Source organism: Nocardia sp. NPDC052316 (assembly GCF_044547795.1).
In the GTDB taxonomy this organism is placed as follows: domain Bacteria; phylum Actinomycetota; class Actinomycetes; order Mycobacteriales; family Mycobacteriaceae; genus Nocardia.
In genome coordinates, this window is sequence record NZ_JBIUBB010000006.1 from 795,363 (window position 1) to 851,690 (window position 56,328).

The 56,328-nt window shown below is 68.1% G+C and carries 54 protein-coding genes and 2 tRNA genes (2 of these 56 running past the window's edge); 32 read left to right on the top strand and 24 right to left on the bottom strand.

The features are described 5' to 3' along the window. Positions 1-413 carry the 5' portion of an HIT family protein gene (locus tag ACIHA7_RS31255; RefSeq protein WP_397294471.1) on the bottom strand. 79 nt of this gene lie to the left of the window's left edge, so 413 of the gene's 492 nt are visible here — the first part of the coding sequence; it begins with the start codon at positions 411-413; its stop codon lies off the left edge, out of view. 406 nt (positions 414-819) lie between these two features. Here ACIHA7_RS31255 and ACIHA7_RS31260 point away from each other — a divergent pair, with 406 nt between their 5' ends. The 5 genes from ACIHA7_RS31260 to ACIHA7_RS31280 all read left to right on the top strand — a co-directional run bounded on the left by ACIHA7_RS31260 (position 820) and on the right by ACIHA7_RS31280 (position 5,635). Continuing rightward, entirely contained in the window at positions 820-1,938 is a 1,119-nt protein-coding gene (locus ACIHA7_RS31260; protein ID WP_147129256.1) for a Re/Si-specific NAD(P)(+) transhydrogenase subunit alpha, read from the top strand. After that, positions 1,938-2,252, top strand: coding sequence for an NAD(P) transhydrogenase subunit alpha (locus ACIHA7_RS31265; protein ID WP_107654393.1), 315 nt, complete (start codon positions 1,938-1,940; stop codon positions 2,250-2,252). Before ACIHA7_RS31260 ends, ACIHA7_RS31265 begins: the two co-directional genes overlap by 1 nt. 17 nt (positions 2,253-2,269) lie before the next feature. After that, positions 2,270-3,685, top strand: a complete 1,416-nt coding sequence (locus ACIHA7_RS31270) for an NAD(P)(+) transhydrogenase (Re/Si-specific) subunit beta (protein ID WP_397294581.1) — start codon at positions 2,270-2,272, stop codon at positions 3,683-3,685. Positions 3,686-3,829: 144 nt separating this feature from the next. Then, a complete protein-coding gene (locus ACIHA7_RS31275) occupies positions 3,830-4,417 on the top strand; it encodes a hypothetical protein (RefSeq protein WP_397294472.1) in 588 nt (195 codons plus the stop codon). A 90-nt stretch (positions 4,418-4,507) separates the two neighbouring features. Further along, complete coding sequence (locus ACIHA7_RS31280; RefSeq protein WP_397294473.1) at positions 4,508-5,635, top strand: DUF5925 domain-containing protein; 1,128 nt, start codon at positions 4,508-4,510, stop codon at positions 5,633-5,635. Between the two features lie 51 nt (positions 5,636-5,686). Here ACIHA7_RS31280 and ACIHA7_RS31285 read toward each other — a convergent pair whose 3' ends face one another. Both ACIHA7_RS31285 and ACIHA7_RS31290 read right to left on the bottom strand, forming a co-directional pair. Continuing rightward, positions 5,687-7,048: an MFS transporter gene (locus ACIHA7_RS31285; RefSeq protein WP_397294474.1), complete on the bottom strand. Its 1,362-nt coding sequence runs from the start codon at positions 7,046-7,048 to the stop codon at positions 5,687-5,689. Positions 7,049-7,230: 182 nt separating this feature from the next. Continuing rightward, on the bottom strand, positions 7,231-8,079 hold the full coding sequence (locus ACIHA7_RS31290) for an SDR family oxidoreductase (RefSeq protein WP_397294475.1): 849 nt from the start codon (positions 8,077-8,079) through the stop codon (positions 7,231-7,233). Positions 8,080-8,159: 80 nt separating this feature from the next. On the opposite strand from ACIHA7_RS31290, the gene ACIHA7_RS31295 reads away from it, so the two are divergent. Both ACIHA7_RS31295 and ACIHA7_RS31300 read left to right on the top strand, forming a co-directional pair. Next, positions 8,160-9,113 carry an AraC family transcriptional regulator gene (locus ACIHA7_RS31295; RefSeq protein ID WP_397294476.1) on the top strand — a complete coding sequence of 318 codons (954 nt, stop codon included), beginning with the start codon at positions 8,160-8,162 and terminating at the stop codon, positions 9,111-9,113. A 26-nt stretch (positions 9,114-9,139) separates the two neighbouring features. Further along, on the top strand, positions 9,140-9,535 hold the full coding sequence (locus ACIHA7_RS31300; RefSeq protein WP_397294582.1) for an acyl-CoA thioesterase: 396 nt from the start codon (positions 9,140-9,142) through the stop codon (positions 9,533-9,535). On the opposite strand, the gene ACIHA7_RS31305 is transcribed toward ACIHA7_RS31300, so the two are convergent. From ACIHA7_RS31305 to pdhA, 3 genes are read right to left on the bottom strand one after another with little or no spacing between them, the layout of a single operon-like run. Next, positions 9,532-11,034, bottom strand: a complete 1,503-nt coding sequence (locus ACIHA7_RS31305; RefSeq protein WP_397294477.1) for a dihydrolipoamide acetyltransferase family protein — start codon at positions 11,032-11,034, stop codon at positions 9,532-9,534. The genes ACIHA7_RS31300 and ACIHA7_RS31305 overlap by 4 nt on opposite strands. A 31-nt stretch (positions 11,035-11,065) precedes the next feature. After that, entirely contained in the window at positions 11,066-12,049 is a 984-nt protein-coding gene (locus ACIHA7_RS31310; RefSeq protein ID WP_397294478.1) for an alpha-ketoacid dehydrogenase subunit beta, read from the bottom strand. After that, a complete protein-coding gene (gene pdhA / locus ACIHA7_RS31315; RefSeq protein ID WP_397294479.1) occupies positions 12,046-13,158 on the bottom strand; it encodes a pyruvate dehydrogenase (acetyl-transferring) E1 component subunit alpha in 1,113 nt (370 codons plus the stop codon). The genes ACIHA7_RS31310 and pdhA overlap by 4 nt, the downstream gene beginning before the upstream one ends. A gap of 135 nt (positions 13,159-13,293) precedes the next feature. Here pdhA and ACIHA7_RS31320 point away from each other — a divergent pair, with 135 nt between their 5' ends. The 3 genes from ACIHA7_RS31320 (at position 13,294) to ACIHA7_RS31330 (ending at position 16,203) form a co-directional block, all read left to right on the top strand. Continuing rightward, complete coding sequence (locus ACIHA7_RS31320; protein ID WP_107660062.1) at positions 13,294-13,785, top strand: Lrp/AsnC family transcriptional regulator; 492 nt, start codon at positions 13,294-13,296, stop codon at positions 13,783-13,785. Between the two features lie 85 nt (positions 13,786-13,870). After that, entirely contained in the window at positions 13,871-14,677 is an 807-nt protein-coding gene (locus ACIHA7_RS31325) for an SDR family oxidoreductase (RefSeq protein ID WP_397294480.1), read from the top strand. A 125-nt stretch (positions 14,678-14,802) separates the two neighbouring features. After that, positions 14,803-16,203: a uracil-xanthine permease family protein gene (locus tag ACIHA7_RS31330; protein WP_397294481.1), complete on the top strand. Its 1,401-nt coding sequence runs from the start codon at positions 14,803-14,805 to the stop codon at positions 16,201-16,203. Here the strand turns inward: ACIHA7_RS31330 and ACIHA7_RS31335 are convergent. Continuing rightward, complete coding sequence (locus tag ACIHA7_RS31335; RefSeq protein ID WP_397294482.1) at positions 16,191-17,420, bottom strand: benzoate/H(+) symporter BenE family transporter; 1,230 nt, start codon at positions 17,418-17,420, stop codon at positions 16,191-16,193. The genes ACIHA7_RS31330 and ACIHA7_RS31335 overlap by 13 nt on opposite strands. Before the next feature lie 237 nt (positions 17,421-17,657). Between ACIHA7_RS31335 and ACIHA7_RS31340 the strand changes: the two genes are divergently transcribed. After that, a complete protein-coding gene (locus ACIHA7_RS31340) occupies positions 17,658-18,476 on the top strand; it encodes a sulfurtransferase (RefSeq protein WP_397294483.1) in 819 nt (272 codons plus the stop codon). A gap of 2 nt (positions 18,477-18,478) precedes the next feature. On the opposite strand, the gene ACIHA7_RS31345 is transcribed toward ACIHA7_RS31340, so the two are convergent. Then, entirely contained in the window at positions 18,479-19,177 is a 699-nt protein-coding gene (locus ACIHA7_RS31345; RefSeq protein ID WP_397294484.1) for a DUF1524 domain-containing protein, read from the bottom strand. Positions 19,178-19,257: 80 nt separating this feature from the next. After that, a complete protein-coding gene (locus ACIHA7_RS31350) occupies positions 19,258-19,620 on the bottom strand; it encodes a hypothetical protein (protein WP_135235032.1) in 363 nt (120 codons plus the stop codon). Between the two features lie 115 nt (positions 19,621-19,735). Between ACIHA7_RS31350 and ACIHA7_RS31355 the strand changes: the two genes are divergently transcribed. Together ACIHA7_RS31355 and ACIHA7_RS31360 are read left to right on the top strand one after the other, a co-directional pair. Then, a complete protein-coding gene (locus ACIHA7_RS31355; protein WP_397294485.1) occupies positions 19,736-22,657 on the top strand; it encodes a DEAD/DEAH box helicase in 2,922 nt (973 codons plus the stop codon). Further along, positions 22,654-23,421 (top strand): SWIM zinc finger family protein, encoded by a 768-nt coding sequence (locus ACIHA7_RS31360; protein WP_397294486.1) that lies wholly within the window; start codon positions 22,654-22,656, stop codon positions 23,419-23,421. The genes ACIHA7_RS31355 and ACIHA7_RS31360 overlap by 4 nt, the downstream gene beginning before the upstream one ends. 194 nt (positions 23,422-23,615) lie before the next feature. Here ACIHA7_RS31360 and ACIHA7_RS31365 read toward each other — a convergent pair whose 3' ends face one another. Then, positions 23,616-24,089: a hypothetical protein gene (locus tag ACIHA7_RS31365; RefSeq protein ID WP_397294487.1), complete on the bottom strand. Its 474-nt coding sequence runs from the start codon at positions 24,087-24,089 to the stop codon at positions 23,616-23,618. Between the two features lie 67 nt (positions 24,090-24,156). On the opposite strand from ACIHA7_RS31365, the gene ACIHA7_RS31370 reads away from it, so the two are divergent. Further along, positions 24,157-24,684: a TetR/AcrR family transcriptional regulator gene (locus ACIHA7_RS31370; RefSeq protein WP_397294488.1), complete on the top strand. Its 528-nt coding sequence runs from the start codon at positions 24,157-24,159 to the stop codon at positions 24,682-24,684. 34 nt (positions 24,685-24,718) lie between these two features. Further along, positions 24,719-25,525, top strand: coding sequence for a helical backbone metal receptor (locus tag ACIHA7_RS31375; protein ID WP_397294489.1), 807 nt, complete (start codon positions 24,719-24,721; stop codon positions 25,523-25,525). A gap of 15 nt (positions 25,526-25,540) precedes the next feature. Here ACIHA7_RS31375 and ACIHA7_RS31380 read toward each other — a convergent pair whose 3' ends face one another. After that, complete coding sequence (locus tag ACIHA7_RS31380; protein WP_397294584.1) at positions 25,541-27,034, bottom strand: flavin-containing monooxygenase; 1,494 nt, start codon at positions 27,032-27,034, stop codon at positions 25,541-25,543. A 136-nt stretch (positions 27,035-27,170) separates the two neighbouring features. On the opposite strand from ACIHA7_RS31380, the gene ACIHA7_RS31385 reads away from it, so the two are divergent. Then, complete coding sequence (locus tag ACIHA7_RS31385) at positions 27,171-27,827, top strand: TetR/AcrR family transcriptional regulator (protein ID WP_397294490.1); 657 nt, start codon at positions 27,171-27,173, stop codon at positions 27,825-27,827. 321 nt (positions 27,828-28,148) lie between these two features. Continuing rightward, positions 28,149-28,751, top strand: coding sequence for a hypothetical protein (locus tag ACIHA7_RS31390; RefSeq protein ID WP_397294491.1), 603 nt, complete (start codon positions 28,149-28,151; stop codon positions 28,749-28,751). Between the two features lie 201 nt (positions 28,752-28,952). On the opposite strand, the gene ACIHA7_RS31395 is transcribed toward ACIHA7_RS31390, so the two are convergent. Together ACIHA7_RS31395 and ACIHA7_RS31400 are read right to left on the bottom strand one after the other, a co-directional pair. Continuing rightward, positions 28,953-30,035 carry an amidohydrolase family protein gene (locus ACIHA7_RS31395; protein WP_397294492.1) on the bottom strand — a complete coding sequence of 361 codons (1,083 nt, stop codon included), beginning with the start codon at positions 30,033-30,035 and terminating at the stop codon, positions 28,953-28,955. A gap of 73 nt (positions 30,036-30,108) precedes the next feature. After that, positions 30,109-30,738 (bottom strand): TetR/AcrR family transcriptional regulator, encoded by a 630-nt coding sequence (locus ACIHA7_RS31400; RefSeq protein WP_397294493.1) that lies wholly within the window; start codon positions 30,736-30,738, stop codon positions 30,109-30,111. A gap of 110 nt (positions 30,739-30,848) precedes the next feature. On the opposite strand from ACIHA7_RS31400, the gene ACIHA7_RS31405 reads away from it, so the two are divergent. Continuing rightward, positions 30,849-31,250: a Dabb family protein gene (locus ACIHA7_RS31405; protein ID WP_397294494.1), complete on the top strand. Its 402-nt coding sequence runs from the start codon at positions 30,849-30,851 to the stop codon at positions 31,248-31,250. A 7-nt stretch (positions 31,251-31,257) separates the two neighbouring features. On the opposite strand, the gene icmF is transcribed toward ACIHA7_RS31405, so the two are convergent. Beyond that, positions 31,258-34,476, bottom strand: a complete 3,219-nt coding sequence (icmF, locus tag ACIHA7_RS31410; RefSeq protein ID WP_397294495.1) for a fused isobutyryl-CoA mutase/GTPase IcmF — start codon at positions 34,474-34,476, stop codon at positions 31,258-31,260. Between the two features lie 235 nt (positions 34,477-34,711). On the opposite strand from icmF, the gene ACIHA7_RS31415 reads away from it, so the two are divergent. The 11 genes from ACIHA7_RS31415 (at position 34,712) to ACIHA7_RS31465 (ending at position 45,771) form a co-directional block, all read left to right on the top strand. Further along, a complete protein-coding gene (locus ACIHA7_RS31415) occupies positions 34,712-35,719 on the top strand; it encodes a hypothetical protein (RefSeq protein ID WP_397294496.1) in 1,008 nt (335 codons plus the stop codon). Beyond that, positions 35,716-36,759 carry a hypothetical protein gene (locus ACIHA7_RS31420; RefSeq protein ID WP_397294497.1) on the top strand — a complete coding sequence of 348 codons (1,044 nt, stop codon included), beginning with the start codon at positions 35,716-35,718 and terminating at the stop codon, positions 36,757-36,759. The genes ACIHA7_RS31415 and ACIHA7_RS31420 overlap by 4 nt, the downstream gene beginning before the upstream one ends. Before the next feature lie 44 nt (positions 36,760-36,803). Then, positions 36,804-37,619 carry a hypothetical protein gene (locus ACIHA7_RS31425; protein WP_397294498.1) on the top strand — a complete coding sequence of 272 codons (816 nt, stop codon included), beginning with the start codon at positions 36,804-36,806 and terminating at the stop codon, positions 37,617-37,619. Between the two features lie 22 nt (positions 37,620-37,641). After that, positions 37,642-38,595: a hypothetical protein gene (locus tag ACIHA7_RS31430; protein ID WP_397294499.1), complete on the top strand. Its 954-nt coding sequence runs from the start codon at positions 37,642-37,644 to the stop codon at positions 38,593-38,595. A 209-nt stretch (positions 38,596-38,804) separates the two neighbouring features. Then, positions 38,805-39,776: a DUF2157 domain-containing protein gene (locus tag ACIHA7_RS31435; protein ID WP_397294500.1), complete on the top strand. Its 972-nt coding sequence runs from the start codon at positions 38,805-38,807 to the stop codon at positions 39,774-39,776. Between the two features lie 156 nt (positions 39,777-39,932). After that, complete coding sequence (locus ACIHA7_RS31440; RefSeq protein WP_397294501.1) at positions 39,933-41,465, top strand: CoA-acylating methylmalonate-semialdehyde dehydrogenase; 1,533 nt, start codon at positions 39,933-39,935, stop codon at positions 41,463-41,465. Between the two features lie 3 nt (positions 41,466-41,468). Beyond that, positions 41,469-42,608 carry an acyl-CoA dehydrogenase family protein gene (locus ACIHA7_RS31445; RefSeq protein ID WP_397294502.1) on the top strand — a complete coding sequence of 380 codons (1,140 nt, stop codon included), beginning with the start codon at positions 41,469-41,471 and terminating at the stop codon, positions 42,606-42,608. Further along, on the top strand, positions 42,605-43,666 hold the full coding sequence (locus ACIHA7_RS31450; protein ID WP_397294503.1) for an enoyl-CoA hydratase/isomerase family protein: 1,062 nt from the start codon (positions 42,605-42,607) through the stop codon (positions 43,664-43,666). The genes ACIHA7_RS31445 and ACIHA7_RS31450 overlap by 4 nt, the downstream gene beginning before the upstream one ends. Continuing rightward, on the top strand, positions 43,659-44,558 hold the full coding sequence (mmsB, locus tag ACIHA7_RS31455) for a 3-hydroxyisobutyrate dehydrogenase (protein ID WP_397294504.1): 900 nt from the start codon (positions 43,659-43,661) through the stop codon (positions 44,556-44,558). The genes ACIHA7_RS31450 and mmsB overlap by 8 nt, the downstream gene beginning before the upstream one ends. Before the next feature lie 76 nt (positions 44,559-44,634). After that, complete coding sequence (locus ACIHA7_RS31460) at positions 44,635-44,820, top strand: DUF6374 family protein (protein ID WP_147139531.1); 186 nt, start codon at positions 44,635-44,637, stop codon at positions 44,818-44,820. 123 nt (positions 44,821-44,943) lie between these two features. Then, the gene (locus tag ACIHA7_RS31465) at positions 44,944-45,771 is read left to right on the top strand and encodes an enoyl-CoA hydratase (RefSeq protein ID WP_397294505.1); all 828 of its coding nucleotides are present in this window, start codon (positions 44,944-44,946) and stop codon (positions 45,769-45,771) included. Positions 45,772-45,824: 53 nt separating this feature from the next. Here ACIHA7_RS31465 and ACIHA7_RS31470 read toward each other — a convergent pair whose 3' ends face one another. Both ACIHA7_RS31470 and ACIHA7_RS31475 read right to left on the bottom strand, forming a co-directional pair. Further along, a complete protein-coding gene (locus ACIHA7_RS31470; RefSeq protein WP_397294506.1) occupies positions 45,825-46,883 on the bottom strand; it encodes an Hsp70 family protein in 1,059 nt (352 codons plus the stop codon). A 126-nt stretch (positions 46,884-47,009) separates the two neighbouring features. Then, on the bottom strand, positions 47,010-47,561 hold the full coding sequence (locus ACIHA7_RS31475) for a MarR family winged helix-turn-helix transcriptional regulator (RefSeq protein WP_397294507.1): 552 nt from the start codon (positions 47,559-47,561) through the stop codon (positions 47,010-47,012). Positions 47,562-47,732: 171 nt separating this feature from the next. On the opposite strand from ACIHA7_RS31475, the gene ACIHA7_RS31480 reads away from it, so the two are divergent. Next, positions 47,733-47,807 (top strand) — tRNA-Cys (locus tag ACIHA7_RS31480). Positions 47,808-47,825: 18 nt separating this feature from the next. On the opposite strand, the gene ACIHA7_RS31485 is transcribed toward ACIHA7_RS31480, so the two are convergent. From ACIHA7_RS31485 to ACIHA7_RS31505, 5 genes are all read right to left on the bottom strand, one after another. Further along, positions 47,826-48,887 carry an ABC transporter ATP-binding protein gene (locus tag ACIHA7_RS31485; RefSeq protein WP_397294508.1) on the bottom strand — a complete coding sequence of 354 codons (1,062 nt, stop codon included), beginning with the start codon at positions 48,885-48,887 and terminating at the stop codon, positions 47,826-47,828. Further along, entirely contained in the window at positions 48,884-50,440 is a 1,557-nt protein-coding gene (locus ACIHA7_RS31490) for an ABC transporter permease (RefSeq protein ID WP_397294586.1), read from the bottom strand. Before ACIHA7_RS31490 ends, ACIHA7_RS31485 begins: the two co-directional genes overlap by 4 nt. Beyond that, positions 50,440-51,459 (bottom strand): iron ABC transporter substrate-binding protein, encoded by a 1,020-nt coding sequence (locus tag ACIHA7_RS31495; RefSeq protein ID WP_397294509.1) that lies wholly within the window; start codon positions 51,457-51,459, stop codon positions 50,440-50,442. The genes ACIHA7_RS31490 and ACIHA7_RS31495 overlap by 1 nt, the downstream gene beginning before the upstream one ends. 119 nt (positions 51,460-51,578) lie before the next feature. Further along, positions 51,579-52,937 carry a metallophosphoesterase gene (locus tag ACIHA7_RS31500; RefSeq protein ID WP_397294510.1) on the bottom strand — a complete coding sequence of 453 codons (1,359 nt, stop codon included), beginning with the start codon at positions 52,935-52,937 and terminating at the stop codon, positions 51,579-51,581. Between the two features lie 194 nt (positions 52,938-53,131). Then, on the bottom strand, positions 53,132-53,737 hold the full coding sequence (locus ACIHA7_RS31505) for a hypothetical protein (protein ID WP_397294511.1): 606 nt from the start codon (positions 53,735-53,737) through the stop codon (positions 53,132-53,134). A gap of 253 nt (positions 53,738-53,990) precedes the next feature. Between ACIHA7_RS31505 and ACIHA7_RS31510 the strand changes: the two genes are divergently transcribed. Together ACIHA7_RS31510 and ACIHA7_RS31515 are read left to right on the top strand one after the other, a co-directional pair. Beyond that, positions 53,991-54,362, top strand: a complete 372-nt coding sequence (locus ACIHA7_RS31510) for a hypothetical protein (protein ID WP_397294512.1) — start codon at positions 53,991-53,993, stop codon at positions 54,360-54,362. A 117-nt stretch (positions 54,363-54,479) separates the two neighbouring features. After that, positions 54,480-55,292, top strand: coding sequence for a lysostaphin resistance A-like protein (locus ACIHA7_RS31515; protein WP_397294513.1), 813 nt, complete (start codon positions 54,480-54,482; stop codon positions 55,290-55,292). Positions 55,293-55,297: 5 nt separating this feature from the next. Here the strand turns inward: ACIHA7_RS31515 and ACIHA7_RS31520 are convergent, their stop codons facing one another. The 3 genes from ACIHA7_RS31520 to ACIHA7_RS31530 all read right to left on the bottom strand — a co-directional run. Then, positions 55,298-55,840, bottom strand: a complete 543-nt coding sequence (locus ACIHA7_RS31520) for a TIGR03086 family metal-binding protein (RefSeq protein WP_397294514.1) — start codon at positions 55,838-55,840, stop codon at positions 55,298-55,300. Positions 55,841-56,037: 197 nt separating this feature from the next. Beyond that, positions 56,038-56,113: transfer RNA gene (locus tag ACIHA7_RS31525), tRNA-Arg, on the bottom strand. Between the two features lie 95 nt (positions 56,114-56,208). Further along, positions 56,209-56,328: the final stretch of a DUF305 domain-containing protein gene (locus ACIHA7_RS31530; RefSeq protein WP_397294515.1), read on the bottom strand. It continues 591 nt past the right edge of the window; the window shows 120 of its 711 coding nt (coding positions 592-711); its start codon lies beyond the right edge, outside the window; its stop codon occupies positions 56,209-56,211.

The window sequence follows — 56,328 nt, forward strand, 5'->3', positions numbered from 1 at the left end:
GCGATTCCCGCCTGGATGGCGGCCGCGGTGGACGCCGCGTCGTGCGGGCGCCGCAGCACCACCCCGGCCGCGAAGCGGAACTTGTCGCCGTGCTTGCGCGGGATCACGTGCAGGTGCACGTGCGCGACGGTCTGGAAGGCGGCGGTACCGTCGTTGAGCAGCAGGTTCGCGCCGTCGGCGGCGAGGGTGCTCCGCCGAACGGCCAGCGCGAGCCGGTGCCCGGCGCGGAACACATACGCGCCGAGCTCGGCGTCGAGATCCTCCAGCTCGGCGGCGTGCTGTTTCGGCACAACCAGCATGTGGCCGCGGGCAATGGGCCGGATATCGAGGAAGGCGCAGAGGGTGTCGTCTTCGTACACCTTCGTTGCCGGGGCCTCGCCTGCCACGATGCGGCAGAAGACGCAGTCGTTCACAACGCTGGACCTTACGGCGTACGAGCGGCGCGGAACACCCCAGCGGGCGAATCGCCCATGACGCGCGTCACTCCGCGCGGTCGCGACCACGCCCTGACCTGCTGTCGAGCCCCTGGGTAAGTAATAGACCTGCGGGTTCGCTCTTGTCGCGATCACCTGAAGCGACAACCATCAGAACCGGCGCTCATCCGAACGGCCCATAGCGCGGGAGGTGACCACGTTGTCCGCAGCACATTCGAGAATCCGGCAAACCGGCGGAATCCGGCATGATCTTGTGACGGGCGTCTCAGCGGGTTGCACAAAGCGCCGGGTACAGTTGCGAGGATTTGGGCGACCTTACTCTGAAGTAACATCGTCCGGCCGTCCATCTGATGCCTGAAGCTCAGCACGAGAAGGAACTGACATAGTGGAGACAACGCAGAGCGTAGGCGCCGAGTCGCCACGCGGCGCGCGTGTCGGAGTCGTTCGCGAGTCCAACGCGGGCGAACGACGTGTCGCATTGGTGCCGAAGATCATTCCGTCCCTGCTGAAGCAGGGTGTGCAGGTGGTGGTCGAGTCCGGTGCCGGGCTCGGCGCGCTCATTCCCGACAGCGCCTACGAAGCGGCGGGCGCGACGATCGGTGATCCGTGGTCGGCCGAGGTGGTCGTCAAGGTCGCGCCGCCCAGCGACGCCGAGGTGGCCAAGCTGTCCGACGGCCAGACCCTCATCGGCTTCCTGGCCCCGCGTAACGCGGAGAACCAGATCGGCAAGCTGAAAACCGCTGGCGTACAAGCCTTCGCGGTGGAGGCGATCCCGCGTATCTCGCGCGCCCAGGTGATGGACGCGTTGTCGTCCCAGGCCAACGTCGCAGGCTACAAGGCCGTACTGCTCGCCGCGTCGGAGTCGACCCGCTTCTTCCCGATGCTCACCACCGCGGCGGGCACCGTGAAGCCGGCGACCGTGCTCGTGCTCGGCGTCGGTGTGGCCGGCCTGCAGGCACTGGCCACCGCCAAGCGCCTCGGCGGCCGCACCACCGGCTACGACGTGCGCCCCGAGGTCGCCGATCAGGTGCGTTCGGTCGGTGCGCAGTGGCTCGACCTTGGCATCGACGCCGCTGGTGAGGGCGGGTACGCCCGCGAGCTCACCGACGAGGAGAAGGCCAAGCAGCAGCAGGCGTTGGAAGACGCGATCAAAGGCTTCGACGTGGTGATCACCACCGCGTTGGTGCCGGGGCGTCCCGCGCCGCGACTGGTCACCGCCGCGGCTGTCGAGGGCATGAAGCCCGGCAGCGTGATCGTCGACCTGGCTGGGGAGACCGGCGGCAACTGCGAGCTCACCGAACCCGGCGAGGTCGTGGTCAAGCACGAGGTCACCATCGCCTCGCCGTTGAATCTGCCCGCCACCATGCCCGAGCACGCCTCCGAGCTGTACTCGAAGAATATTTCGGCACTGCTGGAACTGATGCTGGTCGACGGGAAGCTCGCGCCCGACTTCAGTGATCAGGTCCTCGCGGATTCCTGTGTCACACGTGAGGTGGAAGCCTGATGTACACCGAATTGCTCGCGAACATCGCGATCCTGGTGCTTTCCGGGTTCGTCGGGTTCGCCGTTATCTCCAAAGTTCCGAACACCCTGCACACCCCGCTCATGTCGGGCACCAACGCCATTCACGGCATCGTCGTGCTCGGCGCGCTGGTCACTCTCGGTAACGTGCAGGATCCGTCGATCCTGACCCAGATCATCCTGTTCGTCGCCGTCGTCTTCGGCACCCTGAACGTCATCGGTGGTTTCGTGGTGACCGACCGCATGCTCGGGATGTTCAAGGGCAAAAAAGCAGCCCCGGTGAAGGCGGAGAAGTGATGCATACCTTCGACAATGTGACCTACCTGGTCAATGGGCTCTACATCATCGCCTTCGGCATGTTCATCTACGGCCTGATGGGCCTGACCGGGCCGAAGACCGCGGTGCGCGGCAACCTGATCGCCGCGGTCGGCATGTTCATCGCCGTCGTCGCCACCCTGATCTCGGTGCGGCACACCAGCAATTGGATCCTGATCATCGCCGGTCTGGTGGTCGGTATCGCCCTCGGCGTGCCGCCGGCCAAGTTCACCAAGATGACCGCCATGCCGCAGCTGGTCGCCGCGTTCAACGGCGTCGGCGGTGGCACGGTCGCGCTCATCGCGTGGTCGGAATTCATCAATAGCCAAGGGTTTTCGCACTTCGACGAAGAGCCGACGGTGCACATCGTGGTCGGCTCGCTGTTCGCCGCGATCATCGGCTCGATCTCGTTCTGGGGCTCGCTGATCGCCTTCGGCAAGCTGCAGGAGATCCTGCCCGGTCGCCCGATCGGTCTCGGCAAGCTGCAGCAGCCGCTGAACCTGCTGCTGCTCATCGGCGCCATCGCCGCCGCCGTGGTGATCGGCGTCGGCGCCACCGACGACGGCGTGTCGCAACTGTGGATGATCGCGGTGCTCGTGCTGGCCGGTGTGCTCGGCCTCGCGGTCGTGCTGCCGATCGGCGGAGCGGACATGCCCGTGGTCATCTCGCTGCTCAACGCGCTCACCGGATTGTCGGCGGCCGCAGCGGGTTTGGCGCTGAACAACACCGCGATGATCGTGGCGGGCATGATCGTCGGCGCGTCTGGCACCATCCTCACCAACCTGATGGCCAAGGCGATGAACCGGTCCATCCCGGCCATCGTGGCCGGCGGATTCGGCGGCGGCGGAACAGCTCCCGGCGCGGGCGGCGACGGGGAGGCCAAGCAGGCCAAGGCCACTTCGGCCTCGGACGCCGCGATCCAGATGGCCTACGCCAACCAGGTCATCGTGGTGCCCGGCTACGGTATGGCCGTCGCGCAGGCCCAGCACGCGGTCAAGGAGATGGCGGCGCTGCTCGAGGCCAAGGGCGTCGAGGTCAAATACGCCATCCATCCGGTCGCGGGTCGCATGCCAGGCCACATGAACGTGCTGCTGGCCGAGGCCGAGGTCTCCTACGACGCGCTCAAGGAGATGGACGACATCAACGGTGAGTTCTCCCGCACCGACGTCGCCCTGGTCATCGGCGCCAACGACGTCACCAACCCGGCCGCCCGCGAGGACGCGAGCAGCCCCATCTACGGCATGCCGGTGCTCAACGTCGACCAGGCCAAGAGCGTCATCGTGCTCAAGCGCTCGATGAACTCCGGCTTCGCGGGCATCGACAACCCGCTCTTCTACGCCGATCACACCTCCATGCTGTTCGGCGATGCGAAGAAGTCCGTCGGCGCCGTCACCGAGGAACTGAAAGCGCTGTAGTACCCGCGGTTTCACCACAGAAGCACGCGGTTCGCCGCGCGCACACAAGGTTTCACCCGAACGGCCCTCCGTCGATCCCGGCGGAGGGCCGTTCGTCGGTGCTGGGTTAGATTCTGCCGAGACGATTCGAGGAGAACCCACACAATGTCGCAGGGCTATTCGCTGCCTACCCAACCCGGCTACGGCGCAACGGCTCTCGGTGCCCCGCTGCCGCCGGGCAAGAAGCCGGGGCGAGCGGTCCGGATCGGCGCCGTCGCCGCGCTCGTCGTCGGCGTCGCGGTGTGTCTGGTCATCGGCTTCGTGGTCACCATGAACTCGGCCCCCGCCGACGACACGATCGCCGCGGGCGATTGTGCGAAGGTATGGGGCACCACCAGCGACGCCGACCTGGAGAAGGCCGATTGCGTTGACCCGCAGGCCAATTACCGGGTGGCGGCGCGGGTGGACAACGCCACCGAGGCCTGCCCCAGCGGCGATTACGCGTACTACAAGCGCGCCGGACTCGACGGCTACCGGCTGTGCCTGACCCTCAACGCCGCCGAGGGCGAGTGCTTCGAGGACCTGCCCGGGTCGATCAGCCGGAAGGCGGCCTGCGGTCTCGGCAAGTACCGGGTCGGCAAAATCGTTCGCGGAACGACGGATCGGATGACGTGCGGAACGGACACCAGCGCGGAATGGGCCCTCGTGTATTCGACGCCGGACCGGATGACGGTCTGCATGCGGAAGCTGTGACAGTAATCGCCCGCGATTTAATTTGCTGGACACGGCGGCCCCTCGCGCACGATCATGCTCGGAGTGTCCGCACGTAATGAGCCTCTTCGGTTGATCGACCCGAGTGAGCCCTCGGCCGATCTCGCCGAGCGGCTGCCGTGGGCCGTCACCGTCGACTCGGCCTACTCGACCCGCGACGCGATCGACGCCCTCGCGGTGAGTCCGTTCCTGCGCGGCGATCAGCCATGCGCGCACATCGCGCGGTTCGAGCGGATCAACCCCGAGGCGCTGCTGCGCCCCGCGCACGGCCGGGTGGTGCGTTCGGTGCAGGAGGACGACAGCAGCGCGGCCCTGGTGGTCGGCGCGGGCTGGTCGTTGCGTGCCGTCCGGTGGTCGGGTGGGTCGGCGATGGTCGAGGTCACCGCCGAGACCGACGAACTGGCCGCCGCGGTGCTCGCCGAGTCGATCAAAGGCGCGGCGGCGCAGCCCGAGGTGGGCGAGACCATCGAGATGGGGTTCTGGCACATGAGTGGCCACGGGCCGCAGCGTCGTGGGCACAGCATCTCGGCACCGGAGTGGTCCGCGATCCGCGGCAACTATGCCGGGGACGTCGCGGGGGCCTTGGACCGCCTGATGGCACTGACCGCCTCCGACGTGCGCGGCCGTCTGGTGCTGCTGCACGGACCGCCGGGGACCGGGAAGACCACCGCGCTGCGGGCGCTCGCGCGGGCGTGGGCACCGTGGTGCCAGTTCGACTGTGTGCTCGATCCGGAGGTGATGTTCGGCAAGCCGGGCTACCTGATGGACGTGGCGGCGGGCGTCGACGGCGACGAGGAGACCAAACGCTGGCGGATGCTGGTGCTGGAGGACTGCGACGAGCTGATCCGTGGCGAGGCGAAAGAGACGGCGGGCCAGGGCCTTTCGCGACTGCTCAACCTGACCGACGGGATGCTCGGGCAGGGCAGGGACGTGCTGGTCGCGATCACCACCAACGAGGATCTGTCCCGGCTGCACCCCGCGGTCACCCGCCCTGGCCGCTGCCTCGCCCAGCTCGAGGTCGGCCGGTTGTCGCCCGCCGAATCGGCGGCCTGGCTGGCCGAGCAGCGGCACTCCGATACCCCGGCCGACGCCGCCTGCCCGGACGGCGCGACCTTGGCGGAATTGGTGGCGTTGCGCGACGGCGACACCCGGATTCAATCGGTCCGGGAAGATCCCATGAATTCCGGCCTGTATCTGTGATGCGTCAGCCGCTCGTTACCGGCTGCACGGAGTCTCGCGTTCTCCGCGGTGTCACCGACGTAGCCGGTCGGTCGGCTCCGGCGCGACTACTCCGGCATAGCGGCAGCACACCAGCACCGCGATCAGCGGAACGGCCATCGCGGCGGTCAGCGGGATCACCGCGGTGAGCCAGCCGATCACCGCGGGGCCTGCGAGCAGGCCGAGGTAGCCGATACTGAACACGCGGGACATGTCGGTCGCGGCCTTGTCGGAGCCGAGATTGCCTGCCGCGGTGAAGATCTGGGGGACGCTGCCGGACAGGCCGAGGCCCATCAGCGCCCAGCCGGCCAGGGTCAGCGGGATCCACGGGGATGCCATGATCAGGGCCAGACCGAGCGCGGAGAGCAGCATGCCGTAGCGGACCACGGCGACCCGGCCGAAGGCGCCGCTCACCCGATCGGCGGCCAGTCGGCCTGCGGTCATCGTGACCGAGAAGGCGCCGAAGGCCAGGGCTGCGGTGGCCGCGTCGGCACCGAAGTGCTCGCGTAGTTGCAGTGTGCTCCAGTCGCCGGCCACGCCCTCGGCGAGCAGCACTGAGAACGCGATTACGGCTAGCGCCAGTACTTTTCGGCTGTGCTCTCGTTGGTCAGTGGTTTTCGCCGCAGACGGGGAGTCTTCCGCAGAGTGCGGGCGTGGCTCTTTCCCGACGGGCGGTCCGGGCTCGGATTGTTTCGCGAGGGCCGGATCCGGCTCGGCGTCCTTCATCACGGACGTGCCGTGCTCGGCCGAGGACGGCACGTAGCCGTCAACGGCTTCGGGGATCCGCGCATCGGCAGCGCGTTCGGCTGCCCGCGCCGTGTCGGTGTCGCGAAGCAGTCGTGGCAGCACTGCAAGGGTAAGTGTCACGCCGCCGAGTGCGGCCGACCCCAACGTCATCCGAATATCCCACCCGGCCCGCAGGGTCGCCGCGCCGAGCAGCGAACCGAGCAACCCGCCACCGGAGAACAGCGCGTGGAATGCCCCCATGATCGGGCGCCCGTACGCCCGTTCCACGTGCACCGCTTGGGTATTCATCGACACGTCCAGTGCGCCGTTGCCGAAACCGAAGCAGGCCAACGCGATCGCCAGGCTGATCGGACCGGTGGCGAGCCCCGGTCCGATCACCGCCGCCGACATGATGATCGCGGCGGCGGCGACCAGTGTCCGGCTACCGAACCGGTCCGCGAGCGGGCCCGTGATGCGCATGCCGACGATGCCCGCACCGGCCATCAGCAGGATGAACATCCCCAGCGTCGACTTCGCGACACCGGTCCGATCGGTGATCAGTGGAATGTGCACGACCCACATGGCCAGCAGGAACCCGTTCAAGCCGAACACCGTGAACACGGCGACGCGGGCCACGCGGGTCGGTCGATCGGCCGTCGGAGTCAGCACAGTTTCGACGGTACCGATCGCAGTGCGGTGTTTCCCCACCCCCTCGGTATCGACAAGAGGTCGGCCCAACCACGCGGCATCCGGGGCGAGACATCGTCGGCCCGCGGGTCCGGAAACCGGATCGCGACGCTGCGATCCGGTTCCACGGGGTTGTCTGCACAGCCTCTGTACCTTTCAACCAGCTACTGGCCCTGGATGTTCCAGATTCCGGTGGCGGCTGTCTCCCGTGCGTATTCCGTGAAATCCTTGGGTTCGCGGCCCAGGGCGCGGCGCACGCCGTCCGCGGTCTTCGAGTTCCGGCCGTCCAGGATCGTGCCGAACAGATAGTCGAGCAGGCTCACCGCATCGGCGGGCACCTGGTACTCGGTCAGTGCCGCAACGAATTCCGTGCGAGAGACCGGGATGAAGGCGATCTCGCGTCCGGTGGCGGCGGCGATCTCCGCGACGGCTTCGGCGAAGGTCAGCGCGCGCGGGCCGGTCAGTTCGTATACCTCGCCCTGATGCCCGTCCTCGGTGAGCGCCCGCACCGCGACATCGGCGATGTCGTCGGCGTGCACGAACGGTTCCGGCACATCGCCATTGGGCATTGCGACCTCCCCGGCCAGGATGTAGTCGGTGAACGCGCCCTCGCTGAAGTTCTGGGCGAAGAAGCTGCACCGCACGATGGTCCACTCGAGGCCGGATTCCCGCACGATCTCCTCGCATTCCACCGCCTCCGGCTCGCCGCGGCCGGACAGCAGCACGAGCCGTCGCACCCCGCTCTGCACCGCCGCGGCGGTGAACGCGCGCAGCGCGTCGGGAGCGCCGGGTACCGCGAGGTCGGGCTGGTAGGCGACGTAGACGGCGTGCACGCCTGCCAGCGCCCCGGCCCAGGTCGCGCGGTCTTCCCAGCTGAACGGGGTGTCCGCCGAGCGTGAGCCGATCCGGATCGGGTGGCCCGCCTGCGTGAGTCGAGTCACGACCCGGCTGCCGGTCTTGCCGGTGCCGCCGGTGACGAGGATGTGTGGCTGGTTTGTGGTGCTGTTTGTCATGGTTGAAGTACACCGTCCGCCGCCGAGACTAAACATAGTTCAGCGGCTCACAACCATGCGTCATCGTCTACTGTTGGGGCGTGGATGCGCTCGCCAGTCTGCTCGAAGGCCCACGCGCTCGGGGCGCGTTTCTGATGTGCTCGTTGCTGAAACCGCCGTGGTCGCTGCACATTCAGGACGAGGCACCGCTCACCGTGGTGTCGATGGTGCGCGGCGGGGCCTGGGTCATGATGGGCAAGCACAAGCCGCGGCAGTTGAGCGAAGGCGATGTCGCGATCTTCCGCGGGCCCGACCACTACACCGTCGCCGACGACCCGGCCACCGCGCCGCAGGTGATCATCCATCCTGGCAATGTGACCAAGACCCCCGACGGTGAGATCCTCTGCGAGACATTGAGTCTCGGCGTGCGCCAATGGGGCACCGACGCCGACGGCGCGACCATGCTGGTCACCGGAACCTACGAGTCGGCGGGTGCGGCCAGCCAGCGCCTGCTGCGCGCGCTGCCGCCGCTCATCGTGCTGCAGCGCGGCGACTTCGATACCAGGCTGCTCGACATCCTGGTCGACGAGGCCATCAAGGACGAGCCCGCTCAGGGTGCCGTGCTCGACCGGCTGCTGGACATGGTGCTGATCGCCGCGCTGCGCGCCTGGTTCGCACGCAACGACGCGCCCGCCTGGTATCACGCCTACAGCGACCCGCTGGTCGGCAAGGCGCTGCGGTTGTTGCAACACAATCCGGCGCACGGCTGGACCGTGGCGGGCCTGGCCGAGGCGGTCGGGGTGTCCAGGGCCGCGCTGGCCCGCCGCTTCACCGACCTGGTCGGTGAGCCGCCGATGTCCTTCCTCACCGAATGGCGGCTCGCGCTGGCGGCCGACCTGCTCGCCGAATCCGACGCCACCATCGAGGCCATCGCCCGCCAGGTCGGTTACGGCAGCGCCTTCGCCCTGAGCACCGCCTTCAAGCGCCAGTTCGGCGTCAGCCCGCGTGACCACCGGCAGGGCGCCGCCCCTGCTGAGCTATCGTCGGCCGGGTGACGCAGCAGTATCCGGTCCTCTGGCCGATGCCGACCCGCTGGGCGGACAACGACCACTACGGGCACGTGAACAATGTGACGTACTACTCGTACTTCGACACCGCGGTCAACGCGTGGCTGATGCACGCCACCGGCACCGACATCCGCGAGCTGCCCGCCCTCGGCGTGGTCGCGCAGACCTCGTGCCAGTACGTCGGCTCCCTGAGCTTTCCGGACCAGTTGCAGATCGGCTTGCGCGTCTCGCGCCTCGGCCGCTCCAGCATCACCTACGATCTGGCCATCTTCCGCGAGGCGGATGGCGACCTGGAACTAGCGGCCACCGGCACCTTCGTCCATGTCTACGTAGACGCGGAAACCCGCAAGCCCGTAGAGATCCCAGCCGTAATCCGCACCGCCGCCACCACCCTCGTCACCGACGGCTAGATCCGGCTCAGCAAGGTGAGCGGATCCTCGAGCAGACTCGCGACGGTGGCGAGGAAGCGGGAGGCGAGTTCGCCGTCGATCATGCGGTGATCGAAGCTGATGCCGAGGGTGGTGACCGAGCGGATCGCGAGTTCGTCGCGGAACACCCACGGCCGCTTGCGGATCGAGCCGAGGCACAGGATGGCCGCCTCGCCGGGGTTGACCAGCGGCACGCCGGTGTCGACGCCGAACACTCCCACGTTGGTGATGGTGAAGGTGCCGCCGCGCAGGTCGGCCGGGCTGGCGCCGCCCGATCGCGCGGTCTCGGCCAGCCAGCCGATCTCCCTGGTCAGGTCGCGCAGGCTCAACGAGTGCGCGTCCTTGATATTGGGCACCAGCAGGCCGCGCTCGGTGGCGACGGCGACCCCGAGGTTCACGTAGTGCTTGGTGACGATCTCCTGATTCGCCTCGTCCCAATAGGTGTTGATGCCGGGGAACTCGGCCAAGGCCGCCAACGCCGACTTGGCGACCAGCGCGAGGGGAGTAAGTGTCAGCCCGGCAAAGGATTTGGTGCTGCGCAGGTGATCGATCAGCTCCATCGATGCGGTGCAGTCGAGGGTGACGAACGTGCTCGCCTGCGGGATGGTGCGGGCACTGGCCACCATGGCCGCCGCGGTGCGCTTGCGGACACCGCTGATCGGTGTGCGAACCTCACGGGCCAGGGCTCCAGGGTCGGTGGCGGCAGCTGGCTGCGGTGGGCTCGCCGATGTGCGCGGTTGCGATACCGGGACCGCGCCACGCACGTCTTCGACAGTCACCGCACCGCCTGGCCCGGAGCCCGCGACGAACCACAGATCGATACCCAATTCGCGCGCCAGCTTGCGGGCGGCTGGCGTGGCAGCGGCCCTGGTGGTGGTCAGTTGCGGCCTGGTGTTGTCCGAGAAGGGCTCTGCGGCATCATCTTCGGAGTCTTCGGTAGTGGTGTCTCGCGATTGCGCGGCCGCCGATTCGGTCGAATCCGCCGAGGTGTCAGCGGATTCGGACGGTGGCGCAGCGGCCGGTCGATTCGGCGAGGTCCCACCGTTCGGGCCTTGTCGCGAATCGGCGTCTGTGGCAACGGGCCGACGGCGCCGCGAGACCGCTTCGCCTTCCGGCCCGTAACCCACCAGTACCGCCGTGCGGCCCGCACCGGGTGCGTCGCTGGACATCTCGGCACCGTTCGCCCCGCCCGCCTGTGCGGGCGCAGCTTCCGCATCGTCGTTCTGCACGCGGATCAACGGCGCCCCGACGAGCACCGTTTCCCCCGGCCGCGCGAGCAACTCCACCACCCGCCCGGCGAACGGCGACGGCAGCGCGACCACCGCCTTCGCCGTCTCCACCTCGGCGATGGTCTGGTTCAGTTCCACCGCGTCGCCGACATCGACCGACCAGGACACCAATTCGGCGTCGGCCAGTCCTTCGCCGAGGTCGGGGAGCCGGAACTCCAGGACGTTGCCCGACTGGTTGGCGCGCTCTTCCACGTGGACACCTCTCACTACGGATGGACCGGCGTCAGGCGGCGAGGGTTCGATCGACCGCGGCGAGGATGCGGTCCGGGTCGGGCAGGTGGAACTTTTCGAGCTTCGCCGGGGGATAGGGGATGTCGAACCCGCCGACGCGCAAGACCGGCGCCTCCAGGTGGTAGAAGCAGCGTTCGGTGATCCGCGCGGCGATCTCCGCACCCAGCCCGGCGAAAACAGGTGCCTCGTGGGTGATCACCAGCCTGCCGGTCTTGGTCACCGACTCTTCGATCGTGTCGAAGTCGATCGGTGAGAGACTGCGCAGATCGATCACCTCGAGCGAGTGCCCTTCTTCGGCGGCGATTTTCGCGGCGGACAGCGCGGTGGCCACGGTGCCGCCGTAGGCGACGACGGTCGCGTCGGTGCCGGTGGCGCACACCCTGGCGCGGTCGGCGGGCAGCGCACCGTCGCGGTCGAGTGCCAGGAAGTCGACGTCGGCCTTGTCCCAGTAGCGCCGCTTGGGTTCGAAGAAGATCACCGGGTCGTCCAGCGCGATCGCTTGGCGGATCATCAGATACGCGTCGGCGGGGTTGCTCGGCGTCATCACCCGCAGCCCCGCGGTATGCGCGAAATACGCCTCCGGCGACTCCGAGTGATGCTCCACCGAACCGATGCCGCCGCCGAACGGTATACGAATCGTGATCGGCGCCTTGACCTTTCCCTGCGTCCGGTAGTGAATCTTGGCCACGTGCGAGACGATCTGGTCGAAGGCGGGGTAGACGAACCCGTCGAACTGGATTTCACACACCGGCCGGTAGCCGCGCAGCGCCATGCCGAAAGCCGTTCCCACGATGCCGGATTCGGCCAGCGGGGTGTCGATGACCCGGTTGTTGCCGAAGTCCTTCTGTAAGGCGTCGGTCACGCGGAAAACGCCGCCGAGGCGGCCGATGTCCTCGCCCATGAGCACGACCTTGGGGTCGTCCTCCAGTGCGCGGCGCAGTCCGGTGTTCAGCGCGCCTGCGAAAGTAGTGATCACGAAGGGACTCCTTCCGGTCTCGCGGCAGCCTCGCTGGGATCGCCAGCCAAGTACTGCGCGTACTCCCGTCGCTCCTCGGTGATGAGCGCATGCGGGGTGGCATAGACATGGTCGAACAGGTCCATCGGTCCGGGGTTCGGCATCTCGATGGTGGAGGTGCGCACCTGCCTGGCGACCTCGTCGGCGCGCTCGGCGACCTCGCGCTGGAACGGGTAGTCGAACAGGGACTCACGCTCCAGCAGCCTGCGTAGCCGGTCGATCGGATCGCGGCGGGCCCACTCCTCGGTCTCCGCGGCCGAGCGGTAGCGGGTGGGGTCGTCGGCGGTGGTGTGCGGGCCCATGCGGTAGGTGAGCGCCTCGATGAAGGACGGGCCGCCACCGGAGCGGGCGCGCGCCACCGCCTGCCGCGTCACGGCGAGCACCGCGAGCACGTCATTGCCGTCGACCTGCACGCCGGGGATGCCGTAGCCATAGGACCGGCGCACGATCGGCGTCTGACTCTGCACCCGGACCGGCTCGCTGATCGCCCAGTGATTGTTCTGGCACAGGAACACCACCGGGGCGCTCCAGCTCGCGGCGAAACCGAGCGCCTCGGCGATGTCGCCCTGGCTGCTCGCCCCGTCGCCGAAGTAGGCGATGGTCGCGATCTCGGCGCCGTCCAGGTGCGCGGCGTAGGCATAACCGGTGGCGTGCAAGCCCTGCGAGCCGACGATGATGTTCGGGTTGGTCATGTTGACCGCGTTGGGATCCCAGCAGGAGTGCGCGACGCCGCGCCACAACCGGGTGATCTCGGTGGGGTGCACGCCGCGGCAGTAGGCCACGGCGGCCTCGCGGTAACTGCAGAACACGTAGTCGTCCGGATGCAGAGCGTGTGCGGACCCCACCTGAGTGGCCTCTTGGCCGAGCAGCGGGGCCCATAGACCGAGCTGACCCTGCCGCTGCAAGGCGGTCGCCTCGGTGTCGATCCGGCGGGTCACCACCATGTCCTGATACAGCGCGCGTAGCTGCTCGGGTCCGACATCGGCGACCAGTGCCGCGTGCTCCCGATCGAGCACACGGCGACCGTCGGGCTGAACCAATTGAACCGGATAGTCGATCTTGTCTGGCATCGGTGACCGCCTCCTCACCAGGCAGGTGTGCTCTACCTCACAGCATCCACGATAATGCGATGTGCGCAAGTGATCGACACGCGAATACGCATAATGCTCAATTCTTACCGGTGCGCCGGTGTCATACTGCGTCGTATGACCAGAGAAAACGTCGACGTGACCTTGGACGCCACCGACGCCAGACTCTTGCTGGAACTGGTCGCCAACCCGAGAGCCACCGGCGTCGAACTGGCCGCGCGGCTCGGGCTGTCGCGCAATACCGTGCAGGCTCGGTTGTCGCGCTGGGAGGCGGGCGGTGTGCTCGGCAGTTTCGAGCGCAGGGTGCAGCCGCGCGCACTGGGCTACCCGTTGGCCGCGTTCGTCGCGGTGGTGGTCGATCAGCACCAATTGGACTCCGTCGTAGACGAACTCGCCGAGGTGCCCGAGGTGACCGAGGTATGCGGCATGACCGGGCTCACCGATCTGACGGTGCGGGTGGTCGCCAGGGACGCCGACGATCTGTATCGCATTGCCGGGCAGATATTGAAGATTCCCGGCGTCGAACGCACGAACATGGCGCTGGTGATGCGGGAGCTGGTCGGCCCGCGCACCGCGCCGCTGCTGCATCGACTATCGCGGGGCAACTAACCGCACGCCGGCCCGCGAAAGTGGTTGCCCTGCCTTCTTCTGCTGCTCAGCGGCGGTCCGGCGCGACCACCGCTAAGGTGCGGGAATGGAGATTTCGGGCAAGGTTGCGATCGTCACGGGGGCCGGCGCGGGAATCGGTGCGGCCCTGGCGCGCCGGTTGGTCGCCGACGGTGCGCGCGTGGTGCTCGCCGACCTCGATGCCGACGCGGCGACCCAGGTCGCGCAGTCCCTCGGTGCCGCCGCTGTCGCCGTCGGCGGGGACGTCGCCGACGAGCAGGTGATCCGTGCGCTGATCGATCGCGCCGAGGCCGAATTCGGTCCGGTAGACCTCTATTTCGCGAACGCGGGCATCGCCGGTGGCGCCGGGCTGGACAGCACCGACGCCCAGTGGACGGCGGCGCTGGAGGTCAACGTGCTCGCCCACGTCCGCGCCGCGCGGCTGTTGGTGCCCGGCTGGTTGACCCGCGGGACCGGCTACTTCGTGTCCACCGCGTCGGCGGCCGGCCTGCTCACCCAGCTCGGGTCCGCGCCGTACTCGGTCTCCAAGCACGCCGCCGTCGGCTTCGCCGAGTGGCTCTCGGTCACCTACGGCGACAAGGGTATTCGCGTGAGCTGCGTCTGCCCGATGGGCGTGGACACCCAACTCCTACACACCGGCTTCGTTCCCGGGGAGCACGCCGCCGACGCCGAACTCGCCGTGAAGGCCGTGAAAACCGCGGGCGCGGTGCTCTCCCCGGACCAGGTCGCCGAAATCATCGTCGCCGGCGTCGCGGCCGAGCACTTCCTGATCCTGCCGCACCCCGAGGTACTGAAGATGTACCGCCACAAGGGCACCGACTACGACCGCTGGCTCGACGGCATGCGCCGCTTCCAGGCCGCCCTGCAAAGCTGAGCCGGTCTGACGACGGCCGGGTCCGAAGACGGTGGATGGAAAAGGCCCGGGCGTACTCGTGTGATGTCACGCGGGGGAAACATTGTGGGCGCTCGGCGTAAAGAAGAGCGGCTAGTTCTATAGGTATGGCAGAGGGAAAGCATCCCGTCGATACCAGGTTGCCGTTCGGGCGGCAGCTCACCTTCGGCATCCAGCACGTGCTGATCATGTACACCGGCTGCATCACGGTGCCGCTGGTGTTCGGGGCGGCCGCTGGGCTCGACCGGGCCACCATCGGGCTGCTGATCAGCGCGGATCTGCTGATCGCCGGGGTGATCACGCTGGTGCAGAGCCTGGGGGTGGGCAAGCTCGCGGGTGCGCGGTTGCCGATCATCTGCGGCGCCACCTTCATCGGCCTCGATCCGATGATTCTGATAGCCAAGGAGTACGGGCTCCCCGCGGTGTACGGGTCGATGATGATCGGCGGTGTCGTTGGCGTCGCGCTGGCGGTGCCGTTCGCCCGCCTGGTGCGGTTCTTTCCGCCGCTGGTCACCGGGACCGTGCTCACCGTGGTCGGCGTCTCGCTGATCGGGGTGGCCGGCGGGCTGATCATCGGCAACGATCCGACGGCGGCCACGTTCGCCGCGCCGTCGCATATCGGCCTCGCCGCCGTCGTCTTCCTGATCGCCGTCGGTTTCCTGTGTCTGGGGCGCGGCATGGTCGCCCAGCTCGGGGTGCTGATCGGCTTGGTGGTCGGCATTGTCATCGCCATCCCGATGGGCCTGATCGACACCGACGGCATCGCGGGGGCCGACTGGGTAGGGCCGCCGAAACCGTTCCATTTCGGTGCGCCGGAGTTCCCGATCACCGGCGTGGTCGCGATGAGCGTGGTGATGGCGGTGGTGTTCGCGGAGTCGACGGCGAGCATGCTGGCGATCGGTGAGATCACCGGAAAGCCGATCGGCAAGGGCGATTTGGCGCGCGGGCTGGTCGGCGACGGGCTCTCCGGGGTGCTCGGCGGGGTATTCACCTCGTTCGTGGACACGATCTTCAACCAGAATGTCGGTGCTGTCGCGGCCACGCGGGTCTTCAGCCGCTACGTGACCGCCACCAGCGGGGTGATCCTGGTCGTGCTCGGGCTGATGCCCCGCTTCGGGGCGATCGTCGCCGCGATCCCCGAACCGGTGGTCGGCGGTGTCGGGCTGGTGCTGTTCGCCACCATCGCGATCGTCGGCATCGACACGCTGCGTAAAGCCGATCTCGCCGACCGGGTCAACGCCACCATCGTCGCCACCGCCATCGGCGTCGGTCTGCTGCCGGTCATGGCGAAGGAGATGTTCGTGCATTTCCCGTCCGCCGCCCAGATCCTGCTGACCAGCGGCATAACCCTGGGCGCGGCAACATCATTCACCCTCAACATGCTCTTCAACCACACACGGCTCGGCGTCTTCGCCCGAGGCAAAACCGCCGCCGAACCCCCGGCCGTCACCGAATCACGCCACGACATACCGCGGCCGGTTGAAGTCCGGCGCGTTCAGGTGCGGTGACTGAGAACTTTACGGACCAGCAGCCCAGCTACGAGTGCCCAGAAGGCGGCCCCGACACCGAGGAAACCGACACCGGACGCGGCGATCAGGAAGGTGACGATCCCTGCTTCGCGGTGTTTCTCGGCAGCGAGCGCACCGGTCAACGCGGCCGCGAGCGTGGCGAGCAAGGCAAGGCCCGCAACCGTTTCCAGGACCCCTTTCGGTGCGGTAGCGATGAAGGTGACCAGGGCCGCCGAGCCCAGCGCGAGCACCATATAGAGAGCGCCCGCGGTGAAGGCGGCGATCCAGCGTTTCTTCGGATCGGGATGGGCCGAGGGCGCCGCGGAGAGCGCGGCACTGATCGCGGCCAGGTTGATGGCGTGGCCGCCCGCGGGCGCGCCGACGATGGTGCCGATACCGGTGACGGTCATTGCCGCCCGCCACGGAACCTGGTAGTCGAAGGACTTCATGACCGCGGTCCCCGGAATGTTCTGCGACGCCATGGTGACGATGTAGAGCGGGATCGCCACACCGATCATCGCCTGCCAATTCCAGTGCGGCAGTGTCAGTTCGACTGTCGGCACCATCGCCGCGAAGTCGAGTTGCCGGTGCTGCACCGCGATACTGATGCCCGACCCGATCGCCGCCGCGCCGAACGCTGCGATCACCGCCCACCGCTTGGCCACCCGTTGCAGCACCAGCCACACCAGGATCACCGGCACCACCACCGCCGGACTGGTCCGCACCGCCTGGACCGGGGCCAGGCACAGCGGCAGTAGCACCCCGGCCAGCATGGCCTGCGCGATCTCCACCGGAATCGCGGCGACCAGCTTCCCGAGCCGCTGCCACAGTCCGGTGATCACGATCAGCACACCGGCGATCACGAACGCGCCCACCGCGGCGGGCCAGCCGCCGACCACCGCGCCCGTGCTCACCAGCAGCGCGGCGCCCGGCGTTGACCAGGCCACGGTGATCGGTATCCGATACCGGTAGCTGAGCAGCATCATGCCGACGCCGAGCGACACGCACACCGCCAGCAGCCCCGACGCGGCCTGCGCCGCATTCGCGCCGACCGCGTGCAGCCCGCTGAGCACCACGGCGAACGAGCTGGTGAACCCGACCAACGCGGTAACCACGCCCGCGCCGAGCGGCTGCGCGAGACCGGCTTCGGGAACACCTGCGGACGCGCGGTCGTGCTGCTCGGGCGGCGCCCCGGTAGCCGGGGAAAGGTTCGACATTGTGGCGATCCTGCCTGCAACTGGACTGTTCCGTCACGGTCCAGTCATCCGAAACTGGACCGAATTGCGGAATCGCGCGACCGGGGCGCGCAACGCCGCGTGCGCTCGGCGACGCACAATGGTTCCGCCGTGCCTACCGGCGAGTAGCGCTGGGGTGCAGCCACATTGCCCAGTTCAGATGCGTAGTCTGAGGGGTATTCGGTGCGCGAGGGTGCGATTACTGGACTAGGAGCTGGGTTGAGCGCGGTACTGATCTCGCCGGAAGAGCTTCGGGAAGTGTTGTCGGACAAGCGGGTTCGCCTGCTGGATGTCCGATGGGCACTGGGGGACCCGGACGGCCCGCAACATTATCTGAACGGCCACATCCCCGGCGCGGTGTTCGTCGACATGGAGACCGAGCTGGCCGCGCCGCCGTCGCCCACCCGAGGCAGGCACCCGCTGCCGGACATCGCGCAGCTGACCAAGTGCGCCCGCAGCTGGGGCATCCGCCAGGGTGATCCGGTGGTGGTCTACGACGCGACCGGCGGCATGGCGGCCGCCCGCGCCTGGTGGTTGCTGCGCTGGGCCGGCATCGCCGACGTGCGGATACTCGACGGCGGACTGCCCGGCTGGACCAACGCGGGCGGCGAACTCGCCACCGGCACCGAACCCGACCCGGAACCCGGCGATGTCGAGCTGAGCCCGGGTCACCTGAAGGTCATTGATGCCGACGAGGCCGCCCGTTGGCGCGGTGTGCTGCTCGACGCCCGCGCGGGCGAACGCTACCGCGGCGAGGTCGAGCCGATCGATCCGCGCGCAGGACACATCCCCGGCGCCATCAGCGCACCCACCGCCGAAAACTTGGACGCCAACGGGCATTTCCGCGCCCCGGCCGAACTGCGCGACCGCTTCGCCGGATTCACCGCCGAACCGGTCGCGGTGTACTGCGGCTCCGGTGTCACCGCGGCCCATCAGGTGGCGGCGCTGGCCGTCGTCGGCATCGACGCGGCGCTGTATCCGGGTTCCTGGTCGCAATGGTCGAACGACCCGAAGCGGCCCGTCGCGACCGGCAGTTGAGCTCAGGGACAGGCCCGCGCGACACCCTGCAGCGCAATGTTGTCGGCCGCGGTCAGCGGTAGGTCGTAGCGCGCGGCCGCGGCGAGGTACTTGCCCGCGAAGAAGCAGTGGTTGGCGCGGGCCGGTGGCAGCCACTCGGCGGGCGTCTTGTCACCCTTGGCCTGGTTGGTGCGCCCCTCGGTGGCGAGCAGGTTGACCTCGACGTCGTTGGCGAAGCGGACGCGGCGCTCGAGCGGCCAGTGGGCGGCGCCCAGATCCCACGCGGCGGCCAGCGAGTACACGTGGTCGATCTGTATGTCGTTGGCGTCAGCCTTGTCGAAGCGGATCTGCTTGCCCGCGTACGGGTCGTGCAAGAGACCGCCGACGACCACGCAGTCGCGGGTGCCCGGCCGGAAACTCACCTCGGTGAGCTGCAACGCGAGCACATTGTTGCGGGTGTCGCAGCCGTCGTGACCGCCGGGCGCGTCGTGGTCATCGGTCCAGGCGGGCCCGAACACGCAGCCCTGCCCCGGTTTGCAGCCACGGTCGTAACCGCCGGGATGCGGCCGGTCCGGCACCACCCGCACGGCGGCGAGCAGCTGCTCCAACTCCACCCGCGTCGGGCTCCCCGGCGCTGGTGCCACCGGTGCCAGGCTGAGCTGGTCGCATCCGACGGCGAACAGCACGACGAGCGCGCCGAGCAGCCAACGCCGAAGGTCCATGGCGTCAGCTGTACTCGGATGGACCGACATTCGTAGAACCCGTAGCGAGAGCAGTTGTCAGGAACGGTGCAGGACAACCCTCACAACCAGGCGCGGGCGAGCAGGTCGTCGTCGGCGACCTCGCTCGCCCGCGGCGGGAACCGGGTGGCCGAGATCGACTCGGCGTTCGCGCCGTCGTGCCCGATCAGCCACGAGCCGCCGCGCTCCTCGCACTCGGCGAGCTTGGCGAAGGTGGCGAGCAGGAAGGTGATGGCCTCGTGCGGGTCGAGGGTTCGGGCCAGGCGCTGTGATTCACCGGGGCGGGACAGGTCCAGCCACACGCCGGACTGACCGTCGAGCCGCATGCCGACCATCTTCTCAGCGTTGATGAAGGTGAATTTGCGCCGCTCCCACGGCGTCGTCGGCGTGAAGCTCTGCTCGAGAACCTGGAGCAGAATCGTCATGATTGCCTCCGTTGACCAGCGGATATTCAAGTATGTTCCGCTGCGCCGCAGAAAGCCAGAGCAGTGCGATCGCGGTGGCTGCGTCGGTGTCGGACCCACCTGCTTGGATGGGCTGATGCTGCACGGTCTGTGGTCGCCGGGCTCCGGGTTGCTGCTCTGGCACGACGCCCCCCTCGCCGCGCTGCCCGACCCGTTGGGCAGCGTTCTGCGCGCGTCGAAATTCCGGCACCGGGCAGACGTGCTGGTCATCGGGCCGGACGGCACGGCGACCGAGCAGGTCCGTGCACACGCGATGGCACCGGCGGCTGCCGCGGCGGCGTTGCGGCAGCGACTCCCGGCCGAGGCGGTGGCGGGCGACCTGCGTTTCCTCGCGCATGTCGCGCGCGGTGTCGAGCGCTGGGTGCGCGCCGGGCGGATCGTGCCGGAACTGCGCCGCGCCGACGGTCAGTGGTGGGTGCGCTGGCGGCTGGTCGGCGGCGAACGGCAGCGGGCCTGGCTGGCCGAGTTGGCGGTGGCCATGCCCGCCGCATTGCGAGTGGCGGGGCGGCCCAACGCGGTGCTCGACGACCTGGTCACCGAACTCACCGACCCGATCGCCCGCTCCATGATCGACCAGCCCGACTCGGTGCATCCACTGGTCGACGCGCTCGTGCGCGACATCGCCCTGGACGCGGGCAGCTACCGGGTGGCCGAAACACTGGAGCACTGGCGGGCCACCCTGACCGGTGACGAGCCGGAACTGGTGCTGCGCCTGCTGGAACCGGACGGCGACCTCGGTACCGCGGACGAGTCGGTGGCGCTGTGGCGGCTGGAGGTCTGCCTGCGTGTCGACGGCGAGGCGCCGAACCCCGTGCAACTGCAGGGTGATCCGGATCTGCTCCGGGTCGCCGTCGAGCAGCTCGGCGAGGCGCAGCGGGCGTACCCCCGGCTGCGCGACCTGCCGAGCGATCCGCGCTCGATGGACCTGCTGTTGCCGACCGAGGTCGTCGTCGACCTGGTCGAGCACGGCGCGCACGCCCTGCAGGCCGCCGGGGTTCGGCTGTTGCTGCCGCGCGCCTGGAACGTCAGTGCCCCGACCATGCGGCTACGGGTGGAGAGTGCGGTGCCCGCCGCCGAAAGCACCGTCGGCATGCCGGGACTCGTCTCCTACCGCTGGGAACTCGCACTCGGCGACACGGTGCTCACCAAGGCGGAGATGGAGCGGCTGGTCCGCAGCAAATCGGATCTGGTGCAGCTGCGCGGTGATTGGGTGCAGGCCGATCACAAGGTGCTGGCCGCCGCCGCCCGCTACGTGGCCGCGCACACCGACACCTCCGAGATCACCTTCGCCGACCTGATCGGCGAACTCGCGGGCGGCCGGGTGGAGCAGGTGCCGGTCACCGAGGTCACCGCCACCGGGTGGGCCGCCGACATCCTGGATCGGACCCGTGAACTGGAGCCGATCGCCCCGCCGGTGGGATTGAAGGCGCAGCTGCGGCCGTACCAGGAACGTGGCCTCGCCTGGCTGGTCACCATGAGCCGCATGGGTTTCGGCGCGATCCTGGCCGACGACATGGGGCTCGGCAAGACCGTTCAGGTGCTCGCGCTGCTGGTGCACGAGCGCGAGGCGGCGCACGTGCGGGACCGGCGGACCGCGAAGCCGAGCCGTAAGGCGGCCGAGGCGAAGGTAGCCGATGGCGCGGTGGTGTTGTCGCTGGATGCCGCGCGGCGGCGGAAGGCCGCCGGCGATTCCGGCGCTGCTGTACCGGGGCCCACGCTGTTGGTCTGCCCGATGTCGGTGGTCGGCAACTGGCAGCGCGAGACCGAGCGTTTCGCCCCGGACCTGCGCGTGTGGGTGCACCACGGTGCGGGCAGGCGCTCCGGCGCGGAGCTGGACGCGGCGGTGGCCGGGTCCGATCTGGTGATCACGACCTACTCGCTGCTCGCGCGGGACCTCGACGAGCTGAAGCGGCAGACGTGGGACCGGATCGTGCTCGACGAGGCGCAGCACATCAAGAACGCGGCAACCAGGCAGTCGCGCGCGGCGCGTTCGCTGCCCGCGCGACATCGGCTGGCGCTCACCGGAACTCCGGTGGAGAACCGGCTGGAAGAGCTGCGTTCGATCATGGATTTCGCGGTGCCGAAGGTGCTCGGCAGTCCGCAGACGTTCCGCGCCCGCTTCGCCGTGCCCATCGAACGCGAGCGTGACGAGAACGCGATCAGCAGGCTGCGGATGATCACCCAGCCGTTCGTGCTGCGCCGGGTGAAGACCGACCCGGCGGTGATCACCGATCTGCCGGACAAGCTGGAGATGACGGTGCGCGCCAACCTGACCGTCGAGCAGGCCGCGCTGTATCAGGCGGTGGTCGACGACATGCTGGCCAAGATCAAGGACGCGAAAGGCATGGCGCGCAAGGGCGCCGTGCTCAGCGCGCTGACCAGGCTCAAGCAGGTGTGCAACCATCCTGCGCACTTCCTCGGTGACGGCTCCGGGGTGCTGCACCGCGGCAGCCATCGCTCCGGCAAGCTCGCGCTGGTGGAGGACGTGCTGGACGCGGTGCTCGCCGACGGCGAGAAAGCGTTGCTGTTCACCCAGTTCCGTGAGTTCGGCGAACTCATCGCGCCCTACCTGGTCGAGCGCTTCGGCACGGAGGTGCCGTTCCTGCACGGCGGGGTGCCCAAGCAGCGGCGCGACACCATGGTCACCCGGTTCCAGGAAACGGCGGGGCCGCCGTTGATGTTGTTGTCGCTCAAGGCCGGTGGCACCGGCCTGAACCTGACCGCCGCCAATCATGTCGTGCACCTGGACCGCTGGTGGAACCCGGCGGTGGAGAACCAGGCCACCGACCGTGCGTACCGGATCGGACAGCAGCGCAATGTGCAGGTGCGCAAGCTGGTCTGCGTCGACACCATCGAAGAGCGGATCGACGAAATGATCAACGGCAAAAGGCAACTCGCCGATCTGGCCGTCGGCGTGGGGGAGAACTGGATCACCGAGTTGAGCACCGATGACCTACGTGAGCTGTTCACGCTCGGGGCGGAGGCGGTCGGCGAATGAGTCCGTATATCGACTACAGCGAGTTCGGTAAGCGCCGTCCGGTCCGCGGCGGGGTCGAGGCCCGCAGCCGCCGCGGCGGTTTCGGGCGCACCTGGTGGGGCAAGGCGCTGATCGACGCGGTCGAGCAGATGGCCGACGCCGGACGTATGTCGCGCGGGCGCACCTACGCGCGGGCCGGGCAGGTGGTGAGCTACCGGATCGAGCCCGGCGCGGTGACCGCGGAGGTGCAGGGCAGTCAGCCGCGCCCGTTCACCGCGGTGTTCACCGTCCGGCCGCTGCGCGAAGAGGAAATCGAGCTGCTCATCGAGACCATCCGCGACGCGCCCGGCATGCTCGCCGAGATCGCCTCCGGCGCACTGCCGACCGCGCTCGGTCCGCTGCTGCTGCCGACCACGGCGGCCGACCTGGATTTCACCTGTAGCTGCCCCGACCCGGGCTGGCCGTGTAAGCACGTCGCCGCGGTCTGCTACCTGCTCGCCGAACGACTCGACGAGCGGCCCAGGGAGATCCTCGCGCTGCGCGGCCTCGACCTGGACACGCTCATCGGCGGTATCGAACGCGACCTGCGCGCCGTGGACTCCGACGATCCCTACGGCAACGATGCCGCGCTGCCGGATCTACCGAAGGTCGAATTCCGGCCTGCCCCCGACGATCTGGATCCATTGTTGCTGCGCAAGGCGATGCGGATGACCTCGGCCGAGGAGCCGATCGCCGCGGCGGGGCTGCGTGAGCTCACCGCGTTGTATCGAATGTTCGACAGCTGATCGAGCGTGGTGAGCATCCGGCGTCGGGGCTTGCGGTTGCCTCCGGACTTTTCGGGGCGGGATCTGGTCCGGTTGCACGGGACCGGGACTTCCCGACACCGGATGCCTCACCAAGTCTGCGCGCGTCGCATCGGTCTCGGAACTGCCCGAGGGTTGCCCGCCCGCTGCCACTCCTGCCCCGCCCGTGGCAGTGCTCAGGCCGTTGCGCGATTTTCGCCGACCAACACCGCCGCGAAGCACAGCGTGGCGAGCCCGGAGGCCACGATGGCGGGCTCGGGGAAGTAAAGAAGGGCGATCCAGAATGTCCCGCCCGCCGCTGCCACGCACACTCCGTTGAACAGCGACCACCGCGTGATCAGGGCGGGTGCGCCGTGCGCCGCGGCGATCGCCAGCAGGCCGAAAAGCAGGCCGAGGAAGCCCATTCCGACGCTGTAGCCGGTGTTCAGGCCGAAGACGGACAGTTGCCTGCCTCCGTCGAACATCGATCCGGTGACCTGCGCGGACATCGCGTTGACGACCTCTTCGGCGGGGCCGTCGTCGCCGTTGAAAACGTGCACAACGAGCAGATGCGCCAGGCCGACCAGGCCGAGCAAGGTCGATCCGGCGAAATGGACCGGGGTGGCCCACTGGGCGGGCCGGGTGGTGGACGAGGGTGTTATCGCGGTCATCGCGACCTCCGTAACTCGTGCCAACGTTCGCGAAACAGAACAAAACTTATGTTATAGGCTGGTCGTTGTGGCAGGCAAGAGTTCGTGGCTGGAATCCGGCCTGGTGATCCTCGGCACGGCAGGGCCGGCCGGGCTCACGATCGACAAGTTGGTGGCGGCGACCGGGCTGAGTACCGGGTCGTTCTACCACCACTTTTCGAGCATGGGCGGATACAAGGCGGCGCTGCTCACGCACTTCGAGGAGGTGCAGACCACGCGCTATCTGCGCGAGGTGACGGCGGCCGTCCGACTCGATGCTCGGGAAAAGCTCGACCTGCTCTTGGATCTGGTGTTGCGGGACGAGGGGCCGGCGACGCTGGAAACGGCGATACGCTCGTGGGCGATCGACGACCCGCTCGCGGCCGAAGTCAAGGAGCGCATCGATGCGGCTCGACTGGGCTTCCTGCGAACTCTGCTGGGGGAGAGTGGCTATGGTGCGGACGACGCGCGGCAGCTCGCGCAGCTGCTGTATCTGCTGGTGCTCGGGGCGGGCAGCATGATCCCCGCGGTGTCGCCGGAAGAACTGCGCGTGCTTGCCCGGCGGGTGTTGTCATGAGTGCTGGGCGAATGTCGCGCTTGGGCGGTCGTCGGTGAGCGGCGAGTCGGCCGGAGTCGGAAAGGCAACGGCGGCAACGCTTGCCGACGATCTCGGTACCGTCGTGGAGATCACCCGCCCACCCCGTCGGGTGGTGTCGCTGGTGCCGTCGTTGACCGAGGCCGTCGCGGTTTCCTGCCCGGAGATCCTGCTCGCCGCGACCGAATGGTGCACGCACCCAGCCGATCTCGCCATCGAACGGGTACGCGGCACCAAGAACCCGAACGTGCGTCGCATCATCGAACTCGCCCCTGATCTGGTGCTGTGCAACATGGAGGAGAACCGGCAGATCGACGTCGGCCGCCTACGCGCGGCCGGAATTCCAGTGTGGGTGACCAGGATCGAAACCGTGGACGAGGCACTGACCTCGCTTGCGCGCCTGTTCACCGATGCCCTCGGCATGGGTGTGCCCTCCTGGCTCACCGCAGCCGAATCCGTCTGGGCGCCACCACCACCCACTCCACCGCGCAATGCGGTGATCCCTATCTGGCGCAATCCTTGGATGGTGGTGGGCCGCAACACCTTCACCGGCGACCTGGCCGCCCGCCTCGGATTGCGTTTGGTCCACGCCGACCGACCGGACCGCTACCCCCGCCTCACCGAGACCGAACTGACCACCGGCATCGACCTCGCCGTACTACCCGACGAGCCGTACGTCTTCACCGAAACCGATGGCCCCGAAGCCTTCCCCGGCATCCCGGTAGCGCTGGTCGAAGGCCGCAGCCTCACCTGGTACGGCCCATCCTTGGCCACCGCGCGAGAAACCCTCACCAGGCAACTGTCCCAAACTTTCCTCACCTGAGTTCGGTCGACCTCGCTACGCCGACGTCGCGAACCGGTAGTCGGACAGGTCGAAATGGCCGCTGCGCCAGGCTGCCTCGACGGTGGTCGACGGGCGTAGCGGCACGTCGCCGTGCTTGTCGAAGTAGTAGCTGTTGGAGACCGCGCAGCTGTCCTGCCAGAAGACCTGTCCGTCGCGCCGGTCGAGCATCTCCTGGAAGAAGCGGTCGTTGGCCTCGCGGGTCACCTCGACGATGGTCGCGTTGCCCGCGCGGGCGTGCCGCAGGCAGCGCAGGATGTGCCTGGTCTGGTTCTCGATCAGCGCGAAGTAGGACGAGCCGTTGTAGCCGTAGGGGCCGATGATCGAGAAGAAGTTCGGGAAGCCGGGCACGCTCACGCCCTCGTAGGCTTGCAGCCGGTTCTCGTCCCACCACTTCTCCAGGTCGAGCCCGCCGATGCCGCGCAGATCGTAGGTCGGCATGTTGCCGGACTCCATCACCTTGAAGCCGGTCGCCAGGATCAGCACGTCGACCGGGTACTCGGTGCCGCTTGCCGTGCGCACGCCGGTGCTGGTGATCTGTGCGATGGGGTCGGTCTCCAGCACCACATTATCGCGGTTGAAGGTGGCCAGGTAGTCGTTGGAGAAGCTCGGCCGCTTGCAGCCCAACGCGTAACGCGGCGTGAGCTTTTCGCGGGTCACCGGGTCGTGCACCTGGTTGCGGAGGTGGGCCAGGCCCGCGCGCTCGCCGAGCGCGGCCGTCGGCAACTTCGTGTGATAGTGCGCGGCGATCGGGAAGGTGATCTCCACGTAGGTCTGGCTGATCAGCCGGGTCAGCGACCGGGCGCCGGGCACCCGCAGCGCCCACTGCACCGGTTTGGGCAGCGGCAGATCCAGCCGCGGCAGGCACCAGATGGGCGTGCGCTGGAACACGACGAGCTGCTCGACCTCCGGCGCGGTCTCCGGAATCACCTGCACCGCAGACGCTCCCGTGCCGATGATGGCGACTCGCTTGCCGCGCAGGTCCTGTCGATGGTCCCAGCGCGAGGTGTGCATGGTGACGCCGGTGAAGTCGTCGACGCCCGGAATCTCGGGCAGTTTGGGGCGGGTCAGCACGCCGGTGGCGCTGATGACGAAGCGCGCGGTCAGCTCGTCACCTGTCGCGGTGTGCAGCCGCCAGTGGCAACCTGCTTCGTCGAACTCGGCCTCGGTAATGGTGGTCTCGAACCGGATTCGTGGTCGCAGCCGGTATTTGTCCACGCACGATTCGGCATACGCCTTCAGTTCCCGCCCTGGTGCGTACGTCCGCGACCAGCTGGCGCGCTGCTCGAAGGAGAACTGATAGCTGAACGACGGAATGTCCACGGCGATACCGGGATAGGTGTTCCAGTGCCAGGTGCCGCCGACACCGTCGGCCTCGTCGACGATCAGGAAGTCGTCGAATCCGGCCTCCTGCAACTTGATCGCGGCGCCGATGCCGGAGAAGCCCGCGCCGACGATGATCACCTCGTGGTCGATGCCGGTGCCGGTCATGCCCCCCGCCTCGCCGGTGCTCGGTGCCGTCATGCCGACAGGGCTGGTTCGCTCGCTCATGCCACCTCCATGTGCCACGAGGCCAATTGGCCGCACGTGCCACCAATTAGGCGCGCGGTCCGGTAGTTTGTCAACCATGAGCCTGCGTGTACCGGCCCGGACCTGGGGTGGGCGCACCGCTGCGGAGCGGAGCGCCGAACGGCGCGCGCGACTGATCGATGCGGCCCTCGGCATCTGGCTCGAAAACGGCTGGGCGGCCGTCACTATGCGCGGCGTTTGCCAGCGCACCGCACTCAATGATCGCTACTTCTACGAGCATTTCGCCGACCGTGACGCGTTGCTCGGCGTCGCATGGGATGCCGTATGCACCGAGGTCTTCGCTGACCTCGCCGCGATCGTCACCGAACACGGCGCGCAACCCTTGGTGGAGATCCTGCGCGCGGCCGTGACCCGCGCCGTGCGCCTGCAGTCCGACGACAACGGGCGCGCCCGCATTTTGCTGGCCGACCACGCGGGCAGCGCCGTGCTCGAGCAGCGCCGCAAAACCATGCTCACCGACGCCACCGACCTGCTCGTCGCCACCTCCGCTCCGTACCTGCGCCCGGATGCCGACGAACTCGAGTTCCGCATGAGCACCCTCGTCGGCATAGGCGGTTTCATCGAACTGCTCACCGCATGGCGCACCGGCACGATGGACATCGACGCCGACCACATCATCGACCACGTCTGCCGCCTCGGCGCCCTACTCGGTACGCAGTATTTGCCTGCCGACCCGATTCCTCCCGCGCGATAAAGCTTTTGTAACCCTGTCCGATTATTCGCGTTCGGCCTGCCTGGGCGCGGCTTCTCGTTACCTGCGGCGGCGTGGGGCTCGGGCTGGTCGAGACACCCGCCATACCGCCTTGGAAATATTTCCAATCCGCAGCAGTCGCCGTATCGAATACCCCTGCAGATCCCCGACGATCAACCAGATCGCCGCCGCGACGGAGGTTATTCTGCCTCGCCACAGATCGCGCAATGAATCAACCTTGTTGTCTCCCACTCTGCGCCAGGAGGATTAAAAGTGCCCACTTCACTCTTCGGATCTGCTACCCGGTCTCGCGCGGGGGCATGCGTGCTCGCGTTCAGTGTTGCCGTCGTGGGGCCCGCCACGGTTGGTGTGCTGGCCGCACCCGCGCACGCAGCACCTTCCACCGCACCCGAACTGTGCTCCAGCCAGGAGGAAGAGGACGTGGAGGCCAACGCCGCCCGTTGCCACGCCAAGCGCGCCGCGAGCGCCGCCTTCCGGGCCCGCAAGTCTCTCGAATACGCACTCGACCACCAAAGCGATTGGGTGGTTGAAGACGGCAATGTCGACGGTCTGAAAAGTTCTGTCGCCTATGCGGAAAAGGCGGCAACCGAATCAGCGGATTGGGCGGAGAAGAAGAAAGTCGAATCCGCCGCGGTGGCGATGCGAACCGCAGCGGGCACTGCGTTCAGTGTCGCGCAGCGCGTCGCCAAACTGTTCGGCGGATTCGCCTACGTACCTGCACCGGGCACGAACATCGAAGTTCCGGTGTACTTCAACCAACACGGCGACGCGGCCAAGGCGGCCTCAGACGCCGACCACAACGCGGGCCAAACAGCGAAAGGAACGTACGCGGTTCGCAACATCTACGCGGATGGCGCCGAGCTCAGCGCCATCGCCGCCTACAAGAAGGCTGAGTGGATCGACTGAACCCGGTCAACCGCGCCGGTCATCGTCGGCTCCGAACAGGCGGGGCGCAGCCGATGGGGACGTGTGCGTTGCTGAATTCGGGCACGGCAAAGCGCGGGATCCGGTACCGCGAGGGAGTAGGAAAACCTCGCGGTACCGCATCGTCGAATACCTCTCCTGTTCGGCTACTCGGTGACTTGTCCGGTAGGGCTGGCCCACGCGTCAGTGGGCCGGGGTATCGATCCGGTAGATGCGCCGCGCGGTATTCCGGAAGATGTGTTCCAGCTCCGAGTGCCCGCCACCGTGCCCGGTGACCGCGGTGGCGACGGCGTCGATGCTGTTGGTGATGGTGGTAATCGGTTTGTCGACTGGGAAATTCGAGCCCCAGAGCAGCCGGTCCGCGCCGAAGGCGTCGAGCGCGTGTTCGATGAGTGGGTGGACTCGGTCCACCAGCACCGGAACCGGGGTTGGTGTGCCGCGGGGTGGCACTGGATGGCCGAGGATCGGCATCATCAGCCCGCTTACTTTCGCCACCACGTTCGGCTGTTCGGCGAGGGCGGACAGGTCGTCGCGCCAGCGCAGGAACAGGGCCCGGCGCACGCTCGGGTTGGTTCCGGTGTGCTTGCCGACCGGGCCGAAAAGCCCTGCGGGAGTAGCGAGATGGTTGAGCACGATCGGTACTTCGGGGAAGCGCGCGGCCAGCGCCGTCACATCCGGCAGTGCGTGCGAGTACACCCAGGCCTCGAAGCAGAGATCACGCTCGGCCAGCAGCCCGAAGCCGTTGAGGAACTCCTTGGTGGTGAGCGCCCCCGGGCGCGGGGCGTAGGGCCGGACCTGCGGATCGGGATGATGCGCCACGTGCGCGCGGATGCCGCGCACCAGGGGTGCGGCGGCGAGGTGCGCGTCGAGTAACGCCGCGAAGTCGGGGGCCGCGGGATCGGCACAGCCGAGAATCGCACCGAGCTCGGGATTGTCGCCGCCGAACGGTAACCGGGCCACCCAGGCCGTCTCCTCGGCCTCGGCCAGCGCGCCCTTCCCGGTCCAGGCCACTTCGATGTGCACGACCGCGTCGATCGGCTCGGTACCGGCGTCGGCACGGTAATCCGCGGGCAGATAAGGCCGGGTGAAAGCGGTGGGATCCCCGGTGAATTCGCGATCCCGCCGCGGCGCGAGACGTTTGGCCAGATCCATCGGAATCGGCAATGTCCGCAACAACCGCGCCGTCGGACTGAAGACGCGCGGCGTGCTGAACGGATCCCACTGGTGGATGTGCGCGTCGATGATCCGAATACCCGAAAGACTCATATCCGTCGTCCCAACCGCGCCGATGGCCCTGACCCGGCGATTGTCACACGGTGCCGCCCTGCCGGACCCGAATTCAGTGGGATCCGTATGCGGACAGGAACGTGTGGACGGCGGCTCCGGCGATACGCCGGCGTTCGGTATCGGAGACCGCGCGGGTGCCGAGCTTCGAACGTGCCTCCAGCGGCGCGGTCAAAAGGGCGAGCAATTGTTCAGCGGCCTGCGCCGGGTCGGTCGTCCGCAAGCTGCCGGACAGGGCGAGGCCGGCCAGCCGATCGGTCAGTGCCTCGGCGACGCGCTGCGAAGTACGTTCCAGCACGGCGTCGGTGAGCTCGGGGAACGCTGCCAGCTGCGCGTAGGTCAGGGCGCGCAGTGCCAGGGCGCGGTCGCCGGAGCACACCCGCAGCAGGTCTTCGGACATGGTGCCCAGGGCCGCCGGTAGATCATCGCCGGGGGTCCTGAGCCGCTCGATGATGGTGAGCGTCTCGGCCGCTACCGCATCCGCCGCGGCGAGTACGGCGTGCCGGAAGAGCGTCTGTTTGTCGGTGAGGTGGTTGTACACCGTGGGTTTCGCGACGCCCGCCTCGTCGGCGATCTCCTGCACGCAGGTCTTGTCGTAGCCGCGGCGGGCGAACACGGCGAACGCGACGTCGAGTATCGCCTGCCGCTTGTCGATCCGCCCCCGCGCTGTCGATGCTCCCGTCACCTCCGCATGGTAGCGCCTTCCGCGGCCTAAATGAACTCATGGGTTCAGCCTTGTGTATCTACTAGTCAGTTCTCTAGATTGAACTCACTAGTTCAAAATGAGGAGGCTCCATGATTGTCCACCTGTTGCGCTTCGGTTTTCGCGACGAGACGACGGACGAGCAGAAGGCGGAGGTGCTCGCGACGATGCGGCGGACCGCGTCGGTCGAGTCGGTGTCGTTCTCAACCGTCGGTCAGAATCTCGGCGATGTCTCCGAGGGGCTGACGCACGCCTACTGCGTGGGGATCGAGGACCTGGCTGCGCTGGAGCGGTACATGCACGACCCGGTCCACCTGGACGGCGATCCGCGGATCATCCCGCACGTCGCGAAACTCGCGATCGGACCCGATGTTTCCGATGCGCCGGATCCGACGCTGCGCACGAAGCTCATGGCGTTGCACGAGGCGAAGCTGCGGAAGTACCCGGAGTGGGCTCGCCTGATGTCGACCGTCCCCGAGGTGCGAATCCTCTGAGCGACCCTCAGACGTTGCGGCGGTATTGGCCGCCGACGGTGAAGAACGTGTCGGTGATCTGCTGCAGGGTGCAGACCCGCGCGGCGTCCATCAGGACCTCGAAGATATTGTCGTCGGTGCGGGCGACGGCTTCCAGGCGGGCCAGGGCGGCGTGTGCGGGGTCGCGGTGCCGGTGCTGGAACTCGCGGACCCGGTTCAGCTGGGACTGCTTCTCGGCCTCGGTGCCGCGGGCCAGCTCGATGTCGTGCTTCGGCTCGCCGTGCGGGTTGCGGAAGGTGTTGACGCCGATGATGGGCAGCGAGCCGTCGTGCTTGCGGTGCTCGTAGCGCATCGACTCGTCCTGGATCTTGCCGCGCTGATAGCCGGTCTCCATCGCGCCGAGGACGCCGCCGCGCTCGCTGATCCGGTCGAACTCCGACAGCACCGCCTCCTCCACCAGGTCGGTGAGCTCATCGATGAGAAAGCTGCCCTGCAACGGGTTTTCGTTCACCGCGACGCCCCACTCCCGGTTGATGATCAGCTGGATGGCCAGCGCACGGCGCACCGACTCCTCGGTCGGGGTGGTCACCGCCTCGTCGTAGGCGTTGGTGTGCAGGCTGTTGCAGTTGTCGTAGATGGCGATGAGCGCCTGCAAGGTGGTGCGAATGTCGTTGAAGCTCATCTCCTGTGCGTGCAGCGAGCGCCCGGAGGTCTGGATGTGGTACTTCAGCTTCTGCGAACGATCGTTGGCACCGTAGCGATCGCGCATGGCGATGGCCCAGATGCGGCGGGCGACCCGGCCGATCACCGAGTATTCGGGGTCCATGCCGTTGGAGAAGAAGAACGACAGGTTCGGTGCGAAGTCGTCGATCTTCATCCCGCGCGCGAGATACGCCTCCACATAGGTGAATCCGTTGGCGAGGGTGAAGGCGAGCTGACTGATCGGGTTCGCGCCGGCTTCGGCGATGTGATAGCCGGAGATCGAGACCGAGTAGAAATTGCGAACACCGTTGCGCACGAACCATTCCTGGATATCGGCCATCATGCGCAGGCTGAACTCGGTGGAGAAGATGCAGGTGTTCTGGCCCTGATCCTCTTTGAGGATGTCGGCCTGCACCGTGCCGCGCACCGTCGCCAAGGTCTTCGCCCGGATATCGGCGGCCTCGTCGTCGGTCGGCTGCCGTCCCTCGGCGGCCGAGAATCGTTCCAGCGCTTGTTCAATCGCGGTATTGAGGAAGTAGGCCAGGATGGTGGGGGCCGGCCCGTTGATGGTCATCGACACCGAGGTCGTCGGCGCGGTGAGGTCGAATCCGTCGTAGAGCGCCTTCATATCGTCGAGCGAGGCGATCGAGACACCGGAGGTGCCGACCTTGCCGTAGATGTCGGGGCGTTCGGCGGGATCGTGGCCGTAGAGGGTGACCGAGTCGAACGCGGTGGACAGTCTTTTCGCGTCGGAGTGTTCGCTGAGGACCTTGAAGCGCCGGTTGGTGCGGAACGGGTCGCCCTCACCGGCGAACATCCTGGCCGGGTCCTCGTTGTCCCGCTTGAACGGAAAAACGCCCGCGGTGAACGGGAAGCGGCCGGGCAGGTTCTCCGCGCGCAGGAAACGCAGCAGCTCACCGTGGTCGGTGAACCGGGGCAGCGCGACCCGGGGAATCGAGTTGCCGGACAGCGTCTCCCGGCGCAGCGGCGTACGGATCTCGCGGTCGCGCACCCGCACCACCTGCTCGTCGCCGCGGTAGGACTCGGCGAGTGCGGGCCACTCGGCGAGTAGCGCGGCGTTCTCGGCGGACAGCTCGGCCCGCGCGGTCGCGGCCAGTTCGGCGACGGCCTGGTCGTCGGGCAGTTCGGCGGCGACCTGCTCGATGCGTTGAACCCGCTGTGCCGCAACGATTTGCGCGGCGGTGGTCGCGTGATAGTCGCGGACCGTCTCGGCGATCTCGGCCAGGTAGCGCACCCGGGCGGGCGGAATGATCTGCGCGAACCGGGTGGACACGCGGGTATTCACCCGGGGCAGCGCCCCCTGCTCCAGCCGCAGGCCGCGCTCGGCCAGCAGCCCGGCCAGATGCTGGTACAGCGCCGTGACGCCGTCGTCGTTGAAGGTTGCCGCGCTGGTGCCGAATACCGGCATGTCCTCCGGCGTCGCGGTGAAATCCGCCCGATTGCGGATGAGCTGGCGCGACACATCCCGCAGTGCGTCGGCCGCGCCGCGGCGCTCGAACTTGTTGATCGCCACCACATCCGCGAAATCCAGCATGTCGATCTTCTCCAGCTGGGAGGCGGCGCCGAACTCCGGGGTCATCACATACATGGACACGTCGACGTAGTCGGTGACCGCGGCGTCGCCCTGGCCGATGCCCGGCGTCTCCAGGATCACCAGGTCGTATCCCGCTGCCTTGCAGGCGGTCACGATCAGGTCGATATTGTCCGGCAGCTCGCGCCCGCCCCTGGTGGCCAGTGAACGGAAGAAGATGTGGTCGCCGTCGAGGGCGTTCATCCGGATACGGTCGCCGAGCAGCGCGCCACCGCCGCGGCGCCGGGTCGGGTCGACCGCGAGGATCGCGACGCGCAGTTTGTCCTGCTGGTCCGACCGCAGCCTACGCACCAATTCGTCGGTGAGCGAGGACTTTCCGGAGCCACCCGTGCCGGTGATGCCGAGTACCGGCACGGTGCGCGCGGCGGCGGCCTGAGTCAACCTCTGCCGGTCGCCGGCGGTCAGGGCGTCCTGCTGGATACAGGTGATGGCACGGGCCAGGGCGGCGCGCTCGCCGGCGAGTACCGCGTCCAGCACCGGTGGTTCGGTGGCGAGGTCGATATCGCAAGCCCGGATCAGCTGATTGATCATGCCGGGCAGGCCGAGGCGCTGCCCGTCCTCGGGGGAGAAAATGGTGACCCCGCATTCGGCGAGCCGCGCGATTTCCTCGGCGACGATGACGCCACCGCCGCCACCGAATATCCGGACATGCTCCGCCCCGGCCTTTTTCAGCGCGTCGGCGAGATATTCGAAGTATTCGACATGGCCGCCCTGATACGAACTGACCGCCACACCCTGCGCGTCCTCGGTGAGCACGGCGTCCACCACCTCGCTGACGGCACGGTTGTGACCGAGATGAATCACCTCCGCGCCCTGCGCCTGCAGGATGCGCCGCATGATGTTGATCGCCGCGTCGTGCCCGTCGAACAGCGCCGCTGCGGTCACGAAACGGACGGGGTTGGTCGGCGTGTGAAGCGCGCTGCTGTCGGCCACGGGAGTCCTCCGGTGAGTCCAGGTGGCGCCCGATACTAGGACGTCAAACTAATCCTACGGTGATGCCCATCACAGCGCCAGGCGCCACTCGGCCGGTCGTTTACCCAAAATTGGCTGCGGGGTTGCGCTCACCGTGAATGCAAAGGGCGACAGCGGGCCGCGCGCCGAGTTCCGATGGGACGCGATGCCCTAAATCCGAAATCCATCTGCACAAATCCACCAAAAGGACGAACCCATGGGACGGAACTCTTTTCGGCGAACCGCCGCGGTAGCCGCCCTCGGCCTATCGCTAGTGACAGCGCCGTTCGCACACGCCGAACCCGCACCGCTCAACGGTCTGTTCGCGTTGGCCCCCGGCGTCTGCTCGGGCGGCGCGGTGACCGGCAGCTTCTTCCGGATGATCCTGCCGACCGGCGACGCGGGCGGACCCTACCTGGCCAACAGCGACTCGGCCTGCAGCGACCAGACGGTGACCACGCTGTCCGCGGGCAGCGACGGCGGACTGGTCAGCGGCGGCTATCAGCCGCAGCCTGCCGCGGCGTTCGACGGTGCGGGCAATGCCAAGTCGGGCCGGGTGACCACGCCGGTCCGTTTCTACGGCGTGGATTTCGCCACCGCAACCAACCCCACCGACCCGCAGACCGGTGGCGGCACCGCGGTGCCGCAGTTGTTCTCCGACGGCGGGCAACTCTCCGGTGATCTGAGCAGTCTCGGTGTCACCTGGAACAACCAGGTGTTCAATCAAGGTGCGCCGAAACCTGGCGGCGGGCTGCCCGGCAAGACCAGCCCGGTGCACGGCACCATCGACGGCGCGGGCAATTTCGTGATCGAGTGGACGAGTCAGATCGTCGGCGGTCCGTTCAACAACTTCACCGGGTTGTGGCATCTGGCCGGTCAGTATCGCGGCGGCAGTGTGCCGCAGGCGGCACCGGCGGCGGCACCGATCGCCGCCGCGCCCGGTGCGCCCGCGGCCGCTCCTGCGGCACCGGCTCCCGGCGGTCCGGCGGCTGCCGCACCGGCACCGGCTGCCGCGCCCGCTGCTCAGGCCCCGGTCGACGCCGCGGTACCGGTGGCCCAGGCGCAACCCGCGCGCACCGATCCGGTGCTCGCCTCGAAGACCGTCGAGGTTCCGCGTGGACGGCACACTCCGGCGTGGGTGGTGCCGACGCTGTTCGTGGTCGCGGTCGTGGCGGCCGGGGTGTTCTTCAACGCGGACCGGATCGTCCGTCGGCAACGGCAGTGACCACCGTGTCGGGGCTGCCCGCTTACTCGGACTTCGTCTCGAATCCCGAGGCCGCGCCGCCGCGGCCGTTGCGGCGGTGGCCGTTCGTGCTGATCATCGTGCTCGGCGCGCTGCTGGTGCTGGCCCCGATCGGCACCGGCATGTTTCCGCGAGCGGTCAAAGGGGAGGCGATGATCGACGCGTTCGAGCCGTACATGACGCGGTCCAGTATCGATGGCTACCGCCACGACCTGCAGGTGCTCGACGACGCCAGGACGAACGTCATCACGCTCCAGCAGCGCGGACAGCAGCCGGGCAGTTATGCGCGGGTCGATCAGTTCGTCCGCGACTACCCGGAGATCCGCTATCACATGTCCGGGATGATCGGCGCGATCGACGACAATCGGCACAACTACGAAAAGCTCGCCGCCGTACCACCTTTCGGCGCCTTGCCGTGGTTGCTCGCATTGCCCGGCGCGCTTCTCGTCGGCGCCGGGGTGCTCGGCCTCCGGCGCGCGCAGCAGGGTGAGCAGGCGCTGGTCTGGCGCTCGACCGCGGCACTGGCCGCCCTCGGGCTGATCGCGGTGCCGCTGCTCGGCGGGCTGTTCCCGGCCTCGCCCGCGGCGCAACCGCTGATCAACGACCTGGGGCCGATCCTCACCCACGATGAGGTCCGAAAGCTGCAGGGCTACTTCGTCACCCTTGTCGCGGCCGACGGCGAGCTCAACAGCCGATACACCGCGGACGTCCGTACGGCACACCCGGAGGCCGAGCTCACCGGCATCACCACCCTCGAAACCCGTTGGCAGCCGATGACTTCGCGCTTCGCCGCCCTCATCGGCGCGATGAACGACAACGTCCGCAACTTCGACGCCGTTGTCGCACTGAACGACTCGACGCGTCCGCTCGGTTTCGGCGCGTTCCGCGGGCTGGGCTTCTGCTATCTGGTGCCGGGCATTTTCGCGCTCGCCGCCGCGGTGGAGGGTATTCGGCTGCCGGGTCGCGTCCGGGCCGAGCGCGCGGCACTGCGGCCGAATCTCGTTGGCGGTACCCGCAAATGAGCACACGACCCAGGCGGCCGACCGAACGTAGAAGGGGATCCGGCATGAGCCAACGCAAGATGATCGCCGCGACCGTGCTGGCTGCACTGGCGTTGGTGGTGTCCGGCTGTTCCGGCGGCGCCGACGCGCCGACGTCGAGTGGGCCCGAGCCGCTGGTCGGATTGCTGCGATTCACACCGGGTTCGGTGTCCGGGGACAGCGTCGCCGGTACCTGGTTCCGGATGGTGCAGCCGGGCGGCACGCCGGAGCAGGGCCCCTACATGCCCAACGGTGATTCTCCCGCGCAGGGCGGGTCGACCACGTTGCTCGAGCCGGGCACGGCGGGCGGCCTGCGCATCGGCGGATACCAGAGCGAGCCGAAGCCCGGGTTCGCACAGGGGAATTCGCTGTCCGCGTCGATCACCAAGCCGACCAAGTTCTTCGCCGTCGAGTTCGGCATCTCCACCAATCCGGTGGACCCGCAGACCCAACGCCGGGTGCCGCCGCCGACGGTGACGAACGACGGCGGCAAGCTGACCGCCGACCTGTCCGCCTGGGCCGCTTCCTGGAACGACCAGGAGTTCAATCAGGGCGCACCGAAACCGCCGGAGAAGCAGGACGCGCAGGTGGCGGGCGCCGAACAGGTGCAGAAGGTCTGGGACTGGGTCGCCAAGCAATGGTTCGACAAGCCCACCGCCGATGCCGCCCAGGGCCCCTCGGCCACCGGCACCTACGACGCGAAGACCCGCAAGTTCACCCTGCAGTGGACCAGCCTCATCGTCGGCGGCCCGTTCAACGGGTTCACCGGCGTCTGGCACCTGGAGGGCGTATTCGAACCCACCGCGGCCGCACCGAATTCGCCTGCGGCACCGGTCAAATAGACATCAGAAGGAGTACGGTCCGATGAGTTCTCGCACGACGACCCGGCCTGCGCTCGCCGGTGCCATCCGCGCGGTGGCCGCGCTGACGGTCATCGGCAGCGCCGTCGCGGTCACCGCGCTGACGGTCGATCAGGACGACGAGGTCACCAGCGTGGTGATCACCCAGGAACAACCGGCCGCCGCCGCACGACCCGCCGCGCCCTCGGTTCCGGCGGACACCTCGGCGCCTGCACCCGCACCGGCCGCGCCTGCGTCGGGCGGCCCGGCGCCCGCCGCGTCGGTACCGCTCGGTTCGGGCGGTGCGCCTGCCGCCGTCGCCATCAACCCCGGTGCGGGCGCGCCGAACGGCTCTGTCCCACAGGGTGCCGGTGCGCCGAACGGCTCTGTCCCACTGGGTGCGGGCGCGCCGAACAGCTCGGTCCCGCTCGGCGGCACGCCGAACAGTTCCGTTCCGCTCAGCGGCGCGGGCGGTGCGAACCCGTTCGCCGCCGCCCCGCTCCCGGCGCAGCCCGCCTGCCCGCTCGGCTGGCCCGCGCCGAAGCAGCAGGGTGGTCTCGCCTCGCTGATCGGATTGGCTCCGCTGGCTGGGCCGTTCTCCTCGGAAGCCTTCGCCCTCGGCTCGGTCTACCAGCCGATCCTGCAGCTGGCTGGCCCGGTGCTCGCCGAGGTAGCCCCGGTCCTCGCCCGGTACCAGCCGGCGATCGACCCGTTCATCACCCAGGTGCAAGGTGTGGAAGCGGTTGTCCTGCAAGCAATCCTGCCGTACTACGGCCCTTATCGTGATCAGCTGATCGCGGCCGAGGGCGAAATCGCCAAGGTGCTGGCCCCCATCCTCACCCGCGCCTACAACAGCGAGATCGCCTCCTGCTTCGTGGCCTGGCAAGGTCAGATCATCGACCAGGCAAAGGGTGGCCACATCACGGTGGCCTCGCTCGCGCACCCCGGCACCGTGGTGGAGCTCGGCCCCGAGTCCTGACCCCGCCGAACCAGGAGCGGCCCGATCACCGGGTTGCTTGTCGCCCCGGCACCGTGTCGAACCCCGCTGTCCCACAATCGGGGTCGTCGACACGGTGCCCGGGCATCGTGGTGCCTCGAGCGCGGAGTCGCTGAACAGACAGTGCGCGGGGTGGCGCGACGTATCGAGGATCTCCGGTGGGTGGGTCAGCGGCCGGACATAATGGGGCGATGGCGACACACCAGAGGTTGGCTGTGCGGAAGCTGGTCGAGCAGGGTGTGCTGACCGAAGCGCAGTTCGAGGCAGTGATGGGCGCATTGGCCGCGCACGAGCCGCGCCCGCGCGGGAAGATTCTGGCCGAGATCGCGGCGTACATCGGCGCCGGGCTGGTGTTCTGCGGCATTGCACTGGTGATCGGTGCGTCGTGGGACGATCTTGCGCGCGGTGCGCAGGTTGCGCTGCTGATCGCCGTATCGATCGGGCTCGTCCTCGGCGCGATCGCCGTGGTCGGCGGGCCGGCCAAGTTGTTCGACCGGGATCCGCACGGCTCCCGGATCCGGCTCGCCGGGGCTTTGCTGGCGCTCGCCGCCGGTTCGGTGACGGGGGCCGTGGGCACGGCGCTGGAAAACGGCTCCGCGGACGCGGGGTCCTGGGCCGCGCTCGCCGGACTGATCGCCGCCGTGCTCGGCTATATCGCCATTCCCTCGGTGATCGGCATGCTCGCCTGCGGCATCTTCAGCGCGTCGGCGATCCCGGTGGCGCTGGACGAAATGTTCGGTGTCGGCGACCTCTGGGTAGGCTTCGGCATGCTCGTGGTCGGCGGAGTATGGTTCGCGCTCAGCAGGATCGGCGTGTTCGTCGAAACCTGGCTGGGATACGCGATCGCGATCGGGATCGCGCTGGTCGGCGCGGTCGTCGTCGACTCGGACCATCGCCCATGGGCCTTCTTGCTCAGCGCGCTGGTGGCCGCCGTCTGCTTCGTGCTGTTCGCGCAGCAGCGTTCGACGGTGCTCGTGATCGGTGGCGGTCTCGCGGTCGCCTTGGCTACCGGGCAGGCGGTGACGCAGTGGACCGACAGCGTCCTCGCCGTAGCCGTCGCAGTGCTCGTGATCGGCGCCGTGGCGCTCGGCGTGGGTTCGTACGTGCTCATCAGGTCGCCGAAGCCGTCCGATCAGACCGCGGTCGGGCCGACCCGCTCCTGAAGTCTCGTAAACCCGCTGAAACCCCTGCTGGATCGAGTGCGCGGGGGACCGCGCGACGTGGGATGAATCACACTCCCTAGATACGTGGACGTCCAACTATAGGATGACCGCATACCGCGCTGCGGTGTCACGGTCGGCTACCAGAACAGGACTGGCATGGTTCGCGAACTCACTCACTTCATCGGCGGGCAACACGTCGCGGGTACCTCCGGCAACTTCGGTGACGTCTTCGACCCGAATCTCGGCCAGGTGCAGGCCAGGGTGCCGCTGGCGAGCACGGCCGAGGTGCAGGCCGTCATCGCGAATGCCGAAGCGGCGCAGCCGGTGTGGGCCGCGTTCAACCCGCAGAAGCGGGCCAGGGTGCTGATGCGGTTCCTGACGCTGGTACAGGACGAGATGGATTCGCTTGCGGCACTGCTCTCCTCGGAGCACGGCAAGACCATCGCCGACGCGAAGGGCGATATCCAGCGCGGCCTCGAGGTGATCGAGTTCGCCGTCGGCGCACCGCACCTGCTCAAGGGCGAGTACACCGAGAGCGCGGGCACCGGCATCGACGTCTACTCGATGCGCCAGCCGCTCGGCGTCGTCGCGGGCATCACCCCGTTCAACTTCCCGGCAATGATCCCGCTGTGGAAGGCGGGCCCGGCGCTGGCCACCGGAAACGCGTTCGTGCTCAAGCCGTCCGAGCGCGACCCCTCCGTGCCGCTGCGGCTTGCCGAACTGTTCCTCGAGGCCGGCCTGCCGCCGGGGGTGTTCAACGTGGTCCACGGCGACAAGGTGGCCGTCGACGCGCTGCTGCACGACCCGAGGATCAAGGCCGTCGGCTTCGTCGGCTCCACCCCGATCGCGCAGTACATCTACGAGACCGCGACCGCGAACGGCAAGCGCGCCCAGTGCTTCGGCGGTGCCAAGAACCACGCGATCGTCATGCCGGACGCCGACCTCGACGACGTCGCCGACCAGTTGATCGGCGCCGGTTACGGCTCCGCGGGTGAACGCTGCATGGCCATTTCGGTGGCCGTGCCGGTCGGCGAGGAGACCGCGGACCGCCTGCTGGCCAAGCTCACCGAGCGGGTGCACAAGCTCAACATCGGCCGCTCCGACGACCCCGGCGCCGACTACGGCCCGCTCGTCGGCAAGGACGGCGTCGACCGGGTGCACAACTACGTCCAGATCGGCATCGATGAGGGGGCCGAGCTGGTGGTCGACGGCCGCGGCGTGACCGTCGCGGGCGCCGAAAACGGATACTTCGTCGGCGCAACACTTTTCGACAAGGTCACCCCCGAGATGCGGATCTACCGGGAGGAGATCTTCGGTCCGGTGCTGACCGTGGTGCGGGCCAAGGACTACGAGGAGGGTCTGCGCCTGGCCAACGAGCACGAATACGGCAACGGCGTCGCGATTTTCACCCGCGACGGCGACACCGCCCGTGACTTCGCCGCCCGCGTGCAGGTGGGCATGGTCGGCATCAATGTCCCGATCCCGGTGCCGATCGCGTACTACACCTTCGGCGGCTGGAAGCGCTCCGGCTTCGGCGACCTTAACCAGCACGGCCCGGACTCGTTCCGCTTCTACACCAAGACGAAGACCGTCACGCAGCGCTGGCCTTCCGGGATGAAGGAGCTTGGGCCTGCGGGTCCTTCCGCAAGCTCCACTCCCAACGCGTTCGTCATCCCGACGATGGACTGACGAATGTTCATCCTCGACGACGACGAGAAAGCGATCAGCGACACCGCCCGCGGCTTCGCCGACGAGTTCCTCGCGCCGAACGCGCTGGAATGGGATGAGCAGAAACACTTTCCGGTCGATGTGCTGCGCAAGGCGGGCCCGCTCGGGCTCGGCGGCATCTACGTCCAGGAGGACGTCGGCGGCTCGGGTCTGCGCAGGCTCGACGCCGTGCGCATCTTCGAGCAGCTCGCCACCGGATGCCCGGCCATCGCGGCCTACATCTCCATCCACAACATGGCGACCTGGATGATCGACAGCTACGGCGACGACGCCCAGCGCCGGCGCTGGCTGCCGCGGCTGACGGCGATGGAACTGCTGGCGAGCTACGCGCTGACCGAGCCCGGTGTCGGCTCGGACGCGGCGGCCTTGAGCACCAAGGCCGTCCGCGACGGCGACGACTACATCTTCAACGGCGCGAAGCAATTCATCTCCGGCGCGGGCGCCACCGACGTGTACGTGGTCATGGCCCGCACAGGAAGCCCTGGCGCGCGCGGTATTTCGGCGTTCGTCGTGCCCGCCGATACGCCGGGTGTCTCCGTCGGCGCCAACGAGCGAAAGATGGGCTGGCACGCCCAGCCCACCCGCCAGGTGATCTTCGAAGACGCCAGGGTTCCGGCGGCCAACCTGCTCGGCGCCGAGGGCGACGGCTTCCGCATCGCGATGAACGGCCTCAACGGCGGACGGCTGAATATCGCCGCCTGCTCGGTCGGCGGCGCGCAGGCGGCGTTGGACAAGACGGTGCCGTATCTGGCGCAGCGCAGCGCGTTCGGCGCACCACTGCTGAAGAACGACGCGTTGCGGTTCCAGCTCGCCGATATGCGGACCGAGTTGGAGGCCGCCCGCACGCTGCTGTGGCGGGCCGCGGCGGCGCTCGACGCCGACGCGCCGGACAAGGTCGAGTTGTGCGCCATGGCGAAGCGATTCGCCACCGACGCGGGCTTCGAGGTCGCCAACAAGGCGCTGCAACTGCACGGCGGCTACGGTTACCTGGCCGAATACGGCCTGGAGAAGATCGTCCGGGATCTGCGGGTACACCAGATCCTCGAAGGCACCAACGAAATCATGCGGGTGGTCGTCGCCCGCGCGGTGGTAGGAGCGGCATGAGCAGCGAACCCGAAGTTCTGATCGAGAAACGCGATGGGCTCGGGCTCATCACGCTGAACCGGCCCAAGGCCATCAACGCGCTGAATCACGCGATGGCACTGGCCATCACCGAGGCGCTGCACGCCTGGGCCGCCGACGACGAGGTCCGCACCGTAGTCGTCACCGGGGCGGGGGAGCGCGGCCTGTGCGCGGGCGGCGACATCGTCGCCATCCACACGGACGCGACCGGCGGTGCCGCGGGCGCGGATTCGCCGACCGGGCGCTTCTGGCGGGACGAGTACGTGCTCAACGCGCTGATCGGCCGCTACCCGAAGCCCTATGTGGTGGTGATGGACGGCATCGTGATGGGCGGCGGTGTCGGCCTGTCCGGTCACGGCAGTCACCGGATCGTCACCGAGCGGTCCAAGATCGGCATGCCCGAGGTCGGTATCGGGTTCATCCCGGATGTCGGTGGCACCTACCTGCTTTCGCGCACGCCGGGCGAGCTCGGCACGCACGTCGCGCTCACCACCGCCCGGATGACCGCGGGCGACGCCATCGCGGCGGGCTTCGCCGACTACTACATCACCTCCGAACATCTACCGGCGCTGCTGGATACGCTGCGTACCGAGACGGCGGAGATCGCGATCGCCAAGTTCGCCTCGGCCGCACCGGCTTCCGGCCTGCTCGCCCAGCAGGACTGGATCGACGCCTGCTACGGCGCAGACACCGTCGAGGAAATCGTGGCCAGGCTGCAGGCGCACGAGGCACCGGAGGCGGCCAGGGCCGCCGCCGATATCCTCACGAAATCACCGGTCGCGCTGAAGGTCACGCTGCGGTCGTTGCGTTCGGCGCGGTCCGCGCCGAACCTGGAGGCGGTGTTGAACGAGGAGTACCGGGTCTCCATCGCGGCGCTGGCCTCGGCCGACCTGGTGGAGGGTATCCGCGCGCAGGTGATCGACAAGGACCGCAACCCGCGGTGGTCGCCGGCGACGCTCGCCGACGTCACCACCGCACAGGTAGCCGCATACTTCGCCGAATTGGGCGATCAGGAACTGGGTTTGGTGAGCAATGACTGAAAAGATCGGATTCCTCGGACTCGGCCACATGGGTGCGCCGATGGCGGCGAACCTCGTCAAGGCCGGATATGAAGTGCTGGCCTACGATCCGGTGCCCGCCGCGCAGCAGCGGGCCGCCGAGGACGGCGCCACCGTTGTTGGTACGGCGGCGGAGGTGGCGGACGCCGGTGTGGTGATCACCATGCTGCCCAACGGAAAACTCGTCCTCGACGTGTACGCCGAACTGCTGCCTGCAGCCAAGCCCGGCACCCTGTTCATCGACTGCTCCACCATCGACGTGGCCGACGCCAAGTCGGCCGCGGTGCTCGCCATCGGCGCGGGCCATCGCGCGCTGGACGCCCCGGTCTCCGGCGGGGTCGCTGGCGCGGCGGCGGGCACGCTGACCTTCATGGTCGGCGGCGGGGCCGAGGACTTCGCCGACGCGCTGCCGTTGCTCGAGGTGATGGGCGGCAAGGTGGTGCACTGCGGTGGCTCCGGCGTCGGCCAGGCCGCCAAGATCTGCAACAACATGCTGCTCGGCATCTCGATGATCGGCCTCTCCGAAGCCCTGGTCCTCGGCGAGCAGCTCGGCCTGACCCACCAGTCGTTCTTCGACGTCGTCTCCACCGCGTCGGGCCAGAGTTGGGCGCTGACCAGCTACTGTCCGGTCCCCGGCCCGGTGCCGACCAGCCCAGCCAACAACGACTATCAGCCGGGTTTCGCGACCGCCCTGATGAACAAGGATCTGGGGCTGGCCGCGAACGCGTTGCGCGAGAACGGCATCGACGGTCAGCTCGGTCTGCTCGCCGCGGAGATCTACAGCCGGTTCAACGAGTCGTCCGGCGGCCGCGACTTCTCGGCCATCGTCACCGAGATCCGGGAACGCAGCGCCGGCCCGAACGCGGACGCCTGAGGTCGCGTCGAATCGACGGCGACGCGAATGTTGACACGTCTCGAACATGCGTTCGACTCGAGGTATTGTTCGGGCCGTGTCTCCACTCTCCCGCCAGGACTGGGCCAGGATGAACCTCGAACAGGTCCGTGACCAGCTGCTCGACGCGGCCGCGTTCGGCAAGTACCTGCCGCCCGAGCAGCTCGAGCACGCGGCCGGGAAGATCGCCGAGGGGTTGCGCGTCTTCCAGGAACTGACGAGCGACCGGAATGGGCCCGGATAAGCAATTGCGTTGTAGTGCAACAACTTCAAGACACGGTAGGGACGTTGCGGAAAGGGTGAAATACCCCTTTCCTGTATCGTCACCGATATTCCTGACCACCCCGACGTAGAAGGTGCCTAAAAGATGGATGCATCGCGTAGCGATTCGATGAGGGGCGGCGGCCGGGCGACGGGCGGGCCCGATTTCGAGACGATTCTGCTGGAGCGTAAGGGCCGGGTCGGCTGGATCACGCTGAACCGCCCGAAGGCGCTCAACGCACTCAATGCCCAGGTCCTCGACGATGTCATCGCCGCGCTCGACGAACTGGAGCGCGACGACGAGGTCGGGGCCGTGGTCATCACCGGCTCGGAGCGCGCGTTCGCGGCAGGCGCCGACATCAAGGAGATGCAGCCGAAGTCGTATATGGACATGTTCCTCAACGACTACTTCGCGCGCTGGGATCGGCTCGCCCAATTCCGCAAGCCGACCATCGCCGCGGTGGCCGGGTACGCCCTCGGCGGCGGCTGTGAGCTGGCCATGATCTGCGACATCCTGATCGCGGCGGACACCGCGAAGTTCGGGCAGCCGGAGATCAAGCTCGGCGTCATCCCCGGCATCGGCGGCTCGCAGCGGCTCACCCGCGCGGTCGGCAAGGCCAAGGCGATGGACCTGGTGCTCACCGGTCGCAATATGGACGCCGAGGAGGCCGAGCGCGCCGGGCTGGTGTCGCGCATCGTGCCCGCCGCCGACCTGCTCGACACCGCGCTCGAGGTCGCCGAGACGATCGCCGCGATGTCCTTGCCGGTCACCATGATCGCGAAGGAGTCGGTCAACCGCTCCTTCGAAACCACCCTCGCCGAGGGCCTGCGCTTCGAACGGCGAGTATTCCACTCGCTCTTCGCGATCGACGATCAGAAGGAAGGCATGACCGCCTTCGTCGAGAAGCGTCCCGCGAAGTTCACCAACCGCTGATCCGCGTTCGCCCGGCAGAATAGTTGTCCACTTAACCGGGAGAACTCGACGCCCTAGCCGAAGCTCGACGACGAGGGTCCGACGATGTCCATCGGCGTCGGCGGGACACCGTGGGTGGGTTCGGCCGAAGAGTTGTCCATGGCAAGGATTCCCGCGATCGTCGCGCCGAGCGCCGCGGTCACCGCGACCGCGGCGATCAGCTTGCGGCGGTCGACCGCGCCGTGCGCCAGCGAGGCGGACAGCGCCGCACCCGCCCGCACCCGCGGCATCCGCACGTCACCGCTGTGTCGCTCCGCGGCGAGCAGCACCGCGCCGCGGGCCGAGACGTAGTCGGGTTCCGGGTCGTAGATGATCGGCAGGTCGATCAGCTCCGCGAGCTCCTCGCGGATGCTCGGGCTGCGGGTACAGCCGCCGAGCAGCACCATCGCGTCGGGCTGTACGCCGCTCTCCTCGATGAGCTGACGCACGAACGAGGCCGAGTGATGGATGCTCGCCGCGCACAGTTCGGCCAGGTCACTGCGGGTGACCACCTCGCGGTCGCCGGAGATGGGGTCGATCGCGGTGACCACCCGCTCGCTGCTCAGCGCCTCCCGATGCCTGCGGCTGGTGAGCTTGTCGGTGAGCACGCCGCCGCGGGCGAGCTGCCAGCGCAGCAGCGCGTCGTAGCCGTCGCCGCCGAGCACCGTGCTGCGTTTACCGGCCAGGATGGCGTCGTTGTGGCAGTCGGCGTGGGTGATGGTCAGCCCGGACGTGCCGAGGTCGTAGAGCAGCACCGTGCCCTCGTCCGGCAATTGGCCCGTGAAGCGCAGATAGCGCAGTTGGGCGAGCGGTTCGTCGACGATGGTGAGGCGGTTGCGGCCAGCTGCGGTCCGGATGGCATCGGCGTGCATGGTGCAGCGGCAGGTCACCGCGGTTCCGGTGACCAATTCGTCGCGCCGGTCGGCGGCGGCGCGCATCTGCCGGATGGCCTCGAAAACGGGTTCCTCGACGCCGCCGCCTGCGCGTCGCGGCACCTCGCAGCGGTCGATCGGCGGGAGGTGCGGCTGATCGGAGTGTGTCAGCATCGCGCGCGCGCCACCAGCGCCCGCCGATACCCCCAAGACCAGCACCATGGTTTACATGGTGAACCCTTTTGGGCCCGCTGCCAAGGCGACGGGGCGGGAAATTCGCTAGTTGGATGCCGGACCGTTACCCCATGGTCGATCAGGGGGTGTATTGAACCGTCCAGTACGTCTGTCTCATTCGGGCGGGCTCGTGGACCAGCGGGCTTGCTCGCCACCGGTGTCGAAGTCCCCTGCGGCGTGTCGGAATTCCGCCAGTAACTGCAGCAGCGTGTGCAGCCGATCCGGCGCGAGGCCGGGAAGGGCGAAGACCTTCGTGTTGAGTTCCTCGGTCGCCTGCGCGACCAATTCCCTTCCGTCGGCGGTGATCTCGATCAGTGTTGCGCGCCGGTCGGTGGGGTGCGGCACGCGCTCGACCAGCTTCGCCGCCTCCAGCCGGTCCACCGTGTTGGTCACGCTGGTCGGGTGTACCTGCAGCCGGGCGCTGGCCTTGGCCATCGGCAGCGCACCGGTCTTGCTGAAGTTCAGCAGCATGAGCAGTTCGTACCGGGAGAAGGTCAAACCGGTTGGTTTCAGCGCCTCGTCCACCCTGGCCATCACGATTTGCTGGGCACGCACCAGCGAGGTCACCGCGGCCATGCCGTCGGCCACATCCCCCCAGCCGTGGTCGACCCACTGGCGATGGGCCTCCTCGATCGGGTCGAGCGGAAGCGGGCGTGGCCGAGACATGCTCCGATCATTCCATGCGTGCTGGGAATCGGGCCGCATGCTCGGAATCGAGGCCGGTGCTGCGAATCGGGCCAGCCCGATTTCGGATCGACGTCGGGTGCCCGCTGCTTCGAATCAGACTGAGCGCAACGGTGTGTCCGGGAGCTCGCGCACGGCACTATCAATCGTGAGGCGGGCGTGGCTGAGTGGTTGAGGCAACGGTCTGCAAAGCCGTTTACGCGGGTTCAATTCCCGCCGCTCGCTCCATCGGGTTCGAGGGTCGCCTCAGGCGGCAACGCTCGGTTCGGCATATGCCACGGCCGAACCGAGCACCTCGAGCCGTACGCGCCGGCCCGCGGCCGGTGCCGCCACGCTGGCCCGGCGCACCCGTACCGCGTCACCGCGGCCGTCCAGTGCGATGGTGAGCATCACGTCGGCACCGCGGAACTCGACATCGCGGACCACCCCGCTGTCCGGCTCGCCCGTCGAAACCTCGTGGGCGACAAGCTGTTCCGGGCGAACCATGATGGTGACCCGGCCGGTCGGCGCCCCCTTCTGCACGGGAACCCGGCCGAGCACGCACTTCGCCACGTCGTCGTCCACCACCGCGTCGAGCAGCACGCAGTCACCGAGGAAGCGCGCGGTGAACAGGTCCTTCGGCGCGGCGTAGACCTCCTCCGGCGCGCCGACCTGAGTGAACCGGCCGTCGCGCATCACCGCGACCTGCTCGGCGAAGCACAGTGCCTCCTCCTGATCGTGGGTGACCAGGATGCTGGTCATGCCCGCCGCGCGCAGGGTGTCGGCGACGGCCTGCCTGGTGGTGGCGCGCAGGCCGGCATCGAGCGCGCTGAACGGCTCGTCCAGCAGCATCACCTCCGGCTTGCGGGCGAGGGCGCGGGCCAGCGCGACGCGCTGCTGCTGTCCGCCGGAGAGTTGGTGCGGGCGCCGCTCGGCGTAGGACGGATCCAGCGAGACCATGTCGAGGAGTTCGTCGACGCGGTGTTTTCCGTTGCGCCTGCCGTGGAAGCCGCCGCGCAGCCCGTAGGCGATGTTCTGGCCGACGGTCAGGTGCGGGAACAGCGCGCCGTCCTGGGCGACATAACCGATGTTGCGCCGCTGGGGCGGCACCGAGAACCGATCGCGGGCAACGGTTTCCGAGCCGATCGCGACCGATCCCGCGTCCGGCGCCTCGAACCCGGCGATCACCCGCAGCAGCGTGGTCTTGCCGCAGCCGGAGGAGCCGACCACCGCGGTCGAGGTCCGGTCCGGCACCGTGAGGGTGATCCCACCGAGCACCCGATGGTGACCGAACGTCTTCGACACCTCGGCAACGACAAGCTCACTCATACTCCGGCCGCCTTCCGCGATTGGGTGAACAGCAGATAGGTCACCGGCACCGCCGCGACGATCATGATCAGGGCGTAGGGCGCGGCGGCCGCGTAATCCAATTCGCCGGACAGCGACCAGAACCGCATGGCCAGCGTGCGAGTCCCGTTGGGCGCCAACAGCAATGTCGCGGTCAGTTCGGTCGCGACGGCGACGAAGACCAGCGCACCGGCGGCGGCCGCGGCGGGGGCGGTGAGCCGCAGGGTGATTCGGGCGAAGGTGACCGGACCGGACTTGCCGAGCGACCTGGAGACTTCTTCCAACCCGATCGGCACCTGCGCGAGCCCGGCCCGCACGCTGACCAGCGCGCGGGGCAGGAACAGCAGCACGTAGGCGGCGACCACCATGGTCGCGGTCTGGTAGAGCGGCGGAGCCCAGCGGATGGTCACCGTCACCATGGCCAGCGCGATGACGATGCCGGGCAGTGAACTGGTGATGTAGTTGGCCCCCTCCACCATTCGGGCGAATACCGAGGTGGAGCGCACCGCGATCCAGGCGACCGGGAAGGCGCACAGCGTGGTGAGCAGGGCGGCCACCGCGGCCAGCGCGATGGTCTGCCCGAGCGCCGCGCCGAGCTCGGCGAAGTCCCATACCTGCGCGCCGCCGATGCGCAGCCAGCGCCCGATGGTCCACAGCGGAACGCCGAGCGCACCGGCGGTCACCAGGGCGAGCGCGGCCAGCACCGGAATCGTGCTGGTACCGAGGCGGAACCGGGCGCTGGCGCGCGGTGCGCCGCTGCCGACTCTGGCGTAGCGGCTGCGCCCGCGCACCGCCGCCTCACCCGCCAGCAGCACCAGACAGCAGAGCACCAGTACACCCGCGAGCATGCTGCCCGCCGGGCCGGCGAAACTGGACTGGTACTGCTCGAAGATCGCGGTGGTGAAGGTGTCGAAGCGGACCATGACGAACGCGCCGTACTCGGCGAGCAGGTGCAGGGCGATCAGCAGCCCGCCGCCGAGAATGGCCAACCGCAACTGCGGCAACACGATTCGCGCGAACACCGCCACCGGCCCCGACCCGAGCGCCCGCGCGGATTCCTCCACCGCGGGATCGAGGCGGCGCAGTGTGGCCGCGGCGGGCAGATACACCAGCGGGAAGTACGACATGGTGGAGATGACCACCCCGGCCGACAGGCCGTGCATGGTGGGGAAGGCGCTGACCCAGGCGTAGCTGTTCACGAACGCGGGAACCGCGAGCGGTGCCGCGAAGAGCGGCCCCCACCAAGCCTTCCCTGGCACGTCGGTGCGTTCGACCACCCAGGCCAGGCCGACTCCGAGCACCACACAGATCGGTACGGTGCACACCACCAGGCCGGCCGTATTCCGCAGCAGCTCACCGACTCTCGGGCGGAACACCAGATCCGCGGCTTGGCCCAGCCCGGTAGAGAAGATCTCGGACACGATGTAGCCCAGCGGCACGAACGTCGCCGCCACCAGCAGCAGGGCGACGGTCGTGACGAAGGGTCCGGGTCGACCGACCCGGGACGAGGCGACAGCGGTCCGGACGGCCACGATTAGAGCAGGCCCGCCTCGGTCATCAGCGCGGTGACCTTCTTGGCGTCGAGCTTGGACGGATCAACGGGGGGCGCCTGCAGGTCCGCCAGCGGTGGCAGCGCCGGGTTGGCGGCCACGGCACTGGCCACCGGGTACTCCATCGAGTCGCCGTCGCGCAGCACCTCCTGGCCCGCCTTGCCGGTGATGAACGCCAGGAACTTCTGCGCCGACTCCTGCTTCTTGCTCGACTTCAGCACGCCACCACCGGAGATGCTGACGAAGGCGCCGGGGTCCTGCTTCTTGAAGTAGTGCAGCGCGGTGTGGCTGCTGCTCTCCTTGGTCTTGGCCTGGTCGCGGTACCAGTAGTAGTGGTAGATCACGCCGCCGTCCGGGTTGCCCGCGTCGACCGCCTTCATGGTGGCCACATTGTTCGGGAACGGCGTGGCGTTCTCCTTCATGCCCTTCAGCCAGGCGCGGGTCGCGTCCTCACCCTTCAGCGCGAGCAGGGCGGCCACGATGGCCTGGAAGTCGGCGCCCGAGACGCCCGCGCCCCAGCGGCCCTTCCACTGCGGCTGCGCGAGGTCGAGCAGCGAGGCGGGCAGCTGGTCGGCCGCCACCTTGTCCTTGTTGTAGACGAAAACCGTTGAGCGCGCGGCGACTCCGGTCCACTTGCCGGTGGACGGGCGGAACTGCGCGGGCACCTGATCCAACGTCGCCTTGTCCACGTCGGCGAACAGGCCCGCGTTCTCCACCAGTGCCATGGCGGGCGAATTCTCGGTGAGGAATACGTCGGCGGGTGACGCGGCGCCTTCGGCGACGAGCTGGTTGCCCAGCGCGGTATCACCGCCCTGCCGGAGCGTGACCTTGATGCCGGTCTCTTTGGTGAATGCGGCCACCCATTCCTTGGTGAGCGATTCGTGCTGGGCGTTGTAGACCGTGATCTCTTGCGTATCATCCGACGAATTCGAGCATGCCTGTAGGCCGAGCGCCGCTACCGTGACGGCCAGTACTCCGGAGATCGTTTTCCATCCGACAGGCATCGGTTCGGTCCTTCCGCTGGAATTCCTCATGTTGATGAGGCTTACCTAAGCAACATACCGCGTCCGACGTGCGCGGATGATATCGGTCCGGCCGCGGCGTTTCCGATATTTCCGGTCGGTCAGCGCAGGCCCGAGAAATCCCGCAGGACAAGGTGATTACGGTCGGCGGTGGTGCCGAGCGTGTAATCCGGGAGTAGGCCGAAGTATTCGGACCTGGTGGTCGCGCTCCAACGGCGGGCCGCCTCGGTGCGGGTTTTGTAGAAGTTCAGCATGTAACCGCCTTCGTACAGGCGGAGCAGGCTGTATCCGCCCGGATATTCCTTCACCGCGGCCACTTCCAGGAATTCGACGGCACACGCGGCGTCGGGACGAGTGCGGCGATTTCGGTGGGTATGTCCGCTGTGGTGCAGGAAAACGCCGGGGGAGCGGGTGTACAGCGCTTGGAGTTCGGCGCTGTCGCGGCCGTTGAGGACGAATCCCGGGCCCGCGAGATTGGTGAAGCCCGACTCGACGGTGACCGGGTGGTGGCCGAAGACCAGGGTGGGCCGGTCGGGGTCGGCGCGCAGTCGCTCGGCGAGCAGGTCGAATTGGGGGCGGTCGATGGTGCCGCCGGAGCCGTCGAGTTCGCTGGTGTCCAGGCCGAGTAGTCGCAGGCCGCCGGTCTCGTGCTCGATCAATTGCTGGCGGGGGATGAACGCCTCGGCCCAGCAGTCGTGGTGGTCGGCGGGTGCGGGCAGGCAGCTCGCGTAGGCCGGGCCGACATGGGGGCGATCGTGGTTGCCGCGCACGACGAAGTAGTCGGTTCCGAGTGTGCCCCAGGTGTCGAGGTGGGCGCGCACGTCGCGCGCGTCTTTCAGCGACGCCTCGTTGGTGAGGTCGCCCGCGATCAGAAGTCGCGCGGCGCCGCGGTCGGGTCGGCGCAGATCGTCGAGCACGGCGGCCAGCATCACCTCGGGGTACGGCGGGATGTCCTGACGCACGCCGGGTGGCACGTCGGCGATCAGCAGGCCGCTGACCTGCTCGCCGTAGTGCACGTCGTTGGCGAGGGCGAGGGTTTGCAGTGGGCGGCCCGGCGGTGGCACCAAGGTGGTGAATTCGCCGGTGGATTCGGGAGTTCCTGGGCTGAGGGTGGTCAGCGAGAGCGCGGGAATCGCGCGCACGCCACTGGACCACGCCTCGAAGCGGTAGGTGCGGCCGGGTTCGAGGCCGTCGATTTCGGCGTAGTGGAACGGTGTCGGCTGCGCGTCGGCGTGTACGGGGACCGGGGCGCGGGACGAATCAGCAGGGCCCAGACGAACTTCGGCGTCGGCGTCCACCGGCGTCAGTCGTCCGGCGGCATCGGGTGTGACCGTTGTCCAGGTGATGATCACCGATCGGTCGGTGATCGTGACCACTTCTAAGTCGGTGGCGATCAGCGGATGTGGTTGAGCCCGAGCCGAACTCGGGCGTGCTAACGGCAGCAGGGTCGCAAGAGCCATGGCACCGAGGACGGTTCGCCTGGACGGGCCGCAGCACGGCGCGCCTGCGTTCGGCTCGCTCACGACGCCATCCGGTCGGTGCTCGACTGCGTCATACGCGTGGCGCGCGATGTCTCGCGCAGGACCGCGCCGCGCGGGCGTGCGGTCTCGTCGTACGCGATGGACATCGCCTCACTCATCGGCGAGGCGCGGGGTCAATTCTTGGGCGAGCTCGCGGCGCAGACCTTCCACTTACCGTCTTCCTTCTTCAGGTGTTCGGTGGTGCTGGTGTCGGTGTCGGGGGCCTGACCCGGCACTTCCAGCGTGAGCGTGCCGAGAATGTGTGCGGTCGCGACCTCACCGTCGATCGCGATATTTTCGATCTTATCGATGTTCACCGCGACCGTCGCCGACTCGAACTCCTGCTTCTGCTCCTCGGGCAGCGCGTCGAACTCGGCTCGGTCGGCCGCGCACGCCTTGGCCGCGGCCGCGCGGAAGCCCTTGGACTCCAGCGTGTCGTAGAAGTCGCGAATGGCCACCTCGACCCGCTTCCCATCGGAGGCGAGCGGGCCCTTGCCCTGCGCCGTCAACACGGCGCCGAGCACCACCGCGCCGCCGAGTGCGAGCAATATCACCGCCGCCAGTGCGACGATCAGGCCGATCTTGCTTTTGCGTGAGGGTTGACCGCCGGCGGGCGGGCCCGGCGGCGGATATCCGGCCTGCGGGTAATCCGGCGGTGGCGGATAGGACGTGGGCTGCTCGGGCTGCGGTGGATACTGCGGTTCCTGCTGCGGCGGCTGCCCGCCCGGCGGATAAGTCATCGTCTCGCCTCCGTCAGCCCCCTTCGGCTTTCTCGAAGGTTACGGCAACCCTGTGTCCGGTCGCGCGGAAAGGGCGCTGACCGGCGCATCGACCCGTGTCGCGGCCTGTCGTTCGTGGCGGGCGCACTGTCCTGCGGATCCGGACAGCACGAAGGTCGAGCGGGCATTGCGTGTCCCGACGCCGGGCGAACCGTCGGCGGATCTATATTTGCCGGATAACCGCCCATATTTGTTCGTGCAGAGGGAGATTCGAATGCGCAGATTGATCGGCATGTCCGTTTTCGGGGTGGGTTTGCTGGCAATCGCGCAGGGCGCGGGAAGCGCCGGAGCCGACCCGGCACCTGCCGGGCATGGAGTGCTGCGGGTGCAGGCGGCAACCACCGGGGCTGAACCGGCCGCCGTCGCCGGCGTTCGGATCGGTGTCACCACGTGCGCCGCGGGGCCGATACTCACCACGCTGACCACCGGGCCAGACGGCACCGCGGCCGCCGATCTCGCACCCGGTTGCTATCTGGCGCAGTTCACCTCGGTTTCCGGCTGCGAACCGAAGAGCACGACCTCGGTCAAGGTGGACGTTATCCCGGACGCCACGCAGACGGCGGCCTTCCAATTCAGCTGCGCCTGAACGACATCGCGAACAAAACGGCGGACGGCATTACGCCCCTTCGACGGCGGTGCTATCGGGCCGGAGTCACCATTTCGTAGGATGTGCACCGCTCGAAGTGCGGGATACGGTCGCGACATGGCTTTTTCCGCGAATCCCGAGCATGATCGGCCTGCGTTGGTGGTCCGGACGGTCATAGTTTTCGTCGCGGTGACGGTCTGGTGGTTGCTGCTGTATCGCGGGGCGGACATGGTGTTCGGCGCGGAGTACAGCCGGGGCCGCCATGTGGCGATTGCGGTCGGCGCGACGCTCGGCACGGTGCCGTTGATCTATGTGGCGCGCCAATTCCTCGATCGTCGCCCTTGGTCCGGTTTGGAATTGTCGCCGGTCGGACGTGGGTGGCGCGCTTTTCTTTTCGGTGCCGCATGCTGGGGCATTCCCGCCTTCTTGTCCGCGGCCGTGATGATCTGGTTCGGCTGGGCCGAGCTCACCGTGCGCGCGCCGATACCGCAGACCTTGGTGGCGATGCTCGCACTCCTCGCCCTGGTGCTGCTGTACGAGGCTTTCCCCGAGGAACTCATCTTCCGCGGATATTTCTTCGCCAACCTGCGCGAACGTTGGCCGACCGCCGCCACCGTCCTCGGACAGGCGGCGCTGTTCACGGCATGGGGCGTGCTGATCGGCGCCGCGGGCTCCCTGGAGCGTGCCCTGTTCTTCTTCGCGTTCTCCGCCGTGCAGGGCGCACTTCGCGCCACCACCGGAAACCTCTGGGCCTGTATAGGATTTCACGCCGCCTTCCAGCTGACCACCCAGTTCCTCGCCGGCAAATGGGACTACCTGGATCTCGACGATCCCGACAGAGCGATCATCGAATTGGCATTCGTTGTCATCCCCTTTACGAGCACCGCACTCGTGCTCTGGCTGCGCGCGCGCAAACAACGGCAGAGCTGATCGGCTCAGCCGATCGTCCGGCCTGCGAAGGCGGCGAGCCGGTCCAGTGCGGACGCGGTGTCGTCGACGGGTTGTGCCTCGGCGAACTGAGTGCCCCGTGGCCGGAGGGCGAGTTGCTGCTGAATGAAAGTCAGGGATCGTTCGGCGAATTCGTCGGGTAACGCGACCGGGATCCCGGTGGCCTGCGTGAGGTCCCAGCCATGGGTGATCAGGTCGGCCAATCGAAGTTGTAATTGTTCGGCCAGCGGACCGGACTCGGTTCGCTCGCGCACCCCGGTGCGGTCGAGCGCGTTCAGCAACGACGCCGCCGAGCCGCGGTAAGCCCCGATCGGGTTGTCACCGAGCAGGTCCGCGCCGCGCTGGGGCAGCGGGCCGTTCTCCAGCTGGGCGGTGAAGCTCAGGTTGACCGTCACCAGATGCTCCACCACGTCCCGCACATTCCACTCGCTGCACGGCGTCGGCGCCGCCCACTGCTCGGGCCGCACCTCGGCGAGTAGATCGGCGACGGCGGCGAAGGCCCGCCCGAGATCCTCGATAGCAGCGGTCACTCGCCGAGATTACGACGTGTCGTGCGCGGCTGTCGCGGTTTCGGCTTCCCTCGCGATCGGTTCCCCGCCGCGGCAGCTTCGACACCAATAACGGGTGCCCCGAGTTCGGACCCGTTTCGCTGAAAAATCAAGATGCACTTGATGCTTCGAAAAGTAAGGCCCCTGCCAGCGAAGTGCTGATCAGGGGCCTTACTCGGTGGTGCCCTCGGCAGGATTCGAACCTGCGGCCTTCTGCTCCGGAGGCAGACGCTCTATCCCCTGAGCTACGAGGGCGGGATAGGTGTCGGTCGGCGGCTGGGGCCGCCGATCGGGCGGGGAAAGCGTATCGCATCGGGTGCTGTTGGCCAAAAAGGGTGTTCGAGGGCGGGTCAGCTTTGCGGGAGGGGGGTGGCGCCGCGGGCGGTGAGCATGGTGGTGATGAGTTGGGCCTCGCCGCGCTGGGTTTGGTCCATGGTCTCGGCGAGGGTGCGCACGGCGGTGGTTTCGGC

Bases quoted from the DNA above. Each gene is read 5' to 3' on its own strand.
- ACIHA7_RS31265 (WP_107654393.1), top strand. From the start codon at position 1,938: ATGTACACCGAATTGCTCGCGAACATCGCGATCCTGGTGCTTTCCGGG.
- ACIHA7_RS31275 (WP_397294472.1), top strand. From the start codon at position 3,830: ATGTCGCAGGGCTATTCGCTGCCTACCCAACCCGGCTACGGCGCAACG.
- ACIHA7_RS31290 (WP_397294475.1), bottom strand. From the start codon at position 8,079: ATGACAAACAGCACCACAAACCAGCCACACATCCTCGTCACCGGCGGC.
- ACIHA7_RS31300 (WP_397294582.1), top strand. From the start codon at position 9,140: ATGCCGACCCGCTGGGCGGACAACGACCACTACGGGCACGTGAACAAT.
- pdhA (WP_397294479.1), bottom strand. From the start codon at position 13,158: ATGCCAGACAAGATCGACTATCCGGTTCAATTGGTTCAGCCCGACGGT.
- ACIHA7_RS31320 (WP_107660062.1), top strand. From the start codon at position 13,294: ATGACCAGAGAAAACGTCGACGTGACCTTGGACGCCACCGACGCCAGA.
- ACIHA7_RS31325 (WP_397294480.1), top strand. From the start codon at position 13,871: ATGGAGATTTCGGGCAAGGTTGCGATCGTCACGGGGGCCGGCGCGGGA.
- ACIHA7_RS31330 (WP_397294481.1), top strand. From the start codon at position 14,803: ATGGCAGAGGGAAAGCATCCCGTCGATACCAGGTTGCCGTTCGGGCGG.
- ACIHA7_RS31335 (WP_397294482.1), bottom strand. From the start codon at position 17,420: ATGTCGAACCTTTCCCCGGCTACCGGGGCGCCGCCCGAGCAGCACGAC.
- ACIHA7_RS31345 (WP_397294484.1), bottom strand. From the start codon at position 19,177: ATGGACCTTCGGCGTTGGCTGCTCGGCGCGCTCGTCGTGCTGTTCGCC.
- ACIHA7_RS31350 (WP_135235032.1), bottom strand. From the start codon at position 19,620: ATGACGATTCTGCTCCAGGTTCTCGAGCAGAGCTTCACGCCGACGACG.
- ACIHA7_RS31355 (WP_397294485.1), top strand. From the start codon at position 19,736: ATGCTGCACGGTCTGTGGTCGCCGGGCTCCGGGTTGCTGCTCTGGCAC.
- ACIHA7_RS31360 (WP_397294486.1), top strand. From the start codon at position 22,654: ATGAGTCCGTATATCGACTACAGCGAGTTCGGTAAGCGCCGTCCGGTC.
- ACIHA7_RS31365 (WP_397294487.1), bottom strand. From the start codon at position 24,089: ATGACCGCGATAACACCCTCGTCCACCACCCGGCCCGCCCAGTGGGCC.
- ACIHA7_RS31380 (WP_397294584.1), bottom strand. From the start codon at position 27,034: ATGACCGGCACCGGCATCGACCACGAGGTGATCATCGTCGGCGCGGGC.
- ACIHA7_RS31385 (WP_397294490.1), top strand. From the start codon at position 27,171: ATGAGCCTGCGTGTACCGGCCCGGACCTGGGGTGGGCGCACCGCTGCG.
- ACIHA7_RS31395 (WP_397294492.1), bottom strand. From the start codon at position 30,035: ATGAGTCTTTCGGGTATTCGGATCATCGACGCGCACATCCACCAGTGG.
- ACIHA7_RS31405 (WP_397294494.1), top strand. From the start codon at position 30,849: ATGATTGTCCACCTGTTGCGCTTCGGTTTTCGCGACGAGACGACGGAC.
- ACIHA7_RS31415 (WP_397294496.1), top strand. From the start codon at position 34,712: ATGGGACGGAACTCTTTTCGGCGAACCGCCGCGGTAGCCGCCCTCGGC.
- ACIHA7_RS31425 (WP_397294498.1), top strand. From the start codon at position 36,804: ATGAGCCAACGCAAGATGATCGCCGCGACCGTGCTGGCTGCACTGGCG.
- ACIHA7_RS31430 (WP_397294499.1), top strand. From the start codon at position 37,642: ATGAGTTCTCGCACGACGACCCGGCCTGCGCTCGCCGGTGCCATCCGC.
- ACIHA7_RS31435 (WP_397294500.1), top strand. From the start codon at position 38,805: ATGGCGACACACCAGAGGTTGGCTGTGCGGAAGCTGGTCGAGCAGGGT.
- ACIHA7_RS31440 (WP_397294501.1), top strand. From the start codon at position 39,933: ATGGTTCGCGAACTCACTCACTTCATCGGCGGGCAACACGTCGCGGGT.
- ACIHA7_RS31445 (WP_397294502.1), top strand. From the start codon at position 41,469: ATGTTCATCCTCGACGACGACGAGAAAGCGATCAGCGACACCGCCCGC.
- ACIHA7_RS31450 (WP_397294503.1), top strand. From the start codon at position 42,605: ATGAGCAGCGAACCCGAAGTTCTGATCGAGAAACGCGATGGGCTCGGG.
- mmsB (WP_397294504.1), top strand. From the start codon at position 43,659: ATGACTGAAAAGATCGGATTCCTCGGACTCGGCCACATGGGTGCGCCG.
- ACIHA7_RS31465 (WP_397294505.1), top strand. From the start codon at position 44,944: ATGGATGCATCGCGTAGCGATTCGATGAGGGGCGGCGGCCGGGCGACG.
- ACIHA7_RS31470 (WP_397294506.1), bottom strand. From the start codon at position 46,883: ATGGTGCTGGTCTTGGGGGTATCGGCGGGCGCTGGTGGCGCGCGCGCG.
- ACIHA7_RS31475 (WP_397294507.1), bottom strand. From the start codon at position 47,561: ATGTCTCGGCCACGCCCGCTTCCGCTCGACCCGATCGAGGAGGCCCAT.
- ACIHA7_RS31485 (WP_397294508.1), bottom strand. From the start codon at position 48,887: ATGAGTGAGCTTGTCGTTGCCGAGGTGTCGAAGACGTTCGGTCACCAT.
- ACIHA7_RS31495 (WP_397294509.1), bottom strand. From the start codon at position 51,459: ATGCCTGTCGGATGGAAAACGATCTCCGGAGTACTGGCCGTCACGGTA.
- ACIHA7_RS31500 (WP_397294510.1), bottom strand. From the start codon at position 52,937: ATGGCTCTTGCGACCCTGCTGCCGTTAGCACGCCCGAGTTCGGCTCGG.
- ACIHA7_RS31505 (WP_397294511.1), bottom strand. From the start codon at position 53,737: ATGACTTATCCGCCGGGCGGGCAGCCGCCGCAGCAGGAACCGCAGTAT.
- ACIHA7_RS31510 (WP_397294512.1), top strand. From the start codon at position 53,991: ATGCGCAGATTGATCGGCATGTCCGTTTTCGGGGTGGGTTTGCTGGCA.
- ACIHA7_RS31515 (WP_397294513.1), top strand. From the start codon at position 54,480: ATGGCTTTTTCCGCGAATCCCGAGCATGATCGGCCTGCGTTGGTGGTC.